Annotated in this window: 53 protein-coding genes and 1 pseudogene (1 of these 54 running past the window's edge); 32 read left to right on the top strand and 22 right to left on the bottom strand. The window is 39.4% G+C overall.

Annotated features, from left to right (window positions below; all coding sequences use genetic code 11):
* The 3 genes in view from J8L97_RS09620 to J8L97_RS09610 are tightly spaced (at most 20 nt apart) and all read left to right on the top strand, a layout consistent with a single transcriptional unit that may run on beyond the window.
* On the top strand, window positions 1–913 hold the 3' portion of the coding sequence (locus tag J8L97_RS09620; protein WP_247688612.1) for a glycoside hydrolase family 3 protein. The gene continues 878 nt to the left of window position 1, outside the view; only the last 913 of its 1,791 coding nucleotides appear in the window; the start codon falls outside the window, past its left edge; its stop codon occupies window positions 911–913.
* A 20-nt stretch (window positions 914–933) separates the two neighbouring features.
* On the top strand, window positions 934–1,731 hold the full coding sequence (locus J8L97_RS09615; protein WP_211049098.1) for a D-glutamate cyclase family protein: 798 nt from the start codon (window positions 934–936) through the stop codon (window positions 1,729–1,731).
* 10 nt (window positions 1,732–1,741) lie between these two features.
* Window positions 1,742–2,485, top strand: coding sequence for a 5-oxoprolinase subunit PxpA (locus tag J8L97_RS09610; protein WP_210995040.1), 744 nt, complete (start codon window positions 1,742–1,744; stop codon window positions 2,483–2,485).
* A gap of 126 nt (window positions 2,486–2,611) precedes the next feature.
* Here J8L97_RS09610 and J8L97_RS09605 read toward each other — a convergent pair whose 3' ends face one another.
* The 4 genes and pseudogenes from J8L97_RS09605 to J8L97_RS09590 all read right to left on the bottom strand — a co-directional run bounded on the left by J8L97_RS09605 (window position 2,612) and on the right by J8L97_RS09590 (window position 6,390).
* On the bottom strand, window positions 2,612–4,174 hold the full coding sequence (locus J8L97_RS09605; protein ID WP_211049096.1) for a serine hydrolase: 1,563 nt from the start codon (window positions 4,172–4,174) through the stop codon (window positions 2,612–2,614).
* 180 nt (window positions 4,175–4,354) lie between these two features.
* Complete coding sequence (locus J8L97_RS09600) at window positions 4,355–5,077, bottom strand: YebC/PmpR family DNA-binding transcriptional regulator (RefSeq protein WP_192509400.1); 723 nt, start codon at window positions 5,075–5,077, stop codon at window positions 4,355–4,357.
* A gap of 93 nt (window positions 5,078–5,170) precedes the next feature.
* On the bottom strand, window positions 5,171–5,803 hold the full coding sequence (locus J8L97_RS09595; RefSeq protein WP_210995038.1) for an HAD family hydrolase: 633 nt from the start codon (window positions 5,801–5,803) through the stop codon (window positions 5,171–5,173).
* Window positions 5,804–5,911: 108 nt separating this feature from the next.
* Window positions 5,912–6,390, bottom strand: a pseudogene (locus J8L97_RS09590) (DUF6702 family protein).
* A gap of 569 nt (window positions 6,391–6,959) precedes the next feature.
* Between J8L97_RS09590 and J8L97_RS09585 the strand changes: the two are divergent.
* The 4 genes from J8L97_RS09585 to J8L97_RS09570 are packed head-to-tail and all read left to right on the top strand — an operon-like array spanning window position 6,960 to window position 12,791.
* Window positions 6,960–7,199, top strand: a complete 240-nt coding sequence (locus J8L97_RS09585; protein WP_192509397.1) for a hypothetical protein — start codon at window positions 6,960–6,962, stop codon at window positions 7,197–7,199.
* Window positions 7,200–7,253: 54 nt separating this feature from the next.
* Window positions 7,254–8,468, top strand: coding sequence for an exonuclease SbcCD subunit D (locus tag J8L97_RS09580; protein ID WP_211049093.1), 1,215 nt, complete (start codon window positions 7,254–7,256; stop codon window positions 8,466–8,468).
* Window positions 8,468–12,121, top strand: a complete 3,654-nt coding sequence (locus tag J8L97_RS09575; RefSeq protein WP_211049091.1) for an AAA family ATPase — start codon at window positions 8,468–8,470, stop codon at window positions 12,119–12,121. The genes J8L97_RS09580 and J8L97_RS09575 overlap by 1 nt, the downstream gene beginning before the upstream one ends.
* A 4-nt stretch (window positions 12,122–12,125) precedes the next feature.
* Complete coding sequence (locus tag J8L97_RS09570; protein ID WP_211049089.1) at window positions 12,126–12,791, top strand: class I SAM-dependent methyltransferase; 666 nt, start codon at window positions 12,126–12,128, stop codon at window positions 12,789–12,791.
* Here J8L97_RS09570 and J8L97_RS09565 read toward each other — a convergent pair.
* From J8L97_RS09565 to J8L97_RS09555, 3 genes are read right to left on the bottom strand one after another with little or no spacing between them, the layout of a single operon-like run.
* Window positions 12,748–13,146, bottom strand: a complete 399-nt coding sequence (locus J8L97_RS09565) for a response regulator (protein WP_211049087.1) — start codon at window positions 13,144–13,146, stop codon at window positions 12,748–12,750. The two genes, J8L97_RS09570 and J8L97_RS09565, sit on opposite strands and share 44 nt — an antisense overlap.
* Before the next feature lie 41 nt (window positions 13,147–13,187).
* Entirely contained in the window at window positions 13,188–13,715 is a 528-nt protein-coding gene (locus tag J8L97_RS09560; RefSeq protein WP_211049085.1) for a DUF6942 family protein, read from the bottom strand.
* Window positions 13,712–14,164 carry a YaiI/YqxD family protein gene (locus tag J8L97_RS09555; protein WP_192509391.1) on the bottom strand — a complete coding sequence of 151 codons (453 nt, stop codon included), beginning with the start codon at window positions 14,162–14,164 and terminating at the stop codon, window positions 13,712–13,714. The genes J8L97_RS09560 and J8L97_RS09555 overlap by 4 nt, the downstream gene beginning before the upstream one ends.
* 112 nt (window positions 14,165–14,276) lie before the next feature.
* Here J8L97_RS09555 and J8L97_RS09550 point away from each other — a divergent pair, with 112 nt between their 5' ends.
* From J8L97_RS09550 to J8L97_RS09540, 3 genes are all read left to right on the top strand, one after another.
* Window positions 14,277–14,807 (top strand): lipocalin family protein, encoded by a 531-nt coding sequence (locus tag J8L97_RS09550; protein ID WP_211049083.1) that lies wholly within the window; start codon window positions 14,277–14,279, stop codon window positions 14,805–14,807.
* A gap of 153 nt (window positions 14,808–14,960) precedes the next feature.
* A complete protein-coding gene (locus J8L97_RS09545) occupies window positions 14,961–16,883 on the top strand; it encodes an alkaline phosphatase PhoX (RefSeq protein WP_211049081.1) in 1,923 nt (640 codons plus the stop codon).
* A 77-nt stretch (window positions 16,884–16,960) separates the two neighbouring features.
* Window positions 16,961–18,607, top strand: coding sequence for a hypothetical protein (locus J8L97_RS09540; protein WP_211049079.1), 1,647 nt, complete (start codon window positions 16,961–16,963; stop codon window positions 18,605–18,607).
* A 538-nt stretch (window positions 18,608–19,145) separates the two neighbouring features.
* On the opposite strand, the gene J8L97_RS24065 is transcribed toward J8L97_RS09540, so the two are convergent.
* Genes J8L97_RS24065 through J8L97_RS09525 form a run of 3 tightly spaced genes read right to left on the bottom strand, consistent with a single transcriptional unit; the run spans window position 19,146 to window position 21,360 of the window.
* Window positions 19,146–19,478 (bottom strand): DUF3325 family protein, encoded by a 333-nt coding sequence (locus tag J8L97_RS24065; protein ID WP_211049077.1) that lies wholly within the window; start codon window positions 19,476–19,478, stop codon window positions 19,146–19,148.
* Window positions 19,475–21,061, bottom strand: coding sequence for a PepSY domain-containing protein (locus J8L97_RS09530; RefSeq protein WP_211049075.1), 1,587 nt, complete (start codon window positions 21,059–21,061; stop codon window positions 19,475–19,477). Before J8L97_RS09530 ends, J8L97_RS24065 begins: the two co-directional genes overlap by 4 nt.
* On the bottom strand, window positions 21,058–21,360 hold the full coding sequence (locus J8L97_RS09525) for a hypothetical protein (RefSeq protein ID WP_192509385.1): 303 nt from the start codon (window positions 21,358–21,360) through the stop codon (window positions 21,058–21,060). The genes J8L97_RS09530 and J8L97_RS09525 overlap by 4 nt, the downstream gene beginning before the upstream one ends.
* A 223-nt stretch (window positions 21,361–21,583) precedes the next feature.
* On the opposite strand from J8L97_RS09525, the gene J8L97_RS09520 reads away from it, so the two are divergent.
* Both J8L97_RS09520 and J8L97_RS09515 read left to right on the top strand, forming a co-directional pair.
* Window positions 21,584–22,156 (top strand): uracil-DNA glycosylase family protein, encoded by a 573-nt coding sequence (locus tag J8L97_RS09520; RefSeq protein ID WP_211049073.1) that lies wholly within the window; start codon window positions 21,584–21,586, stop codon window positions 22,154–22,156.
* Between the two features lie 95 nt (window positions 22,157–22,251).
* The gene (locus J8L97_RS09515; protein ID WP_211049071.1) at window positions 22,252–22,635 is read left to right on the top strand and encodes a hypothetical protein; all 384 of its coding nucleotides are present in this window, start codon (window positions 22,252–22,254) and stop codon (window positions 22,633–22,635) included.
* 7 nt (window positions 22,636–22,642) lie between these two features.
* Here J8L97_RS09515 and J8L97_RS09510 read toward each other — a convergent pair whose 3' ends face one another.
* Window positions 22,643–23,125, bottom strand: coding sequence for a GNAT family N-acetyltransferase (locus J8L97_RS09510; RefSeq protein ID WP_192509382.1), 483 nt, complete (start codon window positions 23,123–23,125; stop codon window positions 22,643–22,645).
* 92 nt (window positions 23,126–23,217) lie between these two features.
* Between J8L97_RS09510 and J8L97_RS09505 the strand changes: the two genes are divergently transcribed.
* From J8L97_RS09505 to J8L97_RS09495, 3 genes are all read left to right on the top strand, one after another.
* Entirely contained in the window at window positions 23,218–24,138 is a 921-nt protein-coding gene (locus tag J8L97_RS09505; protein WP_211049069.1) for a LysR family transcriptional regulator, read from the top strand.
* Between the two features lie 62 nt (window positions 24,139–24,200).
* Complete coding sequence (locus tag J8L97_RS09500) at window positions 24,201–24,722, top strand: chalcone isomerase family protein (RefSeq protein ID WP_211049068.1); 522 nt, start codon at window positions 24,201–24,203, stop codon at window positions 24,720–24,722.
* Window positions 24,719–25,273 (top strand): DUF3833 family protein, encoded by a 555-nt coding sequence (locus tag J8L97_RS09495; protein WP_211049066.1) that lies wholly within the window; start codon window positions 24,719–24,721, stop codon window positions 25,271–25,273. Before J8L97_RS09500 ends, J8L97_RS09495 begins: the two co-directional genes overlap by 4 nt.
* Window positions 25,274–25,282: 9 nt before the next feature.
* Here J8L97_RS09495 and J8L97_RS09490 read toward each other — a convergent pair whose 3' ends face one another.
* Window positions 25,283–25,666, bottom strand: coding sequence for a DUF3224 domain-containing protein (locus J8L97_RS09490; RefSeq protein ID WP_211049064.1), 384 nt, complete (start codon window positions 25,664–25,666; stop codon window positions 25,283–25,285).
* A gap of 65 nt (window positions 25,667–25,731) precedes the next feature.
* Here J8L97_RS09490 and J8L97_RS09485 point away from each other — a divergent pair, with 65 nt between their 5' ends.
* A complete protein-coding gene (locus J8L97_RS09485; protein ID WP_211049062.1) occupies window positions 25,732–26,520 on the top strand; it encodes an AraC family transcriptional regulator in 789 nt (262 codons plus the stop codon).
* Between the two features lie 13 nt (window positions 26,521–26,533).
* On the opposite strand, the gene J8L97_RS09480 is transcribed toward J8L97_RS09485, so the two are convergent.
* Entirely contained in the window at window positions 26,534–26,902 is a 369-nt protein-coding gene (locus tag J8L97_RS09480) for a response regulator (protein ID WP_192509376.1), read from the bottom strand.
* 269 nt (window positions 26,903–27,171) lie between these two features.
* Between J8L97_RS09480 and J8L97_RS09475 the strand changes: the two genes are divergently transcribed.
* Window positions 27,172–27,441, top strand: a complete 270-nt coding sequence (locus J8L97_RS09475; protein ID WP_211049059.1) for a Rho-binding antiterminator — start codon at window positions 27,172–27,174, stop codon at window positions 27,439–27,441.
* Here the strand turns inward: J8L97_RS09475 and J8L97_RS09470 are convergent.
* Both J8L97_RS09470 and J8L97_RS09465 read right to left on the bottom strand, forming a co-directional pair.
* Window positions 27,430–27,891: a GNAT family N-acetyltransferase gene (locus tag J8L97_RS09470; RefSeq protein WP_192509374.1), complete on the bottom strand. Its 462-nt coding sequence runs from the start codon at window positions 27,889–27,891 to the stop codon at window positions 27,430–27,432. The genes J8L97_RS09475 and J8L97_RS09470 overlap by 12 nt on opposite strands.
* Before the next feature lie 157 nt (window positions 27,892–28,048).
* The gene (locus J8L97_RS09465) at window positions 28,049–29,098 is read right to left on the bottom strand and encodes a hypothetical protein (protein WP_211049057.1); all 1,050 of its coding nucleotides are present in this window, start codon (window positions 29,096–29,098) and stop codon (window positions 28,049–28,051) included.
* A 475-nt stretch (window positions 29,099–29,573) separates the two neighbouring features.
* Between J8L97_RS09465 and J8L97_RS09460 the strand changes: the two genes are divergently transcribed.
* Window positions 29,574–32,357: a methyl-accepting chemotaxis protein gene (locus J8L97_RS09460; RefSeq protein WP_211049055.1), complete on the top strand. Its 2,784-nt coding sequence runs from the start codon at window positions 29,574–29,576 to the stop codon at window positions 32,355–32,357.
* 207 nt (window positions 32,358–32,564) lie between these two features.
* Window positions 32,565–33,464: a diguanylate cyclase gene (locus J8L97_RS09455; RefSeq protein WP_247688609.1), complete on the top strand. Its 900-nt coding sequence runs from the start codon at window positions 32,565–32,567 to the stop codon at window positions 33,462–33,464.
* Between the two features lie 275 nt (window positions 33,465–33,739).
* On the opposite strand, the gene J8L97_RS09450 is transcribed toward J8L97_RS09455, so the two are convergent.
* Window positions 33,740–35,902 (bottom strand): M3 family metallopeptidase, encoded by a 2,163-nt coding sequence (locus J8L97_RS09450; RefSeq protein ID WP_211049051.1) that lies wholly within the window; start codon window positions 35,900–35,902, stop codon window positions 33,740–33,742.
* Window positions 35,903–36,080: 178 nt separating this feature from the next.
* On the opposite strand from J8L97_RS09450, the gene J8L97_RS09445 reads away from it, so the two are divergent.
* A complete protein-coding gene (locus J8L97_RS09445; RefSeq protein WP_211049049.1) occupies window positions 36,081–36,653 on the top strand; it encodes a DJ-1/PfpI family protein in 573 nt (190 codons plus the stop codon).
* Window positions 36,654–36,689: 36 nt separating this feature from the next.
* On the opposite strand, the gene J8L97_RS09440 is transcribed toward J8L97_RS09445, so the two are convergent.
* Window positions 36,690–40,103: an ATP-binding protein gene (locus J8L97_RS09440; RefSeq protein ID WP_211049047.1), complete on the bottom strand. Its 3,414-nt coding sequence runs from the start codon at window positions 40,101–40,103 to the stop codon at window positions 36,690–36,692.
* A 797-nt stretch (window positions 40,104–40,900) separates the two neighbouring features.
* Between J8L97_RS09440 and J8L97_RS09435 the strand changes: the two genes are divergently transcribed.
* Window positions 40,901–41,383: a YbaK/EbsC family protein gene (locus J8L97_RS09435; RefSeq protein WP_211049045.1), complete on the top strand. Its 483-nt coding sequence runs from the start codon at window positions 40,901–40,903 to the stop codon at window positions 41,381–41,383.
* Between the two features lie 3 nt (window positions 41,384–41,386).
* Here the strand turns inward: J8L97_RS09435 and J8L97_RS09430 are convergent, their stop codons facing one another.
* Window positions 41,387–42,325 (bottom strand): class I SAM-dependent methyltransferase, encoded by a 939-nt coding sequence (locus J8L97_RS09430; RefSeq protein ID WP_211049043.1) that lies wholly within the window; start codon window positions 42,323–42,325, stop codon window positions 41,387–41,389.
* Window positions 42,326–42,579: 254 nt separating this feature from the next.
* Window positions 42,580–44,307 carry an amidohydrolase gene (locus J8L97_RS09425; protein ID WP_211049041.1) on the bottom strand — a complete coding sequence of 576 codons (1,728 nt, stop codon included), beginning with the start codon at window positions 44,305–44,307 and terminating at the stop codon, window positions 42,580–42,582.
* A 71-nt stretch (window positions 44,308–44,378) separates the two neighbouring features.
* Between J8L97_RS09425 and J8L97_RS09420 the strand changes: the two genes are divergently transcribed.
* Entirely contained in the window at window positions 44,379–45,050 is a 672-nt protein-coding gene (locus J8L97_RS09420; RefSeq protein ID WP_211049040.1) for a response regulator transcription factor, read from the top strand.
* The gene (locus J8L97_RS09415; RefSeq protein WP_211049038.1) at window positions 45,040–46,221 is read left to right on the top strand and encodes a HAMP domain-containing histidine kinase; all 1,182 of its coding nucleotides are present in this window, start codon (window positions 45,040–45,042) and stop codon (window positions 46,219–46,221) included. The genes J8L97_RS09420 and J8L97_RS09415 overlap by 11 nt, the downstream gene beginning before the upstream one ends.
* A 103-nt stretch (window positions 46,222–46,324) precedes the next feature.
* Here J8L97_RS09415 and J8L97_RS09410 read toward each other — a convergent pair whose 3' ends face one another.
* Window positions 46,325–46,789 carry an OsmC family protein gene (locus J8L97_RS09410; protein WP_211049036.1) on the bottom strand — a complete coding sequence of 155 codons (465 nt, stop codon included), beginning with the start codon at window positions 46,787–46,789 and terminating at the stop codon, window positions 46,325–46,327.
* A 204-nt stretch (window positions 46,790–46,993) separates the two neighbouring features.
* Here J8L97_RS09410 and J8L97_RS09405 point away from each other — a divergent pair, with 204 nt between their 5' ends.
* Window positions 46,994–47,917 carry a LysR family transcriptional regulator gene (locus J8L97_RS09405; RefSeq protein ID WP_211049034.1) on the top strand — a complete coding sequence of 308 codons (924 nt, stop codon included), beginning with the start codon at window positions 46,994–46,996 and terminating at the stop codon, window positions 47,915–47,917.
* Here J8L97_RS09405 and nhaR read toward each other — a convergent pair.
* Window positions 47,914–48,813 carry a transcriptional activator NhaR gene (nhaR, locus tag J8L97_RS09400; protein WP_211049032.1) on the bottom strand — a complete coding sequence of 300 codons (900 nt, stop codon included), beginning with the start codon at window positions 48,811–48,813 and terminating at the stop codon, window positions 47,914–47,916. The genes J8L97_RS09405 and nhaR overlap by 4 nt on opposite strands.
* A gap of 125 nt (window positions 48,814–48,938) precedes the next feature.
* On the opposite strand from nhaR, the gene J8L97_RS09395 reads away from it, so the two are divergent.
* Together J8L97_RS09395 and J8L97_RS09390 are read left to right on the top strand one after the other, a co-directional pair.
* Window positions 48,939–49,238, top strand: coding sequence for a hypothetical protein (locus J8L97_RS09395; protein WP_225738519.1), 300 nt, complete (start codon window positions 48,939–48,941; stop codon window positions 49,236–49,238).
* 201 nt (window positions 49,239–49,439) lie between these two features.
* On the top strand, window positions 49,440–49,892 hold the full coding sequence (locus J8L97_RS09390; RefSeq protein ID WP_211049030.1) for a hypothetical protein: 453 nt from the start codon (window positions 49,440–49,442) through the stop codon (window positions 49,890–49,892).
* Window positions 49,893–49,925: 33 nt separating this feature from the next.
* Here the strand turns inward: J8L97_RS09390 and J8L97_RS09385 are convergent, their stop codons facing one another.
* Window positions 49,926–50,819 carry a response regulator gene (locus tag J8L97_RS09385; RefSeq protein WP_211049028.1) on the bottom strand — a complete coding sequence of 298 codons (894 nt, stop codon included), beginning with the start codon at window positions 50,817–50,819 and terminating at the stop codon, window positions 49,926–49,928.
* A 104-nt stretch (window positions 50,820–50,923) separates the two neighbouring features.
* Here J8L97_RS09385 and J8L97_RS09380 point away from each other — a divergent pair, with 104 nt between their 5' ends.
* The 6 genes from J8L97_RS09380 to arfB form a co-directional block, all read left to right on the top strand.
* Window positions 50,924–51,745 (top strand): chromosome partitioning protein ParA, encoded by an 822-nt coding sequence (locus J8L97_RS09380; RefSeq protein WP_210995003.1) that lies wholly within the window; start codon window positions 50,924–50,926, stop codon window positions 51,743–51,745.
* A gap of 891 nt (window positions 51,746–52,636) precedes the next feature.
* Window positions 52,637–53,917: an efflux RND transporter periplasmic adaptor subunit gene (locus J8L97_RS09375; RefSeq protein WP_211049026.1), complete on the top strand. Its 1,281-nt coding sequence runs from the start codon at window positions 52,637–52,639 to the stop codon at window positions 53,915–53,917.
* A 16-nt stretch (window positions 53,918–53,933) separates the two neighbouring features.
* Window positions 53,934–54,623, top strand: a complete 690-nt coding sequence (locus tag J8L97_RS09370) for an ABC transporter ATP-binding protein (RefSeq protein WP_211049024.1) — start codon at window positions 53,934–53,936, stop codon at window positions 54,621–54,623.
* A gap of 58 nt (window positions 54,624–54,681) precedes the next feature.
* Window positions 54,682–55,947 carry an ABC transporter permease gene (locus tag J8L97_RS09365; RefSeq protein ID WP_247688608.1) on the top strand — a complete coding sequence of 422 codons (1,266 nt, stop codon included), beginning with the start codon at window positions 54,682–54,684 and terminating at the stop codon, window positions 55,945–55,947.
* An 11-nt stretch (window positions 55,948–55,958) separates the two neighbouring features.
* Window positions 55,959–57,164 carry an ABC transporter permease gene (locus tag J8L97_RS09360; protein WP_211049019.1) on the top strand — a complete coding sequence of 402 codons (1,206 nt, stop codon included), beginning with the start codon at window positions 55,959–55,961 and terminating at the stop codon, window positions 57,162–57,164.
* A gap of 95 nt (window positions 57,165–57,259) precedes the next feature.
* Window positions 57,260–57,671, top strand: a 412-nt coding sequence (gene arfB, locus J8L97_RS09355; protein ID WP_211049016.1) for an alternative ribosome rescue aminoacyl-tRNA hydrolase ArfB, incomplete at its 3' end; no start/stop codon positions are given.

Here is a 57,671-nt window from a genome sequence, read left to right as displayed (position 1 = left end):
TGCATTGGATATGGCTGGGATCAGTGATTTTTTCACCCCAGATCAAGCTGTTATTGAAACATTTAAAGCGGGCGTTGATATCGCATTGATGCCTATTGCAATTCGTACCCCCCATGATATTCAAAAACTGGATTCACTAATATCAAGTTTGGTAACAGCCGCCAACACTCAAGAATTAAACAAACATGACATAGCACAATCGGCAACGCGAATTGCTACGTTAAAACAACGGTTCTTAAACACTTCAACACACCCATCTATCAACATAGCGCACGCAACCTTAGGTAATCCAAGTCACCGGCAGTTAGAAGCGAACCTTGCAGTTGCAGCTATTACTGAGGTAAAAAATTCAGGACTATTACCAATAAAGCCTGTATCAACCCAGCCTAAAAAAACACACCTCCACCTTATTATGCCTGATACTCGCAAGTGCATTGCACTCGAACAAGCATTACAAAAGTTAAGTAAGCATGCCTTCCATATTACCTGTAGCAGCCTACAAGGGTTCGACCCTACAGCAGCTAATAACGCGATTGAACACGCCGATATCATAATTGCAGCTCATGCCAGCCCACAACAAAGTGCCGTAGAAATAGGGGGTATGGATGACGTAGCGGAATTATCAGATCATGGTGTATCTCGACATGACCAACCAAAAGTATTGCACCAACAAATGAGCTTAGCGAAGCGCCTGAAAAAGCCAGTCTTATTTATTAGCTTACGTGCACCATACGAAATTACAGAGTACGCGGCTATCAGTGACGCAATTTTAGCTAGCTATGCCTATAATATTGATATAGACAATAAAAATCAGGTCTCTGGTCCCGCTTTTACAGCATTAGCTCGGGTAATTTTAGGACTTGATAACGCGCAAGGTGTGTTACCCGTTACAGTGACTCTGCCTAACAAATAAATTTTCTGAGGGCCTTAACTATGGATCCATCGGCATCATTAACCGCACCTCATGCGATACGAAAAATGATCCGGGAAGGCGATTATTCAGGCCCAACCATCGGTTTTGTACCAGGTTTTACTCAATGTAATATTATTATCTTACCGAAAGAATATGCTTATGACTTCCTACAATTTTGCCATTTAAATCCAGATGCATGTTCACTTATGGCTTACAGTGATTCACCGGGTTCATATACTCTTGGAACGTTGGGTAAAGATATTGATATTCGTACCGATATTCCGCGTTATAGAGTATTCAAGAATGGCCAACTCATTGAAGATGTACACGACCTTTCTCCAATTTGGCAACCAGATTTAGTGACTTTTGCGTTAGCGAGTTACCTAAGTTATGACTATGCGCTAAATTGCGCAGGATTAAAAAGCTCAGCCATTAACCCATTGCATTGCTTGCCTTTATACATCTCAACATTACCTTGTAAAAGCGCAGGAATATTTTCTGGATTTAATGTGGTGAGTATGCGCCCTTTTACCCCATCAGATCTTGTAAAAGCAATACAAATCGGAGCACTTAACCGATCACCTCATGGCCTTCCTGTACATTGTGGCGAACCTAAAGACATCGGTATTTATGACTTAAACAAACCCGTATTTGGTGAACCAATAGACATAAATAAAAAGTGCATGCCCGTTTTTTGGACATCGAACATGACAGCTCAACTCGCAATTACCAAAATAGCGCCCAAATTGTGTATTATTAACAGTCCTGAACATTTGCTGGTCACCGACCAACAAGATGTTAGCTTAGCAATCAAATAAAGGTAAAAGCATGCTGTTAAATTGTGACTTAGGCGAAAGCTTTGGTGCGTGGACAATGGGTCTTGATACGAAAGCGATGGCAGAAATTGACTGTGCAAATATTGCTTGCGGCTTTCATGCTGGAGATCCAGATGTTATTGCTGCCACATTACAACTCGCCAAGCAGCATAACGTAACTGTCGGGGCACATCCAAGCTACCCAGATAAGCAAGGTTTTGGACGACGCTCTATGCAGATGCAACACCAAGAATTAATACATTGCCTGCATTATCAGATTGCGGCCCTAGAAGGCATGGCTAAAGTCTATGGTATTACGCTCAAGTACGTAAAACCTCATGGTGCTCTGTATAATGATATGATGCGTGACAATGCTATCTTAAAAAGTGTTTTACAGGCCATCGCCGACTACCCTAGCGATTTAAAGCTGATGATGTTAGCAACGCGCAAACAAAGTGAACACCGCCTACTTGCTAACACCTACAATGTTGCAGTTTTATTTGAAGCATTTGCTGACCGATTATATACAGATGATGGACTGCTGAGCCCCAGAAGCATGCCTACTGCGGTGCATGATAAAACAGCTTTACTTGCTCAAGTTACACAATTAATAACTCACCAGAGCGTACAAACCAATTCAGGAAAGACCCTTCCCTTGGCTGCTGATACATTATGTGTTCATGGTGACAATGAAGACAGTATTGCGCTTGTCAAAGAGATCCGTGCTTTATTGAACAACACAGCTATCGCACGCTAAGTTTGTAAAGCCCCTTTACATAGAGGCACTGTGACAAACGCACCAACAAGATTGAATAGCAACAAATATAACTTAGCTACGCTATATTTGTTGCTCTGGCCATAAGGTTGTCTTATGACCATCAATTTATTGCTGAAAAACCGTGGTGCCATTGATACCTTTGCTATGTAATAACTTAATCGCTTGGTCTTGAAAGGTTTCCGCCGCATCGCTATATGGCTGCCCTGCCCATGTGTACATATGCACATCAAGCGGTGTTACATGCGATGCATACACCCCCCAAAATCCAGAGTGACCGACGGTTTGATAATTTTTTTCTATCACCTTTTCCATAGCTAAACCATAGAACTCAGTTGGTCCTTCAAGCTCTTCTTCAGCTGTTGTTGTTTTTCGCCAGTACGACTTCAACTCGGATCGCAATGCTGCATCTAAAATAAATTGGTCACTATGTAGTGCGCTAAAGAAAGCGTTCAAATCATCTAGTGTTGAAACTATTCCCCCTCCTGCCCAAGCAAATGACGTATTAACACCCAACGCTACAACATTATGATTACCATTGAGATATTGATACTCAGGTGCATCAGTTTGGATCATAAAGAGGTGTTCAATGGGTCCCTGTCCTTTTTTAGCTTGATGATAATCCATATAGGTATGCTGCATATCAAGCGGCAAAAAAACATGCTCCTCCAATAAAGCTTCAAAAGTTTGACCAGTAAATTTTTCTAACGTCCAAGCCAACAAATCAGAATTGCTATTCCCATATAAATAGGCTGAACCAGGCATCGTTTCTAGCTCTTTGGTTAACCCCCGCTCTAATAACTCCTGTATCAATAAATCAGAGTGCCACCGCTGAGGGACATTATGATCTTGCTGTGTTAACGCCTCTAAGAAGGCGCGCGTGTCCGGTGCTTGAAAATCTTGTAAGTAAGAAACAAAATCTCTTATTCCAGTACTCTGATCCAGTAACTGCCTTATTGTGATTGTTTCCCCTTGCTTAGTGTCGCCAGAGTGATGTAAATCGCCCACCGTAAAGCCTTGTGGCATATCTGTATCAGTCAATAATGCTCCAATTGGTGTATCCAGCGTAAACAGCCCCTTTTCGATTAACTTAAATGTGACCGCAGCAGATAACGTTTTTGACACACTCGCGATCCGAAATTGATGTTCTGGTGTCATTGGCTGTCTCGTCGCTTGCTGCGCTAACCCCGCAGCATCTTGCCAAACAATGCCGTCTCCAAAATCAATGAGCGAAGCCATATTAATGATTTCACCCTCATGTTGCGTAAAAGTACTATCAAACAATGTCGATAAGGGTTCAAATATATGCTCTTGTAAGCTACCTACTTGAATCGTAATACGTTCAGAGCGTTTAAAGTTCTTTTTATCTATGGCACTGACAACATATACGTACTCTCCGGCCTCGTGCGGTAACATGAAAGTCATTTTATTAGAGCCTACCGCTTGATCGACAAACTCTGTAGTACCGGGCCCTTGAACTTGTTGCCACTCAATTGCATTTAGGTCATTATCTTCATCAGTAATATCAGCAGTAATTGTTAAGTGTGTTGTTGCGATTGCGGTAAAGCTCGTTTTTTCTAACGTAATTTTCGGTGCATGACTACTGGAACCACATGCCGTCAAAATTAAACTAGCAACCAAGAGAGTTAGTGGTTTTATCGAGAGTTTCATTGTATGCCTTTCCTTTGCTTAAAAAGTAGTAAGGCCAAAATATAGTGCAGTGTAAAAAAGGAAACTGTTGTCAATAGTTAGCATTTTGTCAGCAAATGTGAAATTGCGTTAGGATTAATTCAGACATAAAAAAACCGAGCTTCGAGCCCGGTTTTTAAAATAACCCAATCGTAAAAATAATTAATTTACAATCGCGTTATGATAAATGTTTTGCACGTCATCACAATCTTCAAGCATACCCATAAACTTTTCGAAATTTGCAATATCATCTTCATTGGTAATTTCAACTTGAGTTTGTGGTACAAACGTAATTTCGTCTACTTCAAAATTAATGTCAGGGAATGCTTCTGTCAGCGCCGTTTTTGCTTTGAAATACTCTGTATGAGGTGCAAATACTGACACTTTACCGTCTTCCACTTCAACATCTGTTACATCGACATCAGCCATCATCAGCGCTTCCAGCACAGCTTCGTCGTCATCACCAGCAAAGCCAAGTATTGAAAAGTGATCAAACATATGTGCAACACACCCTGGGCTGCCAATTTTTGAATCAGTTTTTGTAAATGGTAATCGAACATCTTTAATCGTGCGATTCGGATTATCCGTTAAACAATCAACAATCACCATACAGTTACCAGGGCCATAACCTTCATAACGTGCTGGAGAATAGTCTTCACCTGCACCACCTGCTGCCTTTTCCAATGCTTTATCAATAACATGGGCCGGTACTTGATCTTTTTTCGCTTTTTCAATTAAACGACGTAAAGATTGGTTTGTATCCGGATCAGAGCCACCATTTTTTGCGACAACGTAAATTTCTTTTCCGTATTTTGAGTTTACTTTGGTTTTTGCCGCCGCCGTTTTTGCCATGGCGTTTTTGCGGACTTCAAATGCTCTGCCCATCTTAATTCTCGTTTTATAAAATTAAATTGCCGAGATTTTAACAAGACTAAGTCAAATGAGCTAGAGCGGATCTCACTTTGTCCAATGATAATATCATTGAGTCGATAAAATCAGGCGAGGTAATTCACTAAAATGATGCATAACGAATTGCGCTTCCGATGCATAGGCTGGGACGCACTCTGGTGCATACAAACACGCTCTCATACTCGCATTGTGCGCAGCTTGGATATCATATAAATAATCTCCAACATAAATACAATTTTTGGCATTAAAATGCCACAGTTTAGCAATATGCAGTAATGCAGTTGGATCGGGCTTAGCGGGCGCATCATCACGGGTTATCATGGTTGCTATGGGAATGTGGCAATGGCGTACTTTAAGCTCTGCTGCTTTTGTATAATTACGCGTCACAATGGCCATCGGAATGCTCATATCAATTAATGCTTCTAGGCAATCTCGTACCCCAGGTAGTAACTCAGCAGTCTGTGCATCCATTAACTCATGTTGATGTACAATGTGCATTGCTTCTTGACGCATGTAAGGCGAAGGTAAATTATCAATATATGTAAGCAGGTCTTGCTCATGTGGGCAGCCAACTTGAGCTTTGATGATAGAAAAGTCAAGCCCAGAGCTTACCAAGGTGCCATCTAAGTCAAATATAACTCCCTTTATTTCAGATGACGAGACTACACTAGACGATTCGTGTTGTACTGTCGCTTGAGCCATAATATTCCTTGCCCTCTCAGCTATTTTGAATTTAACTTTAGTTTACGTTATCACCACTTGCAAAGATCACTTGTTGATGAAATTTTCTCACTATGCTATGAGCCATAACTAACGGGCTTCATTAAAAATAATTGGTAGCCAGTCATCCCCCTTATCAAAGTGCAAAGAGCGAATGCTGCCTTTTTCTTCAAAATACACCATATTAATTTGCTCTGGCCAAATATCCTGCAAAACACGATTTTGCATACTCACAATAGCATGTTTTCCTGATGATTGAGTTTCTTGATACACGATAAAAACGGCCCATCAATATGTGTCCCCAAATTAACAAGAGACAAGCGCTTGCCTCCCGCTACTTTAAAGTGGACATGCTCACTAACATAATCAGCAAATCTTTTTTGAGCTTCCATATTGGTAAATATATCCGTGTTAGTACCAAATAAAACCTCTGCAGCGTGCTCTACATCGTGGACATAATATCGATGTAACACTTCAACGTGACCATTAACACGGTTTATATGTACAGTCGTTTTGGCTGACTTTAATTGGTGTGCGACCCCAGACGAAGAAACAAACAGCAAAGACATTATTAGCAATTTAGTGTTCATCAAAAACCATCACCTTGAAATACCAAAAATATGGGTTGTTTGGTTAAGTTGCTTTTTCATACTGACTTATTAACCCAACAACACTCAGTTATAAATTGAAAAAGTGGGAACATGCTTGCCCGTCGCGTTTTATCTATACGCTTTATTCAAACAAGAAATAAAAGCTAACTTACCAAATTAGTGGTGGCGCAAACAGCTATTTTTGTTCGTTATATTGATATAATGTAACAAATATAGAAACACCCTATAAAAAGGGTATTCAGCGTTTATTAAGTAGTACAGACTAAAGTACAAGAGAAACTTGAATAAAATTCGACTTTACTGTTGCTAATTCGTGCAATGGCGGGCATGCCACTATGGTATTTCTGGTGGTTATTATGCCTATTTTTTAAATAAATAAAGAAAGCGAAAAAAAAGTGTTGATATTTGGACCAATTTATCTTTAAAATCGCGCTCTTTTTTATTTCAGGTAAAACTCACTTCAAAAAGTTGGCGTTAGTTTTGCTCTGTAATTATACCCGTTTAGTAATAGACATGTGGTGAGCAGTATGGATTTTTACATCCTAAAAAAACAAGAAAAATTAGTTGCCATCCCTGCAGATGAGCAAAACTGCAAGCAGTACTTAGATGATGGCTACTTTTATGTAGATAAAATAGCTGCTTGTAACGAAAAATCTGCACTAAAAAGGCAACAGGCAAAACAAAATAGGCTGTTTAAAACTCCTACTTTGTTGTTATTACTTGTTTTACCTATAATTATTTTTGCTTGGTTACAAATAACTCGATAAACAAATTCGTTTTGCAATGCTATATTAGCGTTTCTATGAGTATAGGGACGTTTAATGAAAGTACTGCACACATCTGATTGGCATCTTGGTCAACAATTTTATGAACATAATCGTACATTAGAGCACGATGCCTTTTTAACATGGCTGAGCAATGCACTCAAGCAGCATGCTATTGATGTGTTACTAATTTCAGGTGATATTTATCACACCGCGACACCTCCAGCACACGCTGAACAGCAACTTTACGCCTTCATTAAACAAGCAAAGCGCCATTGCCCTAATTTACACGTTATCATCATTGCGGGTAATCATGACTCCGCTAATCGTATTGAGACCGCGAAGCCATTACTGCAAGCGTTTGATACCCATGTTGTTGGCCGATTCAACAAACATAGTCCAGAAGATGTTGTTCTAACCCTCCACACTCAGCATGGACCGCTGACAGTGGTTGCAATGCCTTTTCTACGTGCAGGCGACTTAACACTCGACAATCAACACCCCGATGCGTACCAGCAAGGAGTTCACAATGCTTATCAAAGCAGTATTACTTGCGCGATGGATATAAAACAGGGGCCCTTACTTGTAATGGGTCACTTACATGCCAAAGGGGGTGATATTTCCAGTGACTCAGAGCGAAACATCACCATTGGTGGATTTGACGCCATAAGCGCAACTGTATTTACTGAGCACGCTGACTACGTCGCTTTAGGGCATCTTCATAAATCACAACGCGTCGCAAAAAGCGAATTCATTCGCTATAGTGGCACGCCGATGCCAATGTCTTTCTCCGAACGACATTACCAACATCAAGTGCTGATCGCGCAATTTGATAAGCACACTTGTATTGCAGTCGACTCCATACTCATTCCTAGGCACCAGGATGTTTGTTTACTTCCTGAAACAGGAGGCGCCACATTGGACGATTTATGTGATTTAATTGAGCAACTTGAGTGTGATATTGATGCTCCCCCACCATATATTCGACTTAAGTTAAATGCCAATGAAACGAATAGCCAATTCCGTGCAAAAATAGACGACGCACTTGCGAATAAGCACGTTCTCTTTTGCGGTATCGAACGCGTCAAAAGTAGTACGCATAATAAGCATGACTCACAACTTGAAGATTTGGGGCAGGTGGAACAACTCGACCCAGTAAGACTGCTCGATTTGGCGTTTAAAGAACATATGGATAGCGATGAATGTGCGCCGGCATCAGTACAGAAATGTCTCTGCGAAGCCCTTGCTGTTCTGAGTGAGGTCAGTGAATAATGAAACTTATCAGCGTGAAATTACATAACCTAGCATCCATTACAAATGCCGCCATTGACTTCGAGCAAGCCCCATTGCATCAGAGCGGTTTATTTGCAATCACAGGGGATACTGGCGCAGGAAAGAGCACATTACTTGATGCAATATGCTTAGCGCTTTATGGTAAAACAGCTCGCCTTAAAAATGATTTAAAAAATACCGTAGCCTTTAATGGCGACGACATTAAGTTAAACGACCCAAGAAATTTGCTACGTCGAGGGTGTGCTAATGGGAGCGCTGAAGTCACCTTTGAAGGCCAAGACAACATGCGTTATATGGCCCGGTGGAAAATAGCGCGCGCGCACAATAAAGTTGATGGCCGACTCAAAACGGCTGAACATGAGGTATTTACACTCGGCGATGATACCTTACTCGCACAGAAGTCAGCGGCGGTAAAAAAAATCGAGCAGTTAATCGGTCTTAATTTCGATCAATTTACACGCGCTGTATTACTTGCTCAACATGAGTTCGCGGCATTTTTAAAAGCCAGTAGCGATGAGCGAGCTCAACTACTCGAATGCTTAACTGGTACTGATAAGTTTAGTCGCTTGGGGCAAATAATATTCGAACAACACAAACAGAAAAAAACGGCACTAGAACAGCTGCGCCTTAGTTTAGAAGCATACTCTTTGTTAACTGACGAAGAGCTGGAAGACGTCACAAATAAAGCCCACAAGTACCATAATGAACTCGAACTATTTAAACAGCAGCAACAAGGTATCGAGCAGCAAAAAAGTTGGCTACAAGCTGGGGAGTTACTTCATTCTAAGGTAAGTAACCATACGGTTAAGTTAAACGATATTAACGAAAAAATAACCGCACAATCCGCACAATTTGAACTCGCTAACCTAGCTGATGTAGTCCAACAAATCGCAGATAACCGTACCCAATCAGAGCAGTTAAACTTACAAATAACGGCCTTAAATACGGAACTAAAAAAGGTCAACGCCATTGATCATGCAGAAGCCATATCTCAGCAAGAAAAAAAGCTGCTCGAAATAACAAAAAGAACAAAACACGCGAAGTCTGATTTTAACCGATATCAGCCAGATATTATTGCTGTAAGATCACTGGATACCAAGCGTTCAGAGAACCACTCTCAACTGACTAATGCAAAGCTGCTCGCTGAGAAAGCCCACTCTGCATTGGCGCAAACCACACAACAACAACATAACTTACACAAAGATTTAGATGAAAACACCGTCACTCAAACCAGCCTGCACACAATCCTAGAGGCTGACCCTAATGGCGCTCAAGTATTACCACACTGGCAGCACTTAAATGTATTACTCACTCAGTTAACGCAATTAACGCAGCAACAGCACGATACACAAACACAGTACAATGACGCAGTGCAGCAACATGTAAAGCTGAGCGAACAACGCGGCCCTCTATTGACGAAACTCGCTCAACATCAAGCCGACAATGACCAGATCGAAACTCAACTCGAGCAACTAAAAACAACGCTAGGTCAACTCGATTATGAAGCCATGCAAAAGCGTCGTTTTGCACTACAAAACTGCATAGCGTACAAAAACGAACAAAATAGTATCGATGCGGAGTTAATCCAGTTACAAGCCCGTTTAGATAAAACACGCCATCAACAACATACACTTAATCAACAATTACAAGATGCCGAAAAACAAACCGAATTATCGAAGCAACGGCTTATTCTCACACAAGATAATTACAATCAGGTGCAATTACGCGCCAGTGAAAATATCAGTGCCTTACGTGCAGCGTTACAGCCAGGCAAAGAATGTGTTGTATGCGGGGCAACTGAGCATCCATATGGTGTTGAACATATTGACGAGCATTGGCAAAACCTCTTAAATGATTTTAAGCAGCAGAATGAGCATGCAGAACATGCGAATCAATTAGCGCAGCAACGTTACTCTGAGCATCTTGGTGCAATAGAACAAATTAACGCTCAGCTGCAAGTAACGCTACAACAACAGGCCCAACTCAAGCAAAAGTGGCAGCAGGTTAAAGACCAATTAGCCGCACTTGACGACATTGCTGATTGGACGACACAAGACTGTTTATCAGAACTAGATTCGATAGAATCGCAACTAAAACAATACAGTGCACTAACACAACAACAGCAGGCTGCTTGGCAACAATTTCAGCTTTATCAAAGCCAATTACAAGTAACTCAATCAGCCCTACAAGACCTAGATAAATCACTTCACTCTAATGAGCAAACACAGCAGCATAATACACAACAGCTTACGCGGGTAAGTCATGATATAACTGCATTGTACAACCAAGCACATACTTTGTTTACGGACCCAAATTGGTGGAATGTATTCTCAACAAACAACCAACAAGCTCTATCTGAGCTTGATAGCCGTATCACGCTATTGCAAACAACAGACACTCAATTAAATGAGTGTAATACCAAGCTACTGACGCTAAAAAATGAATTAAGTGTTACCATGATTCAAATAAAGGAACAACGCCTACATTTGGAAAGAACGCAAAGTACCGTTGATACCTTAACTGCTTTATCACACCAATTAAATGCTGAACGGGCGCTGTTATTGCCTCTTGATGACAGCCCAGACCAATGGCATCAGCGATTACAAAATACGCTTGAACATGCTGAAAGCGAGCAACAAAAACTGCAAAATACCTTAGTGCAGCTTACTCAAGCACAGCAAGAAAAAACCTTAAAGCTTGATAACTTACAACAACAAATACGCCAAAACAATGAACAACAGCACATTGTTGAGCAACGCTTTAATGACTGGATTTTAGTCCAGCAACATGATTACCCTCAATTAAATAGCACTCTCGTACTTGATATTTTGTCTCAAGACAACACTCAGTTCGTAAAATTAAAAGCATTACTTGAGCAGTTAAAAATACAACAGAATCAAACACAAGCAACCTTAACGCACTTGCAAATCGAGCACCATGAGCACCAACAACTCGCTCTCACTGATTTACCATTGAGTGCGCTAGAAGAACAATATCACGAGCTCAATACACAACGAGAAGTAACTCAAAACCTATGGCTAGAATGTAATACGCAACTGACACAGCATACTCAAAACACCAAACAATTGCAGACGAGAAAAATGCAACTGTTACAACAACAAGCGACGTATGAACATTGGCACTTGCTCGATAAGCTATTAGGCGATGCCACCGGAAAGAAACTTCGTAATATCGCGCAAACACAAACTTTAAGAATACTATTGCAATATGCAAACCTTCATCTAAAGAATTTATCCAAACGCTATAAACTCAGTGTGATTGGTCAATCTCTAGACATTGCAATTATTGATAAAGACATGGCAGATGAACAACGTTCTGTTAATACCCTCTCTGGTGGAGAATCTTTCTTAGTTTCTTTAGCATTGGCATTGGGACTTGCGTCATTATCATCAAATAAAGTAAAAATTGGTTCATTATTTATTGATGAAGGCTTCGGGACTTTAGACCCCGAAACATTGAGTGTTGCGCTAGATGCGCTAGACTCACTTCAAGCACAAGGACGCAAAGTAGGTGTTATCTCTCATGTGAGTGAAATGACCGAACGCGTTGCTACACAAATACATGTTAAAAAACAACCTGGCGGCTATTCAAGTATTACGGTAAAAGGATAAAACCATGCCTCATTTTCAGGGTGATGAAGCTAAGCGATATGATTCAAACATTATTAAGTTGGTACCAGGCTATGAGTTGTTACATCAACTAACAGCGGCACAGCTGGTTACTTTATTGCCTGATGAATCAACGATTCTCGTAATTGGTGCTGGCACAGGTAAAGATATTATTGAGCTTGCTCAGCATAACGACAGCTGGCACTTTGTTGCTCAAGATATTTCTTGTGACATGCTCAATATAGCTAAGCTACAACTTACACATCACGGCCTTGCTTCACGCGTTACATTTCACTATGGCGCACTCTCAGTATTAGATATGCCCGTTGATGCTGCAATTTGCTTACTCGTCATGCACTTTTTACCTGATACAGGAGAAAAGCACGCATTACTTAAATCGATTCACCGAAATCTACAACCTAAAGCACCTCTTTTTCTAGCCGATTTAGTTTCACCTGAAACACAATTTGAGCGAGAGTCTCAGTTATTAATGTGTCGAAGTTTGGGGTTAACTGAAGTAGGGGAGCAACGCATGCGACACAACTTAAATCACGAGTTCTACCCGCTAGAGCGAATGCGCTTGGCTGAACTACTCGATCAAGCGGCATTCTCAAGTGCAAACTGTTACTTCAAAGCACTTGGTTTTTCTGGTTTTGCTTGCCGCGCTTTGTAGCAATATAAGCAAGTTGCTTTTCGAGTGTTTTTAAGCAAAACGGCTTCACCATTATACCGTCAATTTTAGCAGAGATTAGTTTGAGCAATATTCGCTTATTATCTTCACATGTGACGACCAATATGGCTGTATCAGCACAGTTTAGTTCATGCTTAACCTTATCGATTAACGTTGAGCCGTCCATTTTCGGCATATTTAAATCTGTCACTAACAAATCAAATGTCTGTTTCTTTAAGTATGACATAGCCTGAATACCGTCGGTTGCTTCGGTAATATCAGCGTATTCAAGCCGCCTCAGCATGTTTATCAACACGTGACGCATTAAGGGCATATCATCCACAACGAGTATTTTCATTCCCTAACAATGACTCTTTTTCCAACAATATTAATTTGAGATTAGTCTAGGCTTTTCAAAATGCCACATAATTTACTGATTTTGATATTGCTAAGTTGCCTATAATCAAAATAAGGGCAAATCACCAAATTTAACTTTGGATCAATAGCAAACTCTTCGTCTATCCATATCAAAGAGTTGGTAAAAATATGATCTCGCAATATTTTTTTTGCATAACCTCGACCTGCAATAATGTGATACTTGTAGCTTTTATCAGCAAAATTAGGGGGACTGAATAGCAAAACCTCATGACTATGTTGCTGAAGTAAGCATTTATCTCGATATTCTTGCCACGTTTTATGCTTAGTAAAATCGTGATCTTTATGATTGAATTCCGCGATAAATTTAGCGTAAACATTAAATATTTTCCGCCAACCATTACCACAAACCGCATTTATAGCTGTGATTTCTCCACTGGCAAGTGGTTGTATTATATCTAAATAATTATATTCCGACATAGGAGGAGGGCGTTCAATATAAACTGCAAATATGCCGTTTTTCACACCAAAACCATGAGTTAGTATTTTCATGATTTGGCGCGTTGCAGAATACGATCTAGTGCATTGCCAAATGCTTGTTTATCCGTTGCAGATAGCTTTGCTGGGCCGCCACTCATTTCTACGCCGCTACTGCGCATGGTATCCATAAAATCACGCATATTTAAAATCGACTTAATATTATGCTCAGTGTACTCTTCTCCTCTGGGATTTATTGCATGTACATTGAGCTCTACAACCTCTGCAGCCAAAGGGATATCAGAGGTAATGACAATATCACCTGCTTGTACACGTTTCACAATTTCATTGTCTGCGATATCAAAGCCTTGGCTGACCCGTAACAAACTTACAAAGCGCGTCGCAGGGACCCTCATAGCATGATTTGCGACTAAGGTTGTTGGCGTTTGAGTTCGCTCAGCAGCGCGAAAAATAATCTCTTTGATCGGTGTAGGACAGGCGTCAGCATCAACCCAAATTTGCATAATATAATCTCTATCATTGTTGGTAGGTAAAATAGTGATCTTACCCCTTATTGTAATCGTAACCTACTTTAATTTGCATTAATTCAAAACGATAAATCGAGGCTGAGTCACCATGCATCAAATGATAATATTCACCTTAACATGTGTACTAAGCGCCTGTACCGGCATTCCTCAGGGAGTCAAACCCGTTACTAATTTAGATATAGGAAAGTATCAAGGTAAATGGTATGAAATTGCCAGACTTGACCATCGTTTTGAAAAAGGGATGAGTCACGTAACAGCAAATTATAAAGTATTATCGGACGGTACAGTACAAGTCATAAACCAAGGCTACATTGAAGAAAAGTCTAAATGGAAACAAGCTATTGGCACTGCGAAATTTGCCCATAATACCTCTGTAGGCCATTTGAAAGTGTCTTTTTTTGGCCCTTTTTATGGTTCTTATATTATATTTGAACTTGATCATCAACAATACCAATTTGCCTATGTAACCAGTTACAATAAAAAGTATTTGTGGCTACTCTCTCGCACCCCCACGGTTTCGACACAACGTCTTGAACACTTTAAAACAACGGCGCAAGCAAAAGGATTTGATGTTCAATCTCTGATTTATTTGAATCACACTAAATTAGGAAATATGTAAACCCCCTTTACAGTCAGTCAATAACCCCTGACCAATCAATGTATTATAACTGTCTGAAAAAATTAATATAACTGTCAGGTACATGTAACAGGTCCACTCCACACTGCTATTCGGTTTAAAACAATAATGAATGATAGCAATCTGGAGTAACTGATGAATCGCGTAGCATATTCTCTTATCGCAAGTGCCGTCACACTAGCGCTAACGGCTTGTAATGGTGATGACGGAGCACAAGGAGTAACCGGTGAACAAGGAGTTCAAGGTGAAACAGGTACGAATGGTACGAATGGTACGAATGGTACGAATGGTACGAATGGTACGAATGGTACGAATGGTACGAATGGCACGAATGGCACGAATGGTACGAATGGCACGAATGGTACGAATGGTGGAGCTGGTCTAATTCGTATTGCGACCTTACCAGCAGGTGCAGAAGTGACAGGATTACATTTAACCAAGCAAGGGGATTTGTTTTTTAATATCCAGCACCCTAATGATGCAAATACCGAAGTAGACACGCTCAATAACACACCTTTTAATACAGGTACTGTTGGCGTACTTACTGGTGTAAACTTCAATGAATTACCACGTAATATCGTCAGCTCTCCCGTACCTGCCACCTCATCAGCGCTTGAGCAGCAGACGGTTGTATCCGCCATTGGTCAATACCAAATACTGGGTCAAACCGGTGATACTTTCTCCGAACTCAACGAAAAAAGCCTGTCTGGCGGATTAGGTGTCATATATGGCCTTAATACAAAACAAGAAATCATCAAAAACAACATGCCTGATTTTAATGGCTTTATCCCAACTGGTGACAACACAGGTTATTTATTTACTAACTGGGAAGACTACCCTGGTGGTATGAGCCGCTTGAAAATGAGTAAAACGACCAATGGAGCTTGGTCGGTTGAAGAAGCAATGATGGTTGACTTTGACTCGGTTAAAGGTACAGCTGCAAACTGCTTTGGCTCTGTCTCACCATGGGGAACTCCCCTGACGTCTGAAGAATGGATTGTAAATTCCACAGTAGACACCACAACCAATCCGACATGGAATAAGCCCACAGACGTGGGATCTCGGTTAGAAAACTTCAGACAATTTCTTGCACCTGAATTTCCAAACCCTTACCGCTATGGATATATCGCTGAAGTCCAAAACCCAACAACCGACACACCTGACGTTGTTAAACATTTTACAATCGGTCGCTACGAACATGAAAATTCAGTCGTGATGCCTGACCGTAAAACAGTGTATTCATCACAAGATGATACCGGCGGCGTACTATTTAAATTCATTGCAGATCAGCCTGAAGATCTCAGTTCAGGCACATTATATGGTGCAAAGTTAACCCAAGATACTGGGCTTAGTGATCCGGTCGTTACTGGGTTTGACATTGAGTGGGTAGAATTGGCGTCTAATACGAATGCACAGATAGAAACATGGGTAGCGCAATATGATGATATTACCAGCGCTGACTATGTAGAAGGCAAAACCAGCTACATTTCTGTTGCTGATGTACAGGCGTGGGTTGATGGTAAAGCAACCTATCCATCCGTTGCAGAAGGTGGCAGCCCAATTACTGCTGGTAAGCCTATGGACGACCGAGTTGCCTTTTTAGAATCACGACAAGCAGCTAAGTTAAAAGGCGCTACAGCTGAGTGGCGTAAACTCGAAGGGATCAGCATCAACCATGATCGTGTACTGGAAGCCGTTACCGGCCAAGATGTTATTGCTGACGAAATTGTTAAAAGTGCCTATATGTATATTGGCATTGCAGATTTAGATAACACTATGACCGATGGTGAAGGCGACATTCAGCTCTCTCCACGCGTAAAAGATTGTGGTGGTGTTTATCGCGCAGCAATTGATAGCAACTATAACCTAACTCGTATTGAGCCCGTCGTTATGGGGGGTACATATCGCTCAAGTCTCACCGGTGCTGAACGTTGTGATGTCAATCAGCTATCACAGCCTGATAATGTCATAGTGATGCGAGATGGGCGCATTCTCATTGGCGAAGATGGTTTTCAAGAAAACAATACGCTATGGATGTACGACCCAAAATCTAAATAGTGTAATTACTTATTACTCGCAATAGCGGTAACCAAGGTGTTACCGCTTTTTTCGCAGCAAAAATAGAAGTCATAAAAATGAAATGCCACGTACTTATTCTATTACTTATACCAGCAACGCTTTTGCTTGGGTGCTCCGAGCACAGCTTACCAACGACTCAATCACCTGTTATTACTGAAACGTCAGCCCCGTATCAACCTGGCGATAATATCCCTGCGCTGGATTATATGAAACACAATGAAACTTATAATGCAGAGTCAGTGATCCCGCCGCAGTGTTATACTAAAACGGACGGCGTAAACAACCCTTGCTATGCCTGCCACCAAACTGACACAACAGATCAACACAGACCAAACCAAATGGCCGATGGTAATTTACAAGGTGCGTATGAGTTCTCAGACCTTGGCGCAAAAAACCATTGGAAAAATCTATTTATTGATCGCACACACTTAATCAGTGGTATTTCGGATGACGTAATTCTTGATTGGATCAATCAAGATAATTACAGCGAATTCATTAAAACCCAACAAGCAAATACAGATTGGAAAGGGGAGATCACGCCCATTGAAAACCTTGCATATCCAGAGAAAGCATTTAACGCTCTAGGTATTGCTAAAGATGGCAGTGGGTGGGTAGCCTTTAATTACAAGCCATTTCCAAGTACATTTTGGCCCACTAATGGTTCTACGGGTGATGTCATGATCCGGTTACCAAGCGAATATAGACAACAGCAAGGCGTGTACAATCAAGATGTATATGTGGCAAATCTCAGCTTAGTAGAATTGACACTAAAAGGCCTGAAAAATATTTCAACGCCTCCATTAAACGAAAAGCGTATCGGTATCGACCTTAACCAAGATGGCAAATATACAACTATTCAAAACATCAAGGTACGATCGCATTACGTAGGCGATGCACAATCACCACTCGCCTACCAACTCTACCCTGAGGGAACTGAGTTTTTGCATACGGTACGCTATATTGGTGTAAATGATAACGGCACCATATTCAATGCGCCTCGCATGAAAGAAGTGCGTTATATGAAAAAGCACAATTTCAAATCAAAACAAGAGCTTGCTACTTCTTACTATCGTGAGGCTAAAGAGAAAGCATTCGAAAATTTACCACAAACACTGTATTTAGGTGACGCTGGTATCAATAACAGCTTTGGCTGGACAATTAATGGATATATTGAAGATGGACAAGGAAAATTAAGACCACAGCATAAACAAGAATTGGCATTTTGTAATGGCTGTCACAAAACAGTTGGCGCGACATACGACCAAACATTTTCATTTGCTAGAAAAGTCACTGGCGCAGCGGGCTGGGGCTATATCGATTTAAAATCAATGACAGATGTGCCCAATAAAGGAGAATCTCAAGGGGAGTTTTTAACCTACATGCAGCGTGTTGGAGGAGGGGACGAGTTTAGACAAAATCAAGAAATGTTGATGCGTTGGTTCACTAAAGATGGACAGGTTGACATAAAAAAAGTGACCTCAGCAACCAACTTATATGAGTTAATCACGCCTTCGCCTACTCGAGCACTTGCATTAAATAAAGCGTACCTCAGCATCGTAAAAGAACAAAGTTACCTCTTTGGCCGAGATGCAACATTAGGTAAGGCGCGTAACGTATTAGAGTATATTGACGATAGCCAACAACCATTAAAACCCAATCATCGCTATGTGTGGGACATGCAATTAGCATGGGCTAAGCAATAACGAAAACGATTCGTACTCTTCTAAGTTAGTAAAATAGCGCTCTCAGTATAGATCAATATTTTACTAACTTAATCGAGCGCTCAGCACAAAAATGTTTAAATATTCACTCTTTCAGATCACCATTTTACCAACATGTATTTTATAGATCGGTATTTTACCAACTAGGTACAAAGGTAGATCATTATTTTACTAAGTTAATTCTTTTAGATCATGATTTTACTAACTTAATGCCCTGCTAAGTCAAATATTTCCTCGAAATATAAGTCTAAAAGCACTAGATAGTATGCCCAAGCCTCCTTGAGATCACTATTTTACTTACTGATATAATTCAAAACTAGGTAAAGATCAGATTTTTACTAAGATGAGTTCAGAAATGTGCTGAATAGATCACATTTTTACTAACAAAAAGAAGGGAGTTTAAACTGAGATCACTATATTACTAAGCTTAGTTGGTAATATAGTGATCTCTATAAGGCTTGAATCAACTCGTTATGGAAAATAAGCCTTAATAATGCAAAGTAAGCTGTAATATCCGTGATTAAAGCCATAGACCTATGCATGTTGCACTGATTAAAGTCGGCAGTACGTAAATTAGTGATCTCAATTTAGTGGGATGATAACTTAATAACAAAACCAGCAAAATGATTGATATAGCCATATAACCAAAAAACAACACACCGCCATATCCAGCTAGATCCCAGAGACTTATTATAATGCTCGTGATTAAAGCACACCATGCAATCATAAGCATTCGCCGCCCCAGCACTGCATCAACCCTTTTAGCAAATACAGCTTTACAGTGACTATTTTTTATCAATGCAAAACAAGAGAAGCTTGTAAAACACAGTAAAAAAGCAAGTAACTGTGTCATGTGCTTCTCTCCTTCAACTTAAATGTACCAACGTCATTTGCTTTTTCTTGTGTTGCAAGTTTGTTCATTTGTATAAAAAAGCCGAACGCGGTCAAGATACAAAGCAAGTCAAAACCTGCCAATATCCACTGCTGTTCGAGTAGATAGCTGATCAGGTTTCCTTGTGTCGTAAGGGCATTGCAAATAGGTAACAAAAGCCACAAAATGACATTGAGTTGTGCCAACTGTTTCCACTGTTTTGTACCCGCTCGGTATATAGCAAGCACGGCCACACAAAGCCAAGTCACAAAAAATAGATGTACCTCCATATCTGCACGATTAGATAAATCATTAGGTAATAGTCGATTTGCATAGAAAAATGCGGTCGTCGCAATAGGTAACCCCATCAGCGTAGCCAAGTTCAATGCCTCAACCAGCTTTAAGCCAAAACCTGGTTGCTCATTGGATTTCATACGTGCGTGAATTCGTTTCGCCCACATTACAGCACCACTTGCAATCATCACACAACCAGCGATACCACAAATAAAATATAACCATCGCAACCCAGGTAAAGCCAAACGCCCAGTATGTAAAGCAATCATGCCATCATATAATGTTTCACTCGGTGATAAATCAGTATTTGCCGACGTCTTTAATTCTCCAGTGACCGCACTATATACCCACACTGGCATCTCATCTTGTACTTGAGTACCGGTGTTCGCATAAAATTTCACAATCGCAGTTTCATCGAATGGGTGATCTAAAATAACGCGCTTTATATCTACGTTTGGCCAGTTAGTATAAAATTGATCTACAAGCTGTTTCATGGGTAACATTTCGACTTGTTTACCTGTTGCATCAGCATGTTGCCTCGCAGAATTAAGGTCTGCAAAAAAAGCGCGATTTCCCCCTTCATACTGTGTCATTGCTGGATAAGGGAACAGCATGAAAATGAGCGTTACTAAACCGGTATATGTGATCATAATATGAAAAGGTAGCGCCAAGACAGACGATAAGTTATGCGCATCTAGCCACGTCCGAACTCCCTTTGCACTGCGAAATTGAAACATATCTTTAAAAATGCGCTTGTGAATCACCACACCCGAAATTAAGCCAATTAACATAAACAAGCTAGTAAATGACACAATCCACCGGGCAACCGTGCGATCCATATAGTGCAAGTCAAAATGCAATCTATAAAAAAAATGTCCGCCTTTGGTATCTCGATACTCAGCAAGGAGCGACTGTGAATTAGGATCCATGTAGTTATCTTGCCATTTACCTCGAACCCCATCGTCGCCCTTCTCTCGGTATGAAACGGCCATGGTATGATTACGCTCATTAGGTAAACCTACCCACCAAGTTTCGGCCTCAGGCGCTTTCATAGCTAAGTGCTCTAAAGCTGTACTAATCTGCTGCCTTTGAGCTGCAACGCGATTTAATTGCGGCTGCACATCGTGTGCGGCGGGTTGTGCCCATAACGTAATTTCATGACGAAAAAAACTCAGTGTCCCAGCAAAGAAAATCAGAAATAATAGCCAACACACGAGTAAGCCAGTCCAAGTATGCAACCATGTCATTGAACGGAAAAAATTCTCTTTCATAACCAACCTTTGATAACTGCCAGCAAGAAAATCTGACTTGCGCTTAACGCAATTAACCAGCCATATATTTTCACGAGCGAGCGCACACTAAACACCCATATAAATACACACGTATAAACTAAAACACTCAAGCTCACAGCGAGTAACACAGAGTCTGTTTTAGATAGAGGCACTAATACAGCTAAAAGAGACACTGATATTGCTGAAAATATATAGCCACCGAGAATTGCCGCAAGAAACCGTGAGCACACTAAAAATGCAGCACTTTGAAACCAAGCACTAAATTGGGGTATAACCACTATAAAACCCTAGGAAATAACAAATTGAAAAATAAATTATGCTAAATTAGACACAAAAAAGATAGTCATTCTCATTTGTATTTATATGTAAATATGGCATATTCGAAAGTTTATTTAGAAACTGCCTACGCAAATCCCAAACTATCAAGAAATACGTAAAAATCAGTGTATACTTTCGTAAGGTATTCGTATGCCATGGCGATAGGTAAGGCACCACATTATTGTGACTATTTTTGATGATATTAAAAAATGTAGAATTTGCCATGATACTTTGCAGCTAGGTGCTAATCCAGTTGTTCAAGGTAATGAAAGTGCACGTATTCTTATCGCAGGACAGGCGCCAAGTAAAACTGTCCATCAAACAAATAAACCATTTAATGATGCCAGTGGAACTCGACTCAGAGCATGGTTAAATGTGACGGAACGTACTTTTTACGATCCGAGTCTATTCGCCATTGTACCCATGGCGTTTTGTTACCCTGGCAAGGGGAGCAGTGGAGATCTACCACCACCTCCTATTTGCGCAAAAACTTGGCGCTCACAATTGCTGAAACAATTCTCACAAGTAAAACTGACTATTGTTATCGGTCAATATGCTCAACAATATCATTTTCCAAATTTTACAAGTGTCACGGAACAAACGAGCATTTGGCAATCTCTGCTTCCAAGCATGATTGCTCTGCCTCATCCGAGTCCCAGGAATCAGCATTGGTTGAAAAAAAACCCTTGGTTTAGTAACGAGCTACTACCAGAACTGCAAAAAATAACACACAAAGTTATAACAAAAGTTAAATAAAACCGGAATCCAATTGCGTATTTTTGATTTATTACGCATAATTCCATCAACACACCATAACAATAATAACATTAACATTTTCAAAGGATTTGAATATGCTTTATAAAATTACTGGTTGGGCAGCGATTATACTCGCTTTATCTGCGTTACTCCCCAGCTATCAAACAGGTGCTTTATCTGTCATAGGCTTTTACTTGTGTCTTTTCTCACTACTGATAAGTGCTTTTGCAAGTCACTTAGGGAATTACTTCTATTATCGACTTGTATTTTTGATTGCCGTTATTAATGTTTTCATAATTAATGATGGTACTCGGGTTATGCTACTTATCAAACAAACCGACTGGGTCTATATCGGTTCAATGTATGGCATATTTTTCGTGATCGGGAGTATTTGCAGCTTTTTGCTCAGACGGGAAGACGCTTCTAGCCAAGATGCATATGAAGCGACCAATAAAAAAGTCACTCAGTCACAATTATAAATCAAATTTATGACTCAAATGCAAAAGCGTGCAACTCTTCTCCTGACAAACGATTAATTATCCATTCGTTTTGCTGCTTAGCGCCAATGCTATGATAAAAATCAATCGCGGGTTGATTCCAATCTAAAACCACCCACTCAAAACGGCCGCAATCTTTTTCAATCGCCAGACGGGCAAGATATTTCATAATTGCTTTACCTGCGCCATTACCACGCTTATTTTGAGCAACGTATAAATCCTCTAAATAAAGCCCGTACTTCCCCAGCCAAGTTGAATAATTAAAAAAGTAAACCGCAAACCCTATGGCTTCCCCTTGCTCTTCACAAATCAATGCGTGAGCTCGCACATCTTCTCCAAATAACTTCTCTTCGATATCAGCTATTGAGTTAAGCACCGCCTCGGGTTCTTTTTCATAGATAGCAAGCTCATTGATAAAATGTAGAATCGTTGCAGCATCAGATTGCTCAGCTACACGTATTTGCAGTGTCATTATGGTTTTCCCTTAGTGAATTAACAAACCTCAGTGTATGCTAAAAAAACACATGTATTAAGTGCATATATTGCACTGAGTGAATGAATTCCATGCATAATATATCAAATATAGATTTAAACTTGCTCAAACTTTTTTCCGTTTTGTATCAAACGGGTTCAGTCAGTGATACCGCTGATGTGTTAAACATCAGTCAATCTGCATGCAGTCACGCATTAACTAGATTACGGCAAAAACTCAATAATGACCTATTTATTCGCATCGAAAATAAAATGGAACCAACACTGTTTTCAGAAAACTTAGCGGCAAAAATATTGCCAGCAATGGAGATATTGCAATTGGGGCTAACACCGATTGAGCAATTCAACCCCAACGCCGATACAACTTATGTTATTGCTGTAACAGATTACACAGCATGGTGCATGCAACCATTGCTAGAGCACATTCAACGTTATCACCCCAATATCTCAATTCGACTCGTCTCACTTGAACAGCGGATCCCTGAAGAAAAATTGAAATCTGGGAAAATTGATCTTGCGTGTGGCTTTGCTCACCAAGCTGAGCCTTCACAAAGCATTTCAGGTGTGACTTGGTTTGCAGACAATTATGTTACTGTCATGTCTACACAGCACCCACTTGCTGATCAAAAGAGCATTTCTTTAGACGATTTTATTGCATATCAACATGTCTTGATCGCACCTTGGAACGAGGGGAGAGGAGTCGTAGATAAAGCACTCGTCAAGCATAGAACAATACGGAAAATAGCACTGACGACCCCCTATGTACTAAATGCACCCTATATGCTCAATAACACCAGTTGGTTACTGACATTACCGCAACATTACGCCCGTTTCGTTAAAAAACAATTGGCCTTAAAGATATATCAACCTCCTGTCGCGGTGCCAAACTACAACTTAAAATTTTATATACATAAAACTCGTCTACAAGATCCAAAAATTATGTGGTTCAAAAATACACTACACACAGTCTTTGATCATATTACTGAGGAGTGAGTGAACCAACAGCACCTTACATTACGTATGTATAAAAACCTTCCGTATTAAGGACATCCAAGATGAAAACCATAGTGTTTGTCATTGTCATGCTAATGAATATAAAGTTGGTATACGCAACCCCTATGAGCTTATTCATAGAAAACCCGAAGGCAGTAGGAAGTACAAGCCGTATGAGTTATTTATTTTGGGATATTTATGATGCAACGCTCTATGCTCAAAATGGCCACTACGATGCTGCTAAACCATTTGCTTTAAAAATCAATTACTTAAGAGACTTATCTGGACATGATATCGCTAACCGTTCGATTGATGAGATGGAAAAACAAGGTTTTAACAATCATCAAAAGTTACAGCTATGGCGGGTTACTATGCAAAACATTTTTCCTGATGTTAAAAATGGCACTCAATTATTAGGTGTTAGAAATGCAGCCGGAGAAAGCGTTTTTTACAATGATGATCAGCTCATTGGTCAAGTCAATGACACTGAATTTACCTCGCACTTTTTTGCCATTTGGCTTAACGAACGCACATCGGAGCCGATGATGAGAAAAGAATTATTGGCACTTGAGGAAGCACCATGAAAAAAGGGTTATTTGCTGCAACGCTATGTATGATAATCAGTGGCTGCGGTGTATCGATTAAAGGTGAGGTGTATGAAGATGCTACACCGTATTTCGACCCATTCAAGTTTTTCAATTCAGACGTAAAAGCTTGGGGTATAGTACAAGATAGGTCCGGCCAACTCATACAGAGGTTCACCGTTAATATTCGCGGTAGCGTGAGCAACAACAATGTACTTACCCTTGATGAAACGTTCAAATACGGTGTCGGTAACGGCACACTAAAGCGAGTATGGAAAATTGAAAAAGAGGGTGCTAAACAGTTTCGAGGCACTGCATCTGATATAAAAAATAACGCAACAGGCAGAGTTTACGGCAATGCCATGCAATGGAGTTACAACATGGAGCTACCGGTTAATAGTACAAGTTACACCGTACACTTTGACGACTGGATGTGGGCGTTTGATAGCGATACTATTGTAAACCGTTCTTATATCAGTAAGTTTGGCATCGTAATGGCCGAAGTAACCATCTTTATGCAAAAGCAACGCTCAACAAGAGACCCACATTAGTCGGTTTTTTTACAGTGTAAACGAAGTATGTAATTCATGCTCACTTTGTTCTCCGGCACAAAAGTGAGCATAGCCAGATATGGTTTTCAGCTGTCCAATTCCACTGCCTGCAACAACCGTTAAAGAACCTTTGGCCTCGCCCTTGTCGAATTTCCCTTCATGAGATAGTGCAAACTGTCCGTTGCAGTTGTTGTATTCACCAGTAAAAACTTCTATTCCAGTAAAGACCGCACTGCCATCGGGCAAATAACATAAACTATAATGCGTTATGGAGTTGCCTTGCAAAACACCGATATAGTGTTTTTTAATCGTGGCGCTGCGTATAGTCGTTTCATTCATGCTTTCTTTGCAGATATCACTCTCTTGCCAACTTTCTATGGTAAATTTTGTCATAACTTTTCCTATAATTCACGGTGTATGGCAAGATTACAAAACCTTCTCTGTTGGTAATTGTAAAAATGCGACAACTTAATACTCATTCCAAACCAAGTTCAGGCGTATACCATGCCAACAAAAGCACACTTAATTATAATCTAAAAAAGTATCAACCATCTGAAAACTTAAAACGTCTCGTTGATTGCTATTGGTTTGTATCATGGCAACTCGAATGCGGAGCTACTTGGATACAGCGAAATTTACCTAGCCCTAATATGCATTTAATTTTTGACCAGCAAAGTCTATATTGTACGGGTGTTATGACGCACGCATATGAAACGCCGTTACAGGGTAGCAAAACCTTAATTGGTGTGAAGTTTCGTGTCGGTGCACTCAATACAATACTTCCGTATCCTCATCAGGAGCTGCAAAATTTGCATTTTAATAGTGGTTTTCTTTTTGATGAATGCCAAAGTGATGCACTGCATAACACGGAAAATCATCAACTATGTATTACAACTCTCAACCAGCTTCTGTCACATCTTCCACAACCTGACGATTCACAAGAAAAAATGAATAGAACTTGGCAAATTCTAGCAAACAACCCCACCATAAATACCGTTGATCAATGGGCCAAGCAATCTCAATTGTCAGTCAGAACATTGCAAAGGCTATGTATTAAACATATTGGCCTTGCACCTAAATGGTTACTCAGAAAGCAACGCTGTATACATGCTTTGCAACTCTTAGAAGAGGAAAAAGTTGATATATATGATGTGATTACATTGCTCGGCCTCACCGACCAGGCTCATTTAATTAAAGAATTTAAAAAAATACTTGGCTTGACACCTAATCAATACCTCAAGCTGTAAAGGGGTTTTACATCTACTCCAACAAGTGCAATCGATTAAGCTGTTTTTCTAATGTGTTCATGTTAAAAGGCTTGATCACAAAGCCATTTACTTTCGCTAACAACGCTTGCTGTACTTTTTCTTTATCACTTTCGCAAGTCACCATTAGCAAAGGTGTATTCGCTAATATTCGATCTTGCCTGATCGCTTGCAATAATTGTAGTCCATCAATCTTAGGCATATTTAAATCAGAGATAACTAAATCATATGGCCGACTTTTTAATAAGACCATTGCTTGATAACCATCAACCGCCTCATCAATATCTTTAAACCCAACGTGGCGTAACATATTTATCATCACATGTCGCATAGATGCCATATCATCAACTACGAGTATACGCATTGGGCCTCCTTACCTAGATTAAAAACAAACGATTATGAGCGCGCTAAAACTTAGTAGATAATGAGTGTAGCCTATATCTCCTATCTTGAAAGTAAGCGATAGCATTGAATTCAAATATCAATCTCTGCGCTTTAAAAGCAATGCTAAGATAGCAAGTCAATGCATTAAAAAGTTGTGTATCAAATTTTAGTCAAAGCAGATATGAGACAATAATAGAAAGATGTAATGCGTGACATTTGCACGTTTTACGGATTAAATAGCGTAGTACGATGAATAACCGCACAAGGGTAAACCAAGTAATGACATGTGATGATCATGATTTTATTGAAATAGCTTGCCTGTATAACTATTCAATCAAAATAACAACTCGCTCGGCGGATAACTACCAAGGTAGGGCCCTTGATACGCAATATAATCAGCAACGACAACAGTGCATATGCATAGTATGTGATGAACAACCCATACTCATTGAATTAGACACTATCGCAGAAATACACGTATTGACGCCTAATCCCCACTTCAACTACCTACGAGTTTAATGGCAATTCCATAAACACACTTAACGAATTGTCACGATACAAACCAAACCTTTCACATCGAGAAAACCCGAGGCTTTCATACAAGTTGATCGCTTCAGTTTGTTTACTACCGGTTTCTAATCGCATAAGGGGGATTTGTGCTTCGCCTGCATAATGTAAAAGTGTTTGCATTATACGACGAGATAACCCTTTACCACGGTAACTCGGCTTCACATATAACCGTTTAAGCTCACCGTACAGGGTATTATCAAACTGTTTTACAATTGCACCACACGCAACGATGCCATCGTCGTTCATTAAGCCAATGCCATGTACGTTCGGTTGTTTTAATTCTGGTAATTCAAGTGACTGTGCACTTGCCACGGGATATAAGGAATTCATTAATCGATCTATTTCTGAGAATAATTCAATAACATGGCTATCTTCAGGGTTTAAATCAACTAATTGCATATACTCACTCAACTCAGTGTTTAACGAAACATTCCAAATGTGAGGACAAACTATACCGACATAATAGTGAGTAACAAGTAAAATAAGTTTAAATTTGTAACCTTTTACTACGCATTGCTATCGACACCAAAATAGCAAATATAAAACAACAACTTACTTACAAAAAGTGGTTTTCTAAAGCTTTCTTCAAGTATTTTTGCATATCATCTCGATGAAACTTACGGACATTATAACTTTGCTCTAAATGTATAAACCGCTTCGACGAGGCCGTAGAGCTTGTCGAACATATATTGGCAGACCCATTGGTGTACCGCGCTTGTACATTCCAAGTTCCGCCCAAGCTTTTTGTATCATTACCATATACGCATGCTGCAACTTTACCATCCTCTTCAACAGCTCGGCGTAATGAGTGCAAAATACTTTGCTCATTCTCGGTTGTGTTGTAATTCACACTTTCACTCAAATTAAGCATGAGATCATTGTTTGTCATACACTGATTTTGCAACTTAGCAAGCGTTGTCTTCCCAAAGCCATGGTACTGAATAAAAACTGAGTTATCATCAAAGTCACTCATGTATTTGTGTACCACGTTGAAATATGAGTCGGTTTGATGCGCCACATCGCTGGCTTCATAATGCCCATTTGTGCATGAACTTAATGCGTGACTACTGTCTCTACGCGTACCGGCAAGCATCAATAATTTAGTTTCGGTAAATAGAAATGCATCAATGGCTTGCGTGCCTGTAAATGAGTCTCTTTTGGGGTGGGGTGCTTGTAAAATAGCGTTTAACCCATTTGGGTTATAAATGTACGTACCACCACCACGGAAATCTGCACTTGGTAACGTGGCACGTTCTTGCAATAAATAATATGTGGTTTGTGTATTGGTATCAAAAAACTGTGCTACATCATATCCAATTGGCGCGACTAACTCTTGCGCTAGCGGGTAGTTTTGCGAAATAAAAGCTGCAAATCCAGCCTCAAACTGCTGTTGTTCATGATGATTTGGTTGTACCCATTTATCATCCGATTTAGAGCCGTAATTTATGGCCTTTAAATGCTTAGCCAGCTCTCCCGACATTACTTTATGTGCATAGCTTGGAAAGCTCAATAACGTCACTAATAATAAAACCAGTGTCGTTAAAACAATACTCGGCAACGAACTTCGACCATACGGTGTGAATGAAAAAGACGGATACAAAGCCATTAAGACCTCCAACAGTATAATTAGCTATCAAAAGTGACATATAGCAATTTTCCTGCTCCATGAGGCTTTCCAAAACAATCCTTTGTATTAGTTTTTTATTATTTAGTATGTCAAAAGTTGCATAATTTGTATCAAAATAAATCCCATTGTTCTAGTTAAAGTAATAAAAATGACTTTTTAGTATTAGTTTTTATATACCTAAAACAAAAACAAATACACAGCTTCAATAATAAATTCATAACCCTACACACAGGTCTGACCAAAGAGGCCATTATCTATAACTCTCTCTCATTTGTACCTAAAAACAAAGGCAGACTTAGAAAGTATTAAAACTTCTGAGCCGTTTTGTAGGTAAACACTGTCACCCTGTTGGCTGTAACCCAACTATTTAGAAATATACGAACTGTACAGTGGCAGAACCTTTATGTTGAACTATCTTTTTGTATAAATAACTCATTTATATACGTGGTTTTCCATGATATTTACTTCAAGGACTGATCGCTTAAATCAAATAGCGATACAATCAAAGTTAAGTTTAATCGAACATAGTCAATCCATTATTGAAGTCAACAATGCTGGAAATGTCATTCACCTTAGCCAGCATTTCTTATCCCTAACCGGCTATCTTGATACTGACTTAATCGGTTCGCCCATCAAGGCTGTATTGCAAGGTTTCGAGCACTCAAGCTCGAATACATCACCCTGTGAATTTAAAGTAGCCACAAAAGCAGGCCGTACTCTTTGGTTTAGCGTCACCTCAACAGAGCCAACTGACAGCTCACTTGGGGATAAAATAATACTCATACTGTTTGATATTTCGTCATACAAAGAACAACAAATTGATAGCAATGGACAAATTAAAGCCATCGATAAATCACAAGCTGTAATAGAATTTGACTTAAACGGAAATATTTTAAAAGCAAACGATAACTTTCTGAGTACCATGGGGTATGAACGTCATCAAGTCATTGGTCAACATCATAGTATGTTTGCCGAACAAGACTACGCAAAAAGCGAGCAATACCGTGACTTTTGGCGTAACTTAAAACAAGGACAATATTACTCAGGAGAATTTAAGCGACTAGCTAAAGGCAACAAAGAAATATGGATACACGCAACTTACAATCCGATTTTTGATAGCGAAAATAAACCTTTTAAGGTTGTAAAATACGCCTCAGATATAACCGCGAGCAAATTACAAGCGGCCGACTATGAAGGTCAACTTAATGCAATTAGTACATCTCAAGCAGTGATAGAATTTACTATGGATGGTACAATCATTTCTGCTAATGAAAACTTTTTAGCTACAACGGGGTATACGCTTGATGAAGTAGTGGGGCAACATCATAAAATATTTTTAGACCCGCAATATGCCCAAAGCGATGAATACCACACTTTTTGGGCGCAATTAAACGCTGGACAATTTAGCTCTGGAGAATTTAAAAGATTAGACAAGAATGCACAAGAAATATGGATACAGGCTTCCTATAACCCTATTTTTGACTTAAGTGGTAAACCTTTTAAAGTAGTTAAATATGCCGCAGATATTACAGAACAAAAACAATTAACCGCAAACTTTGAAGGCCAACTTGAAGCAATCAATAGATCTCAAGCAGTCATTGAATTTAACATGGATGGCACCATACTGACCGCGAACGACAACTTTTTGTCTGCTATGGGTTACACGCTCGATGAAATACAAGGCCAACATCATAGTATGTTTGCCGAGCCAAGTTACGCTAATAGTCAAGAGTATCGTGATTTTTGGTCTTCATTGAACCAAGGTAAATTTCATTCAGGCGAGTATAAACGCCTCGGAAAAGGTCATAAAGAAATCTGGATCCAAGCAACATATAACCCAATTTTTGACTCTGAAACCCACCCCATAAAAGTTGTAAAGTTTGCCACAGATATCACTGTTCAGAAGACTAAAAGCGCAAACTATGAGGGGCAGCTCAGTGCAATAAATAAATCTCAAGCTGTTATCGAGTTTAATTTGGACGGCACCATACTTCATGCCAATGACAACTTTTTGAAAACCACCCAATACCGATTAGAAGAAATTCAAGGAAAGCATCATCGTATATTTGTCGACCCAGACTATGCTGTTAGCAATGAATACAGTTTGTTTTGGCAGAAATTGAATCAGGGTCAATTCGATAGCGGAGAATATAAGCGACAGGCTAAAGATGGCACTGATATCTGGATCCAAGCATCGTACAACCCCATCTTTGATACCAACGGTAAACCTTTTAAAATTGTCAAATACGCAACCGATATCACGGCGAGAAAGTTAGCAATAAAGAGTATTAAAGATGCCATCATCTCTCTTTCTGAAGGCCATTTATCTCATCAAATACATGACGATTTAGGGAATGAATTCAATATATTAAAAGACGCGATGAATGGACTTACACGCAACCTAAACAACATGATTCATGAGATCACCGCAGCATCAAACAATGTATTCCAAGGTGCACAAAACATCGCGACTGACAGCGAAGAGTTAAGTAAACGTATTGAGCGCCAAGCATCTAGTTTAGAAGAAACGGCATCCACCATGGAGCAATTAACCGCAACCGTGCAACAAAATGCTAAAAGCACTCAAGATGTCTCGGCACGCACTGAGCTTACGATGGAGAAGGCGTCACAAGGTGGTGAAACCGTGTCAAACGCGGTATCTGCCATGTCTGATATTGAAGCATGTAGTAACAGAATATCCGATATTATCGGAGTAATTAATGAAATCGCTTTTCAAACAAACCTACTTGCACTCAATGCCTCGGTTGAAGCTGCTAGAGCAGGGGAGGCTGGTAGAGGCTTTGCAGTAGTTGCAAGTGAAGTGCGTAATTTAGCACAACGAAGTGCATCAGCAGCAAAAGAAATTAAAAATTTAATTGAAGATAGCAGCTTAGCGGTTTCCAAAGGCAGTGAGTTGGTAGTGACATCCGGTGAACGCTTCAAAGAATTGACCCTCGTCGTTCAGGAAGTTAATGGTATGATTATGGATATCGCTCGTGCAGGTAAAGAACAATCTGATGGTGTTGTAGCAGTTTCATCTACCGTAGCCCAACTTGATAATTTAACTCAAAAGAACATGCAATTGGTTGAACAATCAACCCAAGCTGGACAAGAAATGCGAGAACAAGCACGACACCTTTTACAACAAATATCAACATTTAATACATCACAAAACCAGGAGTTATTGCCTGCTCCTGCGCCACCAAAAATGTTCCAATTGGTCTCTGGTAATTCATAATGAACTGCCATACTTTTTAGCAACAGTGGGGCACTGATAAGGTGCTCAATTTAAGGAGCGTATAAGCGTATTTATTTATCACGCATCGTATATTAACGTGATTTTATCTTTGTTTTAGTTTAAATTTGGAATAAGTAACGTTAGTAATACGGCTTATGCGCCACAGAAGAAGGGTTTTAAAAGACTATGTTTCAAGGCTTAAATGACATGGATGACTGCTGGGTACTTGTGGTCGATGACTCTTCTTTAATGCGCCAACTACTGGTGAGTTGCTTAAGAAGCGTGTGTAAAGTAACAGCCGTTGAATCCGCGGAAGAGGCAATTAGTGTCTGCCAAGATTCTCAACCTGATTTGGTATTAATGGACTGGATATTAGAAGGAATGTCAGGTATTGAAGCATGTCAAACAATGCAAAATATTTCAGAACTTTCTGAAATTCCGGTTATTTTTGTCACATCGAACACCAGTGAAGCCAACCAAGAACTTTGTTGGTCTTCTGGTGCTGTCGATTTTGTACCAAAACCAATAGTCCCAAAAACATTACAAAATCGAGTAAAAACACACTTAAAGTACAAGCTACAAACTGATTTATTAAAAAAATACTCTTTTGTCGACGGTTTAACCGGTATCTACAATCGCCGCTTCTTCGATATGGAAATAGTACGGTTACTTAAGCAAACAACCCGATTACAACAGCCGTTTGCCGCAATGATGATTGATATTGATTTTTTTAAAAAATACAATGACGAATACGGCCACTTACAAGGAGATGATGTACTGAAACAAGTTGCCATAACACTGAAAAACCAAATAAAAAGACCCATAGATACGGTTTTTAGGTATGGAGGGGAAGAGTTCATTGTACTATTACCCAACACCTCTCAAGACGGCGCCAAAAGTATTGCCAACCAACTTGTCTCAGCAATTAAAAACCTGTCGATAATAAACATCGGTTCGCCTATGAAAGTAGTGACAGTGAGTGTGGGCATGACCTTTTTAGCTGAAAGTCAGCGATGTGATACCAAACAGTTACTAAGTCGCGCCGATGCTGCATTGTATAACGCGAAAGAAACAGGTCGAAATAAGTTTTCAATCTTAAATGAATAGTTGTGTGAATTAATTAGAACTCAACAGCAGGAAGCAATTATGAATATTATATATCGGGTTATGATTCTATTTTTTCTGCTTATAGCGGCACTATCAAGCTATAGCGCTGGAATTAAAAGCGGTTTTTTTATTTTTATAATCTGCGGCTTTACTTTTGAAGCCATGTTCTGGTGGAAATTATTTCCAAAAAAACGTTCGTGACAATTCGTCCCCTCGCCAGATATAAGCACATAGTTTAAGAGAACCCACTTTTGTGAGCTCTCTTCAAAACTTATTTAATCTGATTGCTTAACAGGGAAGCCTCGGTCACGCATTAGTGCGCTAACATCCGCATCTCGTCCACGAAATAAACGATAAGCTTGAGCTGGATCCATCGCATTTCTGACCGAAAATAGGTGTTTAACCAACTTATTTGCCAGTGCTTCATCATAAAATCCACCAGGCGCATCAGCAAACGCCTCGGCAGCATCTGAAGTTAAAACCTCAGCCCACAAGTATCCATAATATGCTGCTGCATATCCTTCACTTGAAAAAATATGCCCAAATTGAGTGCTGCGATGACGCATTACCAACTCCGCAGGCATACCCAACTTTGTCAGTTGCTCTTTTTCAAATTTAGCAGGGTCAATCTTTGTCGGATCCGTACTATGATACAATAAGTCCATTATTGCTGAACCCATATACTCAGTTGTAGAGAAGCCTTGATTAAAGGTTGCTGACTTCTTAATCTTAGCGACCAGCTCTTTGGGTATCGGTTTACCCGTTTCATGATGCACTAGGAATTGATTAATCACTTCATCAGTGGTTAACCAACGCTCAAGTAGCTGTGATTGAAACTCAGTGTAATCACGCACACCAGAATGTGATTGAGGATAGACAACATCAGCAGATAAAAAATGTAATGCATGACCAAATTCATGGAAGTACGTTTGTGCATCAGACCAAGAAATTAATGTTGCTTTACCTTCTGGCCCTTTTACAAAGTTAGAGTTGTTCGTGCTCAACACATTAGTTTCACCATCCATCGTGGTATAACTTCTAAATGTATTTGCCCAAGCACCTGAACGCTTTCCTTTTCTCGCAAATGGATCTAAATACCATAATCCGACATGTTTACCTGACGCCTTATCTTTTACTTCCCAGACACGTACATCATCGTGATACACAGGCACCGAACCATCTACCACCTCTGAAAACTCAAAATTAAACAGTCGCCCAGCGACATAAAACATTGCCTCTCGGAGTTTATCGAGTTGTAAGTATTGCTTCACTTCATTTGAATCTAAAGCATACTTGTCTTTACGTACTTTTTCTGAGTAAAAGCGATAATCCCAAGGTTCAATTGTTATTTTTACCTCTTCTTTATCCGCTATCGCCTGCATATCTGCAACTTCTTCCTTTACGCGAGCAACAGCCGCAGGCCAAACTTGATCCATTAATGCCTTAGCATTCTCTGGTGTTTTCGCCATTCTATCTTCTAAACGCCATTGTGCGTAGTTCTCGTACCCCAACAACTGTACTCGTTCATGGCGTAGCGTTAAGATTTCTTTAATTATTCCATTATTATCATATTGATCGCCATTCCCACCTCGATTGTAATAATTTTTCCATACCTGCTCTCTAAGTGAGCGCTCTGTTGAGTAGGTTAAAAACGGATCCATAGATGAACGAGAGTTTGTTATTGCATATTGACCAACTTTGCCTCGCTCCGCAGCTGCCGCTGCCGCACCTACCACAAATGACTCCGGTAAACCTGATAATTGAGATGCATTTAAATAAACAACATAGCTTTCCTCATCAGCGAGGACATTACTAGAAAACTTCGTTTGCAAAGAGGCTAATTGCTGATTAATTTCTGCATAACGTAATTTTGCATTACCTTGCAATGTCGCACCATTTCGAGCAAAGTTATTATAAGTTAGCCAAGTAATACGCTGCTGCTCAGGTGTTAATGCTTTATACTCATCACTATTAAAAACCGTTTTAACACGATTAAATAACTTACTATTTTGTATTATTTTTGAGTCATACTCCGAAAGCTTAGGCGCTATTTCTTTTTGCAATTCACGTGCTTCAGCTGATGACTTATTATTTCTCCAAATACCATAATACGTAAAAACGCGATCTAAGCTTTTCCCTGCTCGCTCTAATTCTGCAATGGTATTATCAAATGTTGGTGAGGCAGGGTTGCTTGCTATTTTATCTACATCAGCCAAATGTTCAGCCATTCCCATTTCTAATGCAGGTTTCAAATCTACAAGGTTCATCTTGTCGAACTGTGGAACGCCCTGAAATGGACCTGAGAATTCTTGTAATAGAACATTTGAATAATTCGCTTTTTTCACCGTATCAGTTCCTTGTGGTTCTGACGTATTGTTACAGCCACTTAAGCCGATAACAACAGCAACACTTAGCGCCGTTATTGTTGATTTAATCATATTGTTCTCTTTCAATTTAGTTATGTCTACAACCTTCAATGGGCGTTAGTCTAATATCACTATCAAAACATGCAATCAATTCGCGGCAAAAGCCAATTTATCGCGTTCAATAAAAAATGACTGTTGCAATTGACCTCATATTGATGCAACTTGGTAAGAAACTGATCTTGGTATAAATATGGAAATCGGTATATTTATATATGACAATGTTGAAGTGCTCGATTTTTGTGGGCCTTTTGAGGTGTTTTGTACTGCTAACCGCTTTACCGAACAACACATCAATGTCAGTTTAATCGCACCAACTCACTCCCCTGTAAAAGCGAGGGGAGGACTGAGTGTCAACCCCCATTACAGTATTCATGGCCATCCGAAATTCGATTTACTCATCGCCGCAGGAGGTATACACACTGGTATCATAAAAAACCCCACAGTCCTTCGATGGCTGGCCGAAACTGCGAGACACACTCCCGCATGCGCATCAGTGTGTACAGGCGTATTTCTATTTGCTCAAGCAGGTATTATTGATGGAAAAAAGGTCACCACGCACTGGAGTGATACGAGTGAACTCCAACATAGTTACCCAGAACTAGAAGTAATAAAAAACCAACGCTTTGTTATAGATCAAAATTTTACTAGCTCTGCGGGGATAGCTGCGGGGATAGATATGAGCTTATCAATTATTCAATCTAAGTTTGGTAAAGGCATAGCCCATAAAACTGCACGGCAGATGGACTATGATTGGCTTCCGTAAACATAAGTCATATCAACAGCGTGCAAAACAACTACTTCAGCTGGCTTTGACATGACGCATACTATCGATCCTTTTATTGACTCGTATTAACTCTTCTAGCATTTTGTTATACGTCGCCTCATAAATAGCAATCGTTGGTTGTGTACAAGCATCCTCTTCAAGCACTACCGCCAGCGAGAATAGCTTTTCTGCACCTACATCTCCTGATTGACCTCTAATCGCATGTGCTAAATGTTTAATTTCTTCGTGCGCTTCGTTCTTTATTGCCAGTGCTATTTCATCAAACTTGGTAGGGGCGTCAGCCAAAAATAACTCACAAACCATTAAATACAGTGATTTATCACCTTGCATGCGCTCTAATGCATCTTCAATGTTGAGGGTTTGCTCATCTTCAAGCACTTCCAAAAAGGTCGTGGAACTTTCTATTCCACGCTCAATATCATCAGAGATATATAGTATCAATGTACTGAACAAGTTATCGGGATTTACCGGCTTAGTGATGTAATTATTCATGCCGATAGACAAACAGCGCTCTCTTTCACCCGACATAGTACCTGCAGTCATCGCAATGATAGGTATATTTCGGTAATGCTCTGTGCCTTTTCCTGCGCGAACGGCACTCGTCGCTTCATAACCATCCATTAATGGCATGTTACAATCCATCAAAATTGCCATAATCTCCAAAGACTGGGCTGATGCCACATTGAGCTTATCTAATAAATCAATTCCAGAATTTGCCATCAATACATCGATACCTTGTGACACCAACATTCCTTTTGCTACCTCAAGATTAATTTGATTATCATCTACCACCATAACAACCTTTCCTTTCAGCGCTCGGTACTGTTCGGGCTCTTGCGGATGAGGCTGATTGTCTTCTATCAAATCAAACATGATATTCGCTTTATCTTTATTAATTAATACCAATACATCGAGATAACGTATTGGTTTGGCCACACTCGCACGAACATTAGCTGGCACAATACAATTCATCGCATCATAAAATACACAGCAACGTTTACTAGCCAACGGATGTTTAATATGTCGTTCCATAGCACTACTTGGTGCATCAATAAACCAATAATCAGCGTTATCTTGGTGCGTGACTTCGCCTGAAAAACGGGTCGTTAGCTTTTCTAAAAACTGAACGAATTCAGGAGATGGGCTTTCAATGTAAACACGAGTACCTGATAATACAGGCATAACATGAAGTGGTTTGGCACTTTCAATAGGGTAGGGCAACCGCAATATAAACTCACTCCCACAACCTTTCTCTGAAGAAAAAGAGATATCTCCTCCCATCAGTTTACACAGTTGTTTACAAATAGATAATCCAAGGCCAGTACCACCATATTGACTTGTGATTGTTGCAGATTCTTGAGAAAATGCTTGAAACAACTTATTATAATTGTCTTTCGAAATGCCAACGCCCGTATCACGCACATTTATTTCAAGCCAAACATATTCGCTATCTGTCACCGTTTTTGCAACTACATATACGCCACCTTTTTCCGTGAACTTAATTGCATTACTTAACAGATTATACAACACCTGCTTCAATCTACTCGCATCACCAAATAGTCCTAAATACTCAATATCTAGAGCATCTAATTGATAATCTAATTGCTTTTCTTGTGCTTTTACCCCTATAGATGAAGTGACATGTTCCAACAAAGAAATAGGATCAAACAATTCACTATCTAGCTCCAGTTTCCCAGCTTCAATTTTCGATAAATCCAAAATATCATTAATTAAACTCGTTAATGTTTGTGCACTGGTTTTCATCATATCTAAGTAACTCTTTTGTTGTTTAGATACGACATCTCTACACACCAAGTTTAATGTGCCCAGAATGCCATTGAGGGGGGTTCTCATTTCATGGCTAATACTTGAGATGAATGAGCTTTTTATGTTGGACGCTTCCTCAGCTCGTTTTTTCGCACTTTCAAGCTCTGCAGTTCGCTCTGTGACTTGCTGCTCTAGTAATGCATTATTATTCTTAATCTTGTCTTTGGCCTTATTCTGAGCGGTCACATCTGTAATGAATAAAGCAAACCCTTTTATCGTTGTATTGGCATTTCGAATGGGAGAAATAGTAAACTCAAGGTCAATAACCTGCTCTTCTTCACGCTCTAAAGTGACCTCTAAAGGGCTAATTACTTGACTTTTACTGACTTGATTTAATACATGGTGGAAAAAACCCTGTTCCACATACGGCTCTAAGATTTTATACCCAATACCAATATTGCGCGCCAATTCAGGAAAAAACCGCTCCGCGGTGCGATTAAAACTGGTTATTTGTAGCTTCGTATTAAAACCAATAATGCCACCAGAAGCTCCATCAATAATATCTGCAAATTCTGACTGAGTGTCGATAAGTTTTTGAGAGCTTTTAAAGTAGAACCATACAATTGTCAAAACAATCACAAAGATCAAACTCAGCACCACAAGTAAACCATAAGTACTCAATCTCTTTTCAAATAGTAATTCTGTGTACGTTGAAATAGGCATAGCCACCATAATTTTAATTAAACCATGCTGGTCACTCGATGATGTTCTTAAAACTCCCTCTTTTGAAATAAACTGCTGCTTTTCATCCTTCTTTAACGTGACAAAAGATAGGCCGCCATACAGCCAAGGCTCTTTTGAGTATAAGGATTGCCATGTTGTATTCGGACTCAGATCACGGCTAAAGCGCAATGCCTCGTCAAAATGATAAATGAAATGACCTGTTTGGGTTAACAGTAATAACTGTAACGCTGGTTCAACGTTGCTGTATAGATTTTGTAGTAACTCTTCGGCATTGAGGTTTAATACCAGTACAGCAAGTAATACGTTATCATCATTATAAACAGGTAACGCAAACCTTAACGTAGGCTCGATAGGATGTACTATTTTACCACGCTCTTTATTTAGATCTAATTGAGATACATACATGCTTCTTTCATTTAATTTTAGCGTTTCAGTAAAGTAATCTTTGCTTGCTTTATTTTGTAATTTAGGTTCAAGTTGTACTTTAACAACACCACCGAAACGATCAACCCTGACCAGCTCATCACCATCGCTGCTATCAATTAACCTCAATTGCCGAATATCAGTATACGTGTGCATCATTGACTGAAAAATAGTACTTAAGCGCTCTTTCCAACGTGTTACAGTTATACCATCAACGGGGTCTACCCCTTCATTCAACAACGCTCGGGAAACGCCTTGTATCGGTGGGGTATCTAACAAAAAAAATAAAAAATCACTATTTATTTGGATATATTCAGATAAATGCTGTTTTTTATTTTTCAATAAAAATGTCAAAGACTCATCAACACTGTGTTGGGCCTCACGTTGAATTTTCTGTTCAAAAAAGAACAAAGATATGATCAGCGTACCAATTAGCACCAACAAGATGAATGGTACCGACATCCGCTTAAGTCGCATTGCGTAACGAGAGTACATATATTCCTTCAAACCTGCTAACAACATCCCTGATGATGCTGACTTACTGCACAACCTACTCAGTCAATACCATCTAATTCTAACTACACTTTAGGATATATAGATCAATTTACAACTATACAGATTGAACAATTCTAATATAAAGCCACACTTGCTCATTTTGGTTTCTATAGTTAGGACATACATTAAGATTTGATGCTAACTCTTACCGACAGTACTGCACATTCATCAAACCGGTTACTCATTTAAAAATTCACGTAATGTCTTACCCATCTATTAATAACAGCATTAGCGCTACACTCTTATACTAAGTCAACATTTTCTTATCGTGCATTTTTTGCAAAAGTGCCAAACACAGCAGCTTACGACCGTAAAACACACATTCATCACGTGTTATGTCAAAAATGATTCTGTCTAAATCACAGGTCAATTAACGGAGTATTGATGAATCCCCCCATACAGAGTCCTTAAGTGTGTAGGTCAAGCAACAACATTATGTCAATACACTTAACTTAAAGCCCTATATTTCAGCATCCTAGTGTATTATTATTTGTCAATAAAAACATGAAATATTCTCACGGTTGGATTTCATCTTAAATTTAAATTTATCTAAATAACACCATAAAATTTACGTTTCCAAAACAAAAACCAGTAATATTTGGCTAAATTTTACGAGTTAATTTTATTTTCTAGCATTGCAAAAGCTTGCAGAATGTAACGCAAGCTTGAATATCACATGCCCATTCGATATAAATACAATACGCAACCAGTAAGTCTCCCGCCCGAGAGAGGTTAAGATGTCAACTACGCTAAAAGGAAGTGCCCAACGAGTGCAAGACTACCTTGCACAATTTGATATCGCATTTGTCGTTAAACAACTCCCATATTCAACTAGAACTGCATTCGATGCATCGCAAGCCCTAGGCTGTGATATTGCTCAAATAGCCAAATCTCTCATATTCAAAAATAGAGATTCGGGGGAGCCAGTATTAGTCGTCACTTCTGGAAAGCACGCGGTTTGTAAAGACAAAGTATTTACCGCAACAGGGATTGAATTAGACAAGGCTGATGCCAAATTTGTTAAAGAAAAAATTGGATATGCAATTGGCGGCGTCCCTCCTGTTGCATTAAATAAACAAGTCATCACAATATTAGACAATGAACTAAAAAACTATGATGTCATTTGGGCAGCCGCGGGGACGCCCAATGCAGTCTTTGAGCTTAAAGCCTGTAACTTTAACTTACTGACTCAAGGCGTATGGATAGAGCTTGCAAAATAAACATTAAATTTTTCCATATGAAAATAGTAAGCTCTTCAACCCTCCTTCAATATTATTATCAACGAACTCTGGCGGATTGTTTAATCGCGTAACAAATGTTACTTCTGGCGCCTGTTCTAACATTTCATCTATCAAAAACTGTGATTCTAAATTTGGATCATTCACACATGCTAGTACATAAGCGTTGCTTTTCAGCAGTTCAGGCAAACGGCGTAATATTTTTTTATAGTCTTTAGTCAAAGCAAAGCTGCCTTTTTGAAATGTTGGCGGGTCAATTATGACTAAATCATAAGGTCCAGACTTTCTCAATTTCCCCCAAGATTTAAACAGATCATGACCTAAAAATTTCACTTTATCCGTGTCATGTTGATTGAGACGATGGTTATCTCTTCCTTTACTCAATGCTGCTTTTGCCATATCTAAATTGACAACCTGAGCTGCACCTCCTGCGATTGCCGCCACAGAAAAACCACACGTATAAGCAAAGAGGTTGAGCACATTTTTATCTCTGGCATTTTCCATTACCCATTTTCGACCGTTTCTCATATCTAAAAACAGTCCATTGTTTTGCTTTAACCCTAAATCAAGTGAAAACTTTAAACCATTCTCAATCACTACTTGAGTTGGGGTGAGCTCTCCAAATAGCACATCCATAGGGGCACCTTGTCGGCTACGGTGGTGCAATAAAACACTGCGAACTTGCTCTTGCCACATTGGTATTTGTGTCCATTTATCAACGCATTGAGTCAATTCCTTGATAAATTCAACTGAAGGTTCTTTAAATAAAGAAATTAATATTTGTCCATTTAACCAATCAACAGTGAGCTGTTCTAAGCCAGGGTAAAACCGACCTCGCCCATGAAACAGGCGACGTACTTCATCACCAAAATAATTCACCTCACGAATGTGCTGATCAAGTGTTGTTAGAGCTGCTGGGGTCATAATTATGTACACATAATTTCAAATATGCACATTGTACGTGCCTTGAAAAAAAGTAACAGCTCAGTCGAATAAGAAATCGCGCATAAATTAGGAGTCACGACTATGAGAGATTTATTGAGTAACAAAACGGTATAGCCTAGTAAGGTATTTATCATCAGTATTCAAACGACTTCCCAGAACTAAATCAAAGAGCTAAAGCAGAATTGAAAAAGGGGCGTTCTCCCCCATTATATTACATAAATATAGTTAATGAGTTAACGTTGATACACAACCTCACCGTCTAGTAACGTCATTTCAACTTTGGTATTTTTTATTTCAGATGCATTTTGCTCAAACAAGTTCCTGTCTAGCACAACAAGATCCGCTAATTTTCCTACCTCAATACTACCGACCACTTGCTCCTGACGCATCGCATAAGCACTATTTATTGTATATGCTTCAATTGCTTGGGCAAGTGTAATGTTTTGTGGAACCCTCGATATCGCATTACTCAAGCCAACAAATGGGTTAAAAGTACTCACATTCCAGTCACTACTGAGCGTGAGGGTAGCACCTGCACTCAATAAATTTTTAATTGGCACAAGGTCTTGGGCACGCTCGCTACCTATTAATGGTATGGTATCAGGCCAATGGTTAGGATCTGTAAACTCACCCGCAACTTGCGCATCAGCGATCACATTCAGCTTTTCAAAACGTGTATAGTCTTCTGAGTTAACAACTTCCAAATGGGTTATACGATGTCGAGCATTGCCCTTTGATGCGCGCTCAATAGCATTCAGTGCTTCATGAATGCCTCTATCGCCAATTCCATGGATATTAAAATCAAAGCCTGTAGCCTCTAGCGCTTTAATATACTTTTCCAAACGACTTTGCGTAAAATAATTCAAACCTTTATTTTGATACAAATCGAGCCAATTTGTATCATATGGTTCATGCATCGCAGCAGTCGTATTAACCAAAATACCATCCATATAGAACTTAACTTGATTCACTTTGAGCAAACTCTGTTGGTCATTTTGGTACAAAGACTTAAGCGTTGAAATTTGGCGCTCATCATTCATTCCCGGATATGCCCATAACCCCAAACTGACACGTAATGTCAACTTATCGTCCTTTTCAACTTGCTGCCACGTTTCTAAGTGACCTCGCTGCCAATAAGTGCGCGCATCACTAATCGAAGTGATCCCCGCTTTATTTAACTCAGGCATAGTGTATTCAATTAGGCCAGAATGATCTTGCTGCTGTGCATTAGGTAGCGACTTCATCGCCAATTCCATAACCTGATTGCCGGCATTATCATATAAAATACCATCTAATTTTCCGGAAATATCCCGGCCATAAACTCCGCCAATAGGATCTTGGCTATTGACATTAATACCAGAAAGTTGCAATGCTTTGCCATTCACCCACATCGAATGAGAAGTTTGCTCCATAATGATGACGGGCCGATCTGCTACGGCTTCATTGATAACCGATAAAGGAGCGCGTTCCATTTCAAGTAAAGAAGTAATTTCATGGCCATACCCAATTAACCATTGAGCGTCTGGATTTTGCACTGACGCTGTGTAAATCGCATCAATGTATCCTCCTTCACTTGCATAGGCAGGAATTGTGAATTGCGTTGCTGCAGATGCAGACTCCAAAGGGTGCATATGCACATCATGAAAACCAGGCATCATCATCTTCCCTTTAAGATCTATAATGTGGGTACTTTTCCCTAAATACGCTTTTACACCTTGGTTATTACCAACAAAGATAATTTTGTTACCCTTGAGTGCCACAGCTTGTGCCCAAGGCTGCTCAGGGTTTACCGTATATACTTCACCATTTGTGAACACTTTTGTTGCGACTACATGACTAGATAAGTCACCATCACTTTCAACTGTTGGTGCTGTCACAGAATTCGAATCGCTACCACAGCCGGAAATAGCACAAGATATTGCCAGTAAAGTCGTACTTAATATCATAGTTGGATTACTCATAGTTGACTCCTTAGGTTTCACGATACAATATCAGGGTAGAGGTAACCATAAGGTAACAGCATAGGCTAACTATGATTATATTACTGGTAGAAGACGATTCTATCTTAGCAGCCCAAACCATCGATTTTTTAAATGCAGAGGGTATCGAAGTTGATTATGCAAGTTCACTAACACAAGCTAGAAGTATTTCAAAAGGTATGTATTATGAGGCCATTATTTTAGATATAAACCTTCCTGATGGCACTGGAATTGAATTTGCCAAAACACTAGAAAAAAACAGTGCCCCCATATTATTTCTATCTGCGCGTAATGCGCTCACTGACAAACTTGCTGCGTTTTCTGTGGGAGCCTTAGATTACATCACTAAGCCCTTCGCATTAGAGGAGCTCGCTGTACGTATAAAACTGCTTGCCCGAAAAAACACCCCGGCAAAAAATACCACGTTCCAACTCGACTCCCTGTTTGTTGATTTAGATGCCAAGATAGCAAAAAGAGCCGAACGAACATTAGTGTTATCTCCCCAGCAGTGGAGCCTATTGGCGCTGCTTATCACCCATAGCCCCAACCCTGTAAGTAAAGACAACCTCATTGCCACAATTTGGCCAGACCAAGATGTGAATAATAATATGTATAAATCACTTGTAACACGTTTACGTACAAATATAACAAAGCCGAACGAGAAAGTACTGTTACACACGTTGAAGAAACAAGGCTTAGCACTTAAAGAGCGCGATGATGAGTAACAACCAATCACTCGTTAATTATCTTATTGCGCGTTTCGGGTTATGTGCGCTAATAGTCATGTTTCTATGGGGCTGTATGGCGAAAGTAAGTTATGACTTTGCTCTGGATGAAACGGCAGCCCATTATCTGTTTTATGATGCAGAACAAGCCGTTATACAAAATCAGGTATTACCATACATAGATGACTTTAAGCTGATAACCTCCGATGAACAGGATTTACCAGCTTGGGCCCAATCGCTATGGAAAGCAAAGCTACTTCCTATTAACGACATATATTTTGGTAACTATCAAGAAGACGCTGTCTATATTTTGCCGTACCAGCATGATGCAGATACACCAATGATTTTCGTCATGCACTATTTTGATGAGTATGAATCGGCGCCGATTCTACCTTTTCTGATGTTACTAATGGGTGCTTTGACGACCATATTCCTTTATGTGATAGGTAAAGCAGCCTACCGCATCAAACAGCAAACTCGCCTGCTAGAACAGTTAATAACCCCAGAGCACAAAGCACTAGAATTTAAGTTTATTGAGTTACAAAATATCGCTGACGCACTCCTTATTTCGCGAAAAGTCGAACGTTATGCACAACAAAAAGACCGCTTACTTTCAGCCTATTTAAGTCATGAAGTGCGAACACCTTTAACACAAATTAGGCACAGTTTAGCCCGTCTACAACAACTAGATAATTTACCATTTGAGTCTTTATCAATTATCGAGCAATTAGAGTGCGCTCAAGCTAATTTAACTGAGACGAGTACCGCCATTTTAGCCTTGTGGCATCTTAACCCTCATGAAATTAAACCCATAAACCTCAGTGCAACAATCAACACCGTTGCAGCTTTATATACCACTCATGGGCTCATACACAACCTAATAACCACCAAGGTGACATTCATTAATGCACATCAACCGCTTGTCAGTTTACTACTCACACAAGTTTATCGAAACGCTTTACAACACGGCAATGGTGAAGTGACCACGACTTTATCTCATACACGGATGGTATTTAGTAATCCCTGCATTGCATCAAAAATTGATACAAAGGGCTCTGGCTTAGGACTATTACTACTAAAGCAGATATGTCAAAAACTCAATTGGCACCATGAAATAGCACATGAACCTCCGTTATTTTCGTTAGAAGTAATATTTAGCAAGCCCATTTAGTCACCGAAGTATCACCATGAATGAATAACAATAAATATATTTTTCAATGCAAGTTAGTACTTACATTGTCGTGAAGCTTTGTTTTATAAACCAATAAATCATATCAAGCTAAGTTAATTGACACATCAGTTTGTACAGAGTTGGCGATAAAACATAACTCGTGAGCTTGATGGTGAAGGCTTTCAATCAAGCTATGCTCAACCTCAACACCTGCGCCCCAAATTACTTTGGGGTTTAAAACAACTTTCGTCATGGCTGTTTTACCAAGGTGGTTTAAACCAAGTGTTCCGAGTGCATCATCATAATACGACTCAATCATGAGTTTTCTTTGTGCAGCCAAATCAAGGAAAAACAACATATGACAGCTTGATAGCGCCGCTACAAATGCTTCTTCAGGATCAATATGAGCTTCATTAGAGTAGGGAACTGGGACTATACTCGGTGATGATGATGCTGCTATGCGTGTGCCACTTGAAAATAGCCAGTGGTGTACACGACTGTATTTTCTATCAACAAATAACTCTGTACTTTGTTTATTCCACTGTATAACGGCCTGATAGTTAGACATGCTTTTTCCTCAAACTTTATCGTAATTCAACACCACATATTTTGCATAACTCGCGGCTCTAAAAAAAGCGAAAATTCATCACCCTCACATGAGTAATACTCACATATCAACTTAATTTTTAAATAATGGCCCCAGTAAAACCTTGAGTTATACTTAAATATCCGGTCATAATCAGCACACCTATGATTTAAACTCATCAAAGATATGACAACTCAATTCTCTTTCTCAGCAATTCACACTTTTACGGTTGTCACACAAACTTTGAGCTTCTCACGCGCTGCAGAAATTTTACACATCACTCCCAGTGCAATAAGTCATCAAATGAAATTACTTGAATCGCAGCTTGGTGTATCACTGTTTACACGCCAATCTAAAGGGATCATGCTCACTGAAGCAGGCAAAGCTCTGATGGAAAATGCCAACAAGGGTGTATCATTAATTCAAGAGGGCGTTTCAAAAAGTATTTCTACAACAAAGCTGCGCACGTTACATATTGCAGCCATCCCATCATTAGCGCAAAACTGGTTATTGCCAAAACTACCTGATTTTTATGATTTGCACCCTGATATTAGCATCGTATTACATGCACAAGACCAACTCGTCAACTTCTCCACATCCCATATAGACGCCCACCTACATTTTGGTACTGGCTATACCCAAAACAACCATGCCCAATTTCTCGCTTCAGAATACGTTTATCCAGTCTGCCATCCAGATCTGTTAACGGTGGGATGCGATAATCATATATCAAGGCTCGTCTCTCAATATCCCTTATTACAATACAACGCAGCTCTTGAGGATGGGCCGAGTAACTTAACTTGGCAACACTGGTTATCAAAACATCACATTTGTGTTGACACAAAAATGATACACCGCCATTTTAGTCATGTAGGACTTTCACTCGAAGCTGCCAAGCACAAACAAGGGCTCGCGTTAGCATGGCATCATATGGTTTCAGACTTAATAAAATGGGGTATGCTGGTTCAGTGTGGCAATACAGTGTTAAAACTCGACTACAACTATTACTTAGTTAGTCCAGAAAAGCCACAGGAAGCATCAGACCTTCATCAATTCACATCATGGTTAAAACATAAATTTATTCACGCATCTCAGCCACACAATCTTTAAATATGAATGTGCTGCGCATATTTTACAAATTCAGAATAGATAGAGTCTTTAATTAACCTATCTGGCGTAAATGCATAATAGTGCTGGTAAACATTGTCAATGCTACCTATTAGACTCACATCATAATGACGTTCAATTTCTTTACTGACAAGCAACGGGGCTGCAAATAAGCCGAAGCCTTGTTGACCCAATGCCTTCATCAATGCACTATCATCGACATGACCTGCAATAGATATTTCGATACTCTGTTGCTCTAACCAGTATTTAATTGCACTCGTCATCGGACTTGACTTAGCAGGGAGAATGACTGGAACATCGGCAAGAGAGTTAGGGTAGCTTTCTTTTAGTGCATCAAGTGATGCTCTATTACCGAAAAAACCTAATTGGCTTTTACCGAGTTCATGACAAAATGCTTTAAATGGCAATGTGCTGTCTAATGGCTTATCAGCCAAGACTAAATCTAGCTTGTGGATCGACATCTGGGCAAGCAGCTCAGCTTGCTGACCATCAATACAATGTAAATTCGTGATCCGTTCATTATCTATAAACGGTGATAACCACTTTGATACCAAAGATTTAGGTAATGCATCAGAAATCCCAACTCTTAGCGTTCGCGATATATGATCCAAGTCCCCTTGTGTAGTTTCCAACCACTCTTCAGCAATCGCAAACATATCATCAGCGTATTGTTGAGTAATTTGACCAAATTCGGTCAATCTCAGCCCCCTCCCTTCGCGTATGAATAATGCTTTCCCTAAGCGCTGCTCTAAACTGGTAATCTGTGCGCTGACGGTTTGCGGCGTCAAATGTAAGACCTTACTTGCACTCGCGATACTGCCATGCTTGCTTACCTGCCAAAAATAGTAGAGGTGGTTGTAATTTATGTTTGTTATCATTCGCTTTTACCGATGAATAAGTAAGAAATAATCAGCTTTAATCTTTTTATATACCTTAGTAGATTAACTACATGCCTGCAATAAAGGCGCGACTAATTACACTAAATTTATACTTGGATATAGCCATGAAGCTAAAATTGACAGTGAAAGATAAGGTAATGAATGCCGCTATGAGGATCAAGTTGTCAAAACTCGTTTCAGGCCAACTCATTCGATATAAGGCAAATATTCGAAAAATAGATATACAAGTCAGTGATATACGACATGCTCGCCATGGCGCTTTAAAGCTATGTCATATTAGCCTAGTGATGCCAGGGTTGCCCGACATCTCAGTTAAAGCAAAGGGCAAAGATTTACTGCAAGCGTTAATGCGAGCGCTCCATAATAGTCAATTAGTCCTTGCTCAAAAGTACAAATTGTCTTAACCAAAATCTCATTATAAGCTTTGCTCAATAATAAATAAAAAATTGATATATTTAAAATTTAAGTAATATTTTCATGAAACAGTAATACAGCAATTCCCAAGCACTTGCAGCGGCACGGATGCCGCCTATTTCTTCTAAAGAAAGCTTATCCTGCGCCGATAACATTACTCAGAAGCTTATATTATTTTATGGATTTACAGGATGAAAATTCAGCAACCGACATCTCAGTACCTACAATCACACTCTAATTCGCAGGTTCATCAAAGCGCATTATCCCAAACTGAGAACAAGAATGAATTAGATGAAAAATCGACAACTTTCCGCCTTTCTCAAAAAGACCGAGAGCAGTTGAGTAATACCGACGATTCTGAACAAGTAAAGTCCAAAAAGGACGGCTTACCGCAGCATATTCAAAAAATGCTTGAACAAATAGAGCGTATTAAAGAACAAATAAAAGAAGAAGAAGAGCGCTTAGGAAAATTGAAAAATCAAACAGATCTAAACGAAGACACTAAAAAAGATATGATACTCCAACAAGCCAATTATATCGCACAGCTACAAATGAACTTACTGACTTTAGTCGATAATGTAAAAGAAGCAATGAAGGATGCTGGGATCACCGATCCGGGCGTATTGATCAGTGCCATAGCATAACAGAATGTTTTAAAACTGCGTTCAATTAATATGCTAAAAGCCAACTAGCAAAATCTTTCCGAGCGCCATTCCATCTCGCTGACAGCTAAAATCGATCCTACTATCTGCTTGGGTTTGATATAAAAGCTCAAGCTTTCGAAACGGAGATGCTATAAACTTCACCGTTTTAATTCTTAAGCTCATTCTTGTTTTCTTATCCAGAAATGCAAAAGCAGTCGCGCTGAGGGCTTCTTTGCCCGCCTCCAATATCTCAGAAGACACCAAATTTTGGTGGATTGCTTGTTGTGCTTCTGCCTCAGATATCATGCGAATACCACTTGCCATAACGCACGTCGCATAAATATCTAACAACCCAATCGCTCTCACTTTTTGGCTTTCTCGATCTTCATAAACGGCCATAACGCAAGGCACTTTTGTTTCATCAAACACTTGTGACTGAATCGGTTTAATACATAAAGATTCATCAATGTGTTTATGAATCAAACGTTCTAGCTGACTTAATTTCGGTAGAGCTAATTCACCATTAACCTCAATATCATCCAGTATAATTTCATTTTCTTCCGCACCTTGTACTAAAGGCAGCAGCTTTTCATGTAATTCATCATCGCTGAATGGTTTTGATAATACAAAGCTTGCACCTGCTTCAAGTGCTTGATCTATTTGAGACTGCTCATCGACTGTCGTTATCATCGCAACGGTAATATTTAGTTGCCGTTGTTTTATTGCTTGCAATAAAATTAAACCAGACATGTCAGGCATGTGCCAATCAGTTAAAACAATATCAGGCTTCCAACTACCTATATATTGCAATGCCGATTTCGCACTATTTGCTTTTTGAATTAATAACTTACGATAACCGAACTTTTCCAAACCGCGCTTTACGATTTCCAGAGTTGCATGGCTATCATCAACAATTAAGATTTTCACTCTGCGCCACTTTTATAAAAACTTGTTTTTTATTATAGGCATATTTTTCATCCATCACTAAACTGAAAAGATATGATCAACAAAATTAACAATAAACCATCATTATGCCGAGTTTACAATTACCGATTACTGTTTACCAATATTTAGCCATTAATTTTGGATTATTGATCCTTGCTGCATGGTTTTATATCTTACTATTAATTCTGAGAGAGTTCAGAAAGTTTGCTACAAGCGTGGTATCTAACAAGCCACAGCAGCAACAAGATGACCAAATGCTCATCATGTGCAGAGAGTCTGTTGATAACGCACTAGGCTATATTAATGACCACAGCAATACTATTGCAGAGTTAGCAAAAGTACAAATTGCATTAGAACAACAGCTCACCGATATTAGAGCCTCTACAAAAGACCATATAACACCTGAAGAAGATCAATCCATTAAAGATCTTAATAAAAAGTTATCAAGGTCGCATGCATTAATACGCAAGCTCAAAGGCGATCTTGATAAAAGTGTGAATAAGTTGAAAGTAACGCGGAAGAAACTCTACGATCAATACGATACGGTGGAGTCGTTACAAAAAGAAAAAGAGCAGTTAGAAGAGAAATACCAAGCATTACAACTTGAAAATGAGCAAACAAACTCTTCACCTCAACATGTACAGAATATGATGCTCTCATTTGAGCGAGAAAAGGCTGATATGATTGATACGCTGAATAACTATAAACGTCAAATATCGGAGCAAAGCCAAGCATTAGAGCAGCTTTCATTGCAAGCTCACAATACCGAAGATGGCCCTGCACTAGCTCAATTACAGGGCGAATTGGCACAAACAAAGTCAGCACTAAAACACTTAACCAAAGAGAAGAAATTTATTGAAAGTCGATATTTAGATATTGTAAAAACACACGAAAACAAAGATCCATAAGTTAATTCGCAATCAAGCCCTATGACTAAACGCCAAGTTGCGTATTTTTCTGTGATGATTCTGTTTTAGGTACTGTATATTGTCGTTTCGTAAAAAATAATAATGCCATACAAAACCTAACCAAAATGAATATCTAACAATCTGTGTTCGACTGGTTACTTTAAGCATACCCTACGACCAATCTAGCGATTGTTATGTAAAGAAAGGCAGTGCTACAAAACCTGGCGCTTTCTTGTTATTCGTAATAATAAACCAGTACGTTCCAAACATATAAAAAACCAACACTTAAATTAAAGTTAGCCACTAACGTGAAAATAATTTGCACTTTCAGCAATCTTTGCGCTTGCTTACCGAAACAACTCAACCAAATAGCGTATTTAAAATACAAAAGCGTACAAAATTAACACTAAAAGCTTTAATATCAAGACGATAAATTAGCAGTTAATACAATAAAAAGGTATCGTCAATGCAAATATTCGCCCACACCATGAAAACATTGCAGATGATTCCCAGTAATAGAAAGCAACCTCCAAATATAGAAGTAACGTTTTAGAGCCCAGGAAACGCATCAAGACATTACAACATTGCAACACTTGATTATTAGAAAAACATTTACCAAAAATAACTTGTTACGATAAAACCAGAATCAAATAAAAAAACAAAACATACAGAAACAACAACATAAAAAATAAAAAACAATTCAAACTACTCATAGCCGAAGAATAACAGCCCCCCAGAAAAAAATTAAATAAACATTTAATTAACTTAAGTGACTTTTGATAAAATAAAGTGTAGTTTATTTCGGAAATGTCTTTGATTAGAAGTTCAAAAGTAACTTTTATGTATCTAAACTATCGAAATACGACCATTGAAAGGAAGCCTTAACCCACAATGAGCTATATAGCTGATACAAGTGCGCAAGATACAAAAATTGCTACACCTCATTCCATCAAGAAAATAACAGTCATATTGAGTTATGTGGTACTGGTTTTGATATTGAGCTATATATTTATTTTGCCCTCTTTACTTAATTGGAGTACTGGACAAAGCGCTATTAATAAAGAAAAGTTGCATCTAGCAACAGTAGAGAAGGGCCTATTTGTTAAAGACTTATCGGTGCAAGGTAAAGTTATAGCTGCCAGACGACCTGTACTATATAGTTCAGCACAAGGAACCGTGACGTACCTCGTTGAACCCGGAGATAGTGTAGTTGCCACGCAAACTATTGCAATCATTGAAAGCCCGCAGTTAAAAAGCGAATATAACCAAGAAGTTGCTAATCTAACAAGGTTAAAGAACCAACTTGAACGTGAAAAAATTCAAGTAAAAAGATCTAACTTAGAGCAAGAAAATCAAATCGGGCATGCAAATGTCTCTCTTAATGCTGCTAGAAGAGAGATGCGTCGCTCTGAAGACGCAATGAAAAATCAAGTCATCAGTGATATTGATTATCAAAAAGCAAAAGACGACTTACAAAATGCCAATAGAGAGTACAAACACGTTATTAAGGAAATTGAACTCATAAAAGAAAGCCAAAAGTTTGAAATCAAAACACGTGAACTGGAATTAAAGTCACAGCAAGTCAAAGTTACTGAATTAAAAAGGCAGGTTGATAGCCTTAAAATAAAATCTCCAGTAAACGGTTTGGTAGGGAACCTCAACGCACAGCAAAAAAATGCAGTTGCGAAAAATCAATCACTCTTAAGTATTGTTGACTTATCTCGTTATCAGTTAGAAGTGCAAATTCCTGAAAGTTACGCCGACGATTTAGCGCTGGGTATGGAAGCTGAGATCACACTAAATCAACAAAGCTATAAAGGTGAACTTGTTGCGATTTCTCCTGAGATTTTAAAAGGCCGAGTTCAAGGAAAAATTCGCTTTAACGATGAGTCATTGACTGGGTTACGACAAAACCAACGGTTAACCACTCGCGTTATTTTAGAGAAAAAGAACAACATACATTATTTACCTCGCGGCCAGTTCTTGAATACTTACAATGGACAATTTGCGTATGTAATAACCAATAACTCGGCCGTTAAAACACCTATAAAAATTGGCTCCAGGAGCCTCGCAAAAGTTGAAGTGATAACGGGGCTTAAAGTGGGAGATACCGTTGTGATATCTGATTCAGAAATATTTAAAGATGCTCCTAGTGTTCGCATTTTACAGTAACAAGGAACTATTAATAATGTTAGTAATGAAGAGCTTAGCTAAAGCGTTTTACACGGATGACATTAAAACGCAAGCACTCCACCCATTTGATCTAACAATTCAGCAAGGTGAATTTGTCAGTATTATCGGACCATCTGGTTCAGGGAAAACAACTTTTTTGAATATTGCGGGCCTCCTAGAAACGCACTCAAGCGGGCTGTATACACTCGATGGAAAAGATGTTGCTGAACTTTCAGATAAACAGAAATCAGCCTATAGAAATGAAAAAATTGGGTTCGTATTTCAAAGTTTTAACCTTATTCCAGAACTCACTCTCTATGATAATGTCGACATGCCATTGCGGTATCGTCGCTTTAACCGGGAGCAAAGGCATCAACGAATTATGCAAGCGCTTGAGCAAATAGGCCTTGCAACTCGAAAAGATCATTACCCAACCCAGTTATCTGGAGGGCAACAGCAGCGTGTAGCTATCGCAAGAGCGATTGCTGGAACACCTGCGGTTATTTTCGCTGACGAACCCACTGGAAATTTAGACTCAAAAATGGCGCAAGGAATAATGTCACTGCTAAAGGATATTAATGCAGCAGGTACCAGTGTCATCATGGTCACGCACGATAATACTCAAGCGACACAAGCAAACCGCGTAATACAAATTAAAGACGGTCAACTATCTGAATACTCGCAATCTCAACAAGCTATTGCATAGGTAAATCATGTACCCATACTACTTTAAACTTGCATTAATCAGCCTAAGAAAAACCCCCATGTTAAGTTTACTCATGGTGATGATGATTGCCATAGGTATTGGTGCAACCATGACAACGTATACCGTCAGTTATATGATGTCAAAAGACCCAATCCCGAATAAGAGTGCACACTTATTTCAAGTTCAACTTGATAGTATGGATGAAATTTACGGTGATGGAAAAACCTTACCTACCATGATTTCATACCAAGATGCGCAAGCATTGCTTGATTCAGATATACCGAAATATCACGTTGCGATTGCCGCTATCCAGCAGAGAGTTAGCCATGAAGCTAATAGGCACCTGACACCTAAAAGTTTAAAAGTTCGTACGACAACCAGTGATTTTTTCAGTATGTTTGAGACGCCCTTTTTATATGGTTCAGGTTGGAGTAAACAAGATGGCAAAGATGCGGCACAAATTGCAGTTTTATCAAAAGAGACAAATAGCTGGCTTTTTAATGGGGAAAATTCGGTTGGTAAAACATTCAAATTGGGCGGCGACACATACCGAGTTGTGGGAGTTTTGGACTCATGGGATCCACTTCCAAAATACTATGCACTTCCTCATACGGCATTCACAAAACCTCACGACTTATTTATTCCTTTCAATACACAGATAAAAAATGAACTTTTCTCTCAAAAGTTAGTAAGTAATTACTGCTGGAAAAAACCAGATGATGAATCATTCTCCTCTTTATTAACATCTGAATGTATGTGGGTGATTTTTTGGGTCGAACTTCCCAGCAAAAAAATACATCGACAATACCAATCATTTATAGATAACCATGCTTTAGTTCAACAATCTTTGGGTCGTTTTCAAAATCGTATTTACAATAAGCTAGTGCCATTAAAACAATACTTAATCGACGAAGAAGTGGTAAGTGATGATAGTAAAATGGCCGTATGGCTAGCCGCATTGTTTCTCGTAGTGTGTTTGCTCAACTGCATGAGCTTGATGATAGCTAAATTCCACGCCAAAGCTGGGGAAGTTGGTTTACGCCGAGCCATTGGAGCAAGCCAGCAAGACATTATTAAGCAGTTTTCTATCGAGCTATCAGTCGTCGGTGCTGTTGGAGGGTTATTAGGGCTGTTATTTGCTAAGATTGGGCTCATTAGCGCAGCAAACACCTATTCTTACCTTCATTCCGATCTGATGCAAATGAATACCCCGCTTATTATTGGCACTGTCGTATTGGCCGTTATTTCTAGTTTAACTTTCGGCCTATACCCAATCATTAGAGCTAGCCAAATGCAGCCATCGAGCCAACTTAAAAGTTTATAGGACGAAAGTATATGCGCGACCTAATACCCATAATCAAAACCTTTAAAAAACAAAAAACGGCCCCCGCATTACTGGCATTTCAAATTGCTGTCACATTTATGGTGCTCGTCAATGCCATTTACATGATTGCGCAACGCAGCGAACTCATTGCACGCCCTATCGGGGCAAATATGGAGAGCACACTCACCATTATCACTAACCTGCCTACTCAGCAAGGCGATTTAACATCCCAGTTAGAACATGATTTAACTATATTAAAAAGTATTCACGGTGTTATTAATGCGGCACCAATTACCGGACTACCACTGGAAGGTTGGGGTATGTATACAGACTTTAAATTAGAACCAAATGGCGAGGATGTCGCATATGGTGGCTATTTTGGCTCCAATGATCAGCTGATTGATACCTTTGGCTTAACTTTGGTGGCAGGTGAAAACTTTTTGCCCTCTGATATTCAAAAAGTTGAAAATGATGGTGTATTCAAATCATCAAAGCTACTCATAACTCAAGCATTGGCTAAAAAGCTATACCCAGATGATTGGCTAGAAGTACTCGGCAAAAACTTGTATTACCATAATGAGCCCCATGAAGTTGTTGGTATTGTGGACACACTCCAGAATGCTTGGAACTTTTGGAGTGCAATAGAATATACAGTTATTTCTGCAGTCCAAGAAGCCAACGATACTCAGCGTTATGTTCTTCGTGTTGACCCCGCTCAAATAGAAAACGTGATCGCTGTGATACCTGAGAGGTTATTAACACACCCTCAAAAACAAATAGAAAGTATTGAATTATTAACTGATGTAAAAATGCGCAGTTACCGAGAGGATTTAGCTACCAATAAATTACTCACAGCGGTGTGTATCAGCCTCACAATTATCACTGTCTTTGGTATCTTAGGGCAAGCAAAGTTCAGTATCAGTCGTAGAACAAAACAAATAGGGACTCGTAGAGCACTCGGAGCCAGTAAGCATCAAGTCATCAGCTACTTTATGTTGGAAAATGCCATCATATCAATAATAGGGGTTTTCGTTGGCTTTTTGGCAGCCATAATACTAAATAACCAATTTGTAGAACTACTTTCACTCACACCAGTACCGATAAACTTTTTGCTATTTGGCGCTATTGCTATTGTATTATTAGGGCAAATAGCTGTTGCTTATCCAGTGAGTCAAGCAGCTAAAGTTTCTCCCGCAATAACAACACGAGGCGCTTAATCTATCTATCACGTTAGGCGCTAGTAGGGCGGCAGTGCGCTCCATTAGGCAATTATGATAAACTGCGTCTGTGTATTTATTTTGAGAAGATTATTGTGTTAAAAATATCAAACGCTGTTGAACTCGCTGCATGGGAAATTGACATGACAGCAATTCGTGCACAAGGTGCAGGTGGCCAAAATGTAAATAAAGTATCGAGCGCCATTCACCTAAAATTTGATATTAAACGCTCCTCACTTCCTGAATTTTATAAATCTCGATTACTGTCACTTAAAGATAGCCGTATCACTAAAGAGGGTGTCATTGTGATTAAGGCACAGAGCCATAGAACGCAGGAAATGAATAAAGAAGAGGCCTTAACACGCTTAAAAACTCTCATATTAGATGCTATAAAAATAGAAAAAACCAGACGGGCAACAAAGCCAACACGAAACTCTCAAAGAAAACGGGTTGACAGTAAAGTAAAACACGGACAAACAAAAAACTTACGTAAAAAACTGAAGTATT

The organism is Pseudoalteromonas sp. MMG012 (genome assembly GCF_018100875.1).
Lineage (GTDB): Bacteria > Pseudomonadota > Gammaproteobacteria > Enterobacterales > Alteromonadaceae > Pseudoalteromonas > Pseudoalteromonas aurantia.
The sequence above is the reverse complement of the archived record's forward strand: the minus strand, read 5'-3'. Positions and strand labels throughout refer to the sequence as shown.

What these genes read in the sequence shown, in the direction of transcription:
- J8L97_RS09615 (WP_211049098.1), top strand. Translation starts at nt 934, where the DNA reads ATGGATCCATCGGCATCATTAACCGCACCTCATGCGATACGAAAAATG.
- J8L97_RS09610 (WP_210995040.1), top strand. Translation starts at nt 1,742, where the DNA reads ATGCTGTTAAATTGTGACTTAGGCGAAAGCTTTGGTGCGTGGACAATG.
- J8L97_RS09605 (WP_211049096.1), bottom strand. Translation starts at nt 4,174, where the DNA reads ATGAAACTCTCGATAAAACCACTAACTCTCTTGGTTGCTAGTTTAATT.
- J8L97_RS09600 (WP_192509400.1), bottom strand. Translation starts at nt 5,077, where the DNA reads ATGGGCAGAGCATTTGAAGTCCGCAAAAACGCCATGGCAAAAACGGCG.
- J8L97_RS09595 (WP_210995038.1), bottom strand. Translation starts at nt 5,803, where the DNA reads ATGGCTCAAGCGACAGTACAACACGAATCGTCTAGTGTAGTCTCGTCA.
- J8L97_RS09585 (WP_192509397.1), top strand. Translation starts at nt 6,960, where the DNA reads ATGGATTTTTACATCCTAAAAAAACAAGAAAAATTAGTTGCCATCCCT.
- J8L97_RS09580 (WP_211049093.1), top strand. Translation starts at nt 7,254, where the DNA reads ATGAAAGTACTGCACACATCTGATTGGCATCTTGGTCAACAATTTTAT.
- J8L97_RS09575 (WP_211049091.1), top strand. Translation starts at nt 8,468, where the DNA reads ATGAAACTTATCAGCGTGAAATTACATAACCTAGCATCCATTACAAAT.
- J8L97_RS09570 (WP_211049089.1), top strand. Translation starts at nt 12,126, where the DNA reads ATGCCTCATTTTCAGGGTGATGAAGCTAAGCGATATGATTCAAACATT.
- J8L97_RS09565 (WP_211049087.1), bottom strand. Translation starts at nt 13,146, where the DNA reads ATGAAAATACTCGTTGTGGATGATATGCCCTTAATGCGTCACGTGTTG.
- J8L97_RS09560 (WP_211049085.1), bottom strand. Translation starts at nt 13,715, where the DNA reads ATGAAAATACTAACTCATGGTTTTGGTGTGAAAAACGGCATATTTGCA.
- J8L97_RS09555 (WP_192509391.1), bottom strand. Translation starts at nt 14,164, where the DNA reads ATGCAAATTTGGGTTGATGCTGACGCCTGTCCTACACCGATCAAAGAG.
- J8L97_RS09550 (WP_211049083.1), top strand. Translation starts at nt 14,277, where the DNA reads ATGCATCAAATGATAATATTCACCTTAACATGTGTACTAAGCGCCTGT.
- J8L97_RS09545 (WP_211049081.1), top strand. Translation starts at nt 14,961, where the DNA reads ATGAATCGCGTAGCATATTCTCTTATCGCAAGTGCCGTCACACTAGCG.
- J8L97_RS09540 (WP_211049079.1), top strand. Translation starts at nt 16,961, where the DNA reads ATGAAATGCCACGTACTTATTCTATTACTTATACCAGCAACGCTTTTG.
- J8L97_RS24065 (WP_211049077.1), bottom strand. Translation starts at nt 19,478, where the DNA reads ATGACACAGTTACTTGCTTTTTTACTGTGTTTTACAAGCTTCTCTTGT.
- J8L97_RS09530 (WP_211049075.1), bottom strand. Translation starts at nt 21,061, where the DNA reads ATGAAAGAGAATTTTTTCCGTTCAATGACATGGTTGCATACTTGGACT.
- J8L97_RS09515 (WP_211049071.1), top strand. Translation starts at nt 22,252, where the DNA reads ATGCTTTATAAAATTACTGGTTGGGCAGCGATTATACTCGCTTTATCT.
- J8L97_RS09510 (WP_192509382.1), bottom strand. Translation starts at nt 23,125, where the DNA reads ATGACACTGCAAATACGTGTAGCTGAGCAATCTGATGCTGCAACGATT.
- J8L97_RS09505 (WP_211049069.1), top strand. Translation starts at nt 23,218, where the DNA reads ATGCATAATATATCAAATATAGATTTAAACTTGCTCAAACTTTTTTCC.
- J8L97_RS09500 (WP_211049068.1), top strand. Translation starts at nt 24,201, where the DNA reads ATGAAAACCATAGTGTTTGTCATTGTCATGCTAATGAATATAAAGTTG.
- J8L97_RS09495 (WP_211049066.1), top strand. Translation starts at nt 24,719, where the DNA reads ATGAAAAAAGGGTTATTTGCTGCAACGCTATGTATGATAATCAGTGGC.
- J8L97_RS09490 (WP_211049064.1), bottom strand. Translation starts at nt 25,666, where the DNA reads ATGACAAAATTTACCATAGAAAGTTGGCAAGAGAGTGATATCTGCAAA.
- J8L97_RS09485 (WP_211049062.1), top strand. Translation starts at nt 25,732, where the DNA reads ATGCGACAACTTAATACTCATTCCAAACCAAGTTCAGGCGTATACCAT.
- J8L97_RS09480 (WP_192509376.1), bottom strand. Translation starts at nt 26,902, where the DNA reads ATGCGTATACTCGTAGTTGATGATATGGCATCTATGCGACATGTGATG.
- J8L97_RS09475 (WP_211049059.1), top strand. Translation starts at nt 27,172, where the DNA reads ATGAATAACCGCACAAGGGTAAACCAAGTAATGACATGTGATGATCAT.
- J8L97_RS09470 (WP_192509374.1), bottom strand. Translation starts at nt 27,891, where the DNA reads ATGCAATTAGTTGATTTAAACCCTGAAGATAGCCATGTTATTGAATTA.
- J8L97_RS09465 (WP_211049057.1), bottom strand. Translation starts at nt 29,098, where the DNA reads ATGGCTTTGTATCCGTCTTTTTCATTCACACCGTATGGTCGAAGTTCG.
- J8L97_RS09460 (WP_211049055.1), top strand. Translation starts at nt 29,574, where the DNA reads ATGATATTTACTTCAAGGACTGATCGCTTAAATCAAATAGCGATACAA.
- J8L97_RS09455 (WP_247688609.1), top strand. Translation starts at nt 32,565, where the DNA reads ATGGATGACTGCTGGGTACTTGTGGTCGATGACTCTTCTTTAATGCGC.
- J8L97_RS09450 (WP_211049051.1), bottom strand. Translation starts at nt 35,902, where the DNA reads ATGATTAAATCAACAATAACGGCGCTAAGTGTTGCTGTTGTTATCGGC.
- J8L97_RS09445 (WP_211049049.1), top strand. Translation starts at nt 36,081, where the DNA reads ATGGAAATCGGTATATTTATATATGACAATGTTGAAGTGCTCGATTTT.
- J8L97_RS09440 (WP_211049047.1), bottom strand. Translation starts at nt 40,103, where the DNA reads ATGTACTCTCGTTACGCAATGCGACTTAAGCGGATGTCGGTACCATTC.
- J8L97_RS09435 (WP_211049045.1), top strand. Translation starts at nt 40,901, where the DNA reads ATGTCAACTACGCTAAAAGGAAGTGCCCAACGAGTGCAAGACTACCTT.
- J8L97_RS09430 (WP_211049043.1), bottom strand. Translation starts at nt 42,325, where the DNA reads ATGACCCCAGCAGCTCTAACAACACTTGATCAGCACATTCGTGAGGTG.
- J8L97_RS09425 (WP_211049041.1), bottom strand. Translation starts at nt 44,307, where the DNA reads ATGAGTAATCCAACTATGATATTAAGTACGACTTTACTGGCAATATCT.
- J8L97_RS09420 (WP_211049040.1), top strand. Translation starts at nt 44,379, where the DNA reads ATGATTATATTACTGGTAGAAGACGATTCTATCTTAGCAGCCCAAACC.
- J8L97_RS09415 (WP_211049038.1), top strand. Translation starts at nt 45,040, where the DNA reads ATGATGAGTAACAACCAATCACTCGTTAATTATCTTATTGCGCGTTTC.
- J8L97_RS09410 (WP_211049036.1), bottom strand. Translation starts at nt 46,789, where the DNA reads ATGTCTAACTATCAGGCCGTTATACAGTGGAATAAACAAAGTACAGAG.
- J8L97_RS09405 (WP_211049034.1), top strand. Translation starts at nt 46,994, where the DNA reads ATGACAACTCAATTCTCTTTCTCAGCAATTCACACTTTTACGGTTGTC.
- nhaR (WP_211049032.1), bottom strand. Translation starts at nt 48,813, where the DNA reads ATGATAACAAACATAAATTACAACCACCTCTACTATTTTTGGCAGGTA.
- J8L97_RS09395 (WP_225738519.1), top strand. Translation starts at nt 48,939, where the DNA reads ATGAAGCTAAAATTGACAGTGAAAGATAAGGTAATGAATGCCGCTATG.
- J8L97_RS09390 (WP_211049030.1), top strand. Translation starts at nt 49,440, where the DNA reads ATGAAAATTCAGCAACCGACATCTCAGTACCTACAATCACACTCTAAT.
- J8L97_RS09380 (WP_210995003.1), top strand. Translation starts at nt 50,924, where the DNA reads ATGCCGAGTTTACAATTACCGATTACTGTTTACCAATATTTAGCCATT.
- J8L97_RS09375 (WP_211049026.1), top strand. Translation starts at nt 52,637, where the DNA reads ATGAGCTATATAGCTGATACAAGTGCGCAAGATACAAAAATTGCTACA.
- J8L97_RS09370 (WP_211049024.1), top strand. Translation starts at nt 53,934, where the DNA reads ATGTTAGTAATGAAGAGCTTAGCTAAAGCGTTTTACACGGATGACATT.
- J8L97_RS09365 (WP_247688608.1), top strand. Translation starts at nt 54,682, where the DNA reads ATGTTAAGTTTACTCATGGTGATGATGATTGCCATAGGTATTGGTGCA.
- J8L97_RS09360 (WP_211049019.1), top strand. Translation starts at nt 55,959, where the DNA reads ATGCGCGACCTAATACCCATAATCAAAACCTTTAAAAAACAAAAAACG.